Raw genomic sequence first — 55,968 nt, forward strand, 5'->3', positions numbered from 1 at the left:
AAGTACGCCTGGGACGACGCGACGCACCGCTGCACGTCGTGCCGGCGGCCGATGGTGTTGGCCGGGCACGACTTCGCGGCTCCCCGCCGCCGGAACGACTCCGGCTGGGCGGCGGTCGCGGCGGTGCTCGGGGCGGGCCTGCGGTACGAGGGGTTCGAGGTGTGCGGCTGCGGGCGGGAGCCGAAGTTCCGGCCCCGCACGAGTGCCCAGGTACGGGCGCGGCGGCGGGTCGGCCACCGGCTCGGAGTGTCGGAGGCCGCCGCGTTGGCCGCCCGTGACCCGTATGACGCCAGTTCTTCTGCCCTGAGGCAACTTCGTTGAGGTGAGGGCTCGCCGTGCGGTCGGGTGGGAGCCATGCCGCTCCTCCCCTACCGCCCGGTCCTCGCCCAACCCGTGCTGCGCCGGCTGCTTCCCGGGCTCGCGGTCTCCGCACTCGGTGACGGGCTGGCCCTGGTCGCGGTCACGTGGCTGGCGCTGCAACTCGCACCGGCCGGGCAGCGCGGCACCTGGACGGCGTTCGCGGTGGCGGCGTACACGTTGCCGGGCGCGGCCGGTGCGGTGCTGTTGGGGCGCGTGCTGGGCGGGCGCAGCGGGGCGCAGCTCGCCGGCTGGGACGCGACGCTGCGGGCGCTGGCGTTGGGGGCGATCCCGGTCGCGCACCTCGCCGGGGTGCTGGACGTCGGGCTGTACGTGGCGCTGCTCGCCGCCTCCTCGCTGCTGCACCCGTGGGGGTCGGCCGGCCGGTTCACGCTGGTGGCCGAGCTGCTGCCGGAGCGGGACCACCTGGCCGGCAACGCGTTGCTCGGGCTGTTCGGGCAGGCGGCCACCGTGGTCGGGCCGCCGCTGGCCGGGTTGCTCATCGCCGGGACGGGCGCGGTGTGGGTGATCGCGATCGACGCGGCCAGTTTCGCGGTACTGGCGGTCAGCTACCGGCTCGTGGTCCCGGCCGTACGCCGTCGCGCGGGTCGGGCGGCGGGCGCCGGCCCGTCGCGTACCTCCGGGTTCCGGGTCATCGGCCGGGACCGGTCGCTGCTCGGCCTGCTGGCGTTGAGCTGCGGGTTCTTCTTCCTGTTCGGGCCGTTCTACGTGGCGATGCCGCTGCACGTGACCGAGGACCTGCACGCGTCCGCCGCGACGCTGGGCGGCTACTACACCGCGTTCGGCGTCGGGTCGCTGGCCGGTGGGCTGCTCACCGGTCAGCTGCGGGACCGGCCGCTGCGGCCCACGCTGCTCGGCATCGTGGTGGCGTTCGGGGCGGCGCTGCTGCCGCTGGGTCTGGGCGCGCCGGTCGTGGTGTCGTTGCCGGCGTTCGCGGTGGCCGGTCTGGTCTGGGCGCCCTACCTGCCGACCGCGACCGCGTTGTTCCAGCGGCGGGCCGGCGTGGCGGAGTTGCCCCGGGTGTTGGCCGCCAACGGCGCGGTGACGGTGCTGGCGGTACCGCTGGGCACGATGCTGGGCGGCCCGGCGACCGTCGCGCTGGGCGCACGGCCCACGCTGCTGGTGTGCGCGGTCGGGACCGTCGCGCTGGGTCTGCTGGCGGCCGGGGCGGGCGCGCTCCGCCGGCCCGGGAATTGTCGCGTTGACCATGAAGTTGGCGGTGACAAATCGGGCGCAGGTTGCCGCCAACTTCATGATCAACGTGAGGGAGCGGCGCGAGGGAGCGGGTAGGAGGGGCTCAGGCGGCGAGCGACTGCTCGGCGCGGACCGCGGACGCCTCGGCGCGGGCGATCGGGCCGGTGGGCAGTGCGGCGACCACGGCCCCGACGGCGACGGCCGCGCCGGCGAAGAGGAACGCCCACGGCACGCCGCCGGCGTGGTCGACGATCAGGCCGGCGACCGCGCCGCCGGCCGCGCTCGCCGCGACCGACATGGTCACCACCCAGGTGTACGCCTCGTTGAGCATGCCGGCCGGGGCGATCCGCCCGACGAGCGTGTTCTCCAGCGTGAGCGCGGGCGCGATGGCGGCGCCGCCGAGCACCAGCGCGACGCCGAGCGCGGCCGGGCCGGGCATCACCGCGAAGACGGCGAAGCTGGCCGCCACCGCGCCGAGCAGCCAGGCGAACTGGCGGGTCATGTTGGCGGCCGGCTTGCGTACCCCGAAGGTGAAGCCACCGGCGGCGCTGCCGATGCCCCAGACGGCGAGCAGCACGCCGGCCAGGCTCTCCGGGTCGGCGGCGCCGCTGTTGCCGGCGAAGGCCGGGACGATCACGCCGGACGCGCCGAACGCGATGCCGAGGCTGGCCACGCAGAGCAGCAGCGCGGGGAAGCCACCGACTCGCAGCGGGCCGAGCCCCCGGGCGTGGTGTTCGCGCGGGTGCGGGCGCCAGGCGCGCATCACCCGGCCGAGCGCGACCGATCCGGTGCCGACCAGGGTGACCACGGCGGCGCCGAGCAGGGCGGTGGACGCGTCGGCGAACAGCACGAAGCCGGCCACCAGCAGCGGACCGAGCACGAAGACGACCTCGAACAGGGAGGTCTCGGCCGCGAGCGCGGTGTTGCGCAGGTGCCCGCGCCCGCTGGCCGGCGTGGTCAGGTCGTTCCAGGCGCCCCGGATGGCGGCGGTCAGCGGCGGGTACGTGCCACCGGCGACGCCCGCCGCGAGGTAGATGAGGGCGAGGTTGCCGGCGTCGGAGCGGCTGGCGCCGAGCAGCCCGAGCAGCGCCAGCGGGTGGGCCAGCGCGGTGGTCAGCAACACCGGGGTGGGGCCGACCCGGTCGGCGATCCGGCCGGCGATCGGGCTGAGCGCGGCGCCGGAGAGCGCGTAGATGCCACCGGCGACGGCCGCGAGCGAGTAGCGGCCGGTGACCTGCTCGACCACCAGCAGCAGCGCCAGCGGGGTCATGCCGATCCCGAGCCGCCCGATGATGCCGAGGATCAACAGCATCGGCGCGCCGGGGATCCGCCAGACACCCAGGTACTGGCGCAGCGCGGCCACTGTCGACCTCCAGGGATGTAACGAGTCAGAAGCCTTTCGACCCTAACGCCGACCGGGGGCGATGGAAACGGTCGGCTGCCTCACAGTGGCCCGGCCCACCCGGATCGCGCCAGCGATTTCCGGCATTCCATCCCGCCGCGGCCACCAGGCGTCGGAGAGTCGGGAGGGGATACCGGGGTCGAGGAGGAGCGGTGAGCCACCCGAGGGGCAGGTTGCTCGGGCTCGTCGCGCTCGCCGCGGCCGTCCCGGTGCTCCAGAACGTGCTGTTCCTGGCGCTTGACTTCCGCAGCGCGGAGGGCCTCTCGCCGCAGGGCTCGGCGGTCTGGCCGTACGACTCGTACACCGACATGCGGTGGCTGCTGGTCTACCACGACTCCTGGCAGGCGTACGTGCTCGGGCTGGTGGTCGTCATCGGGCTGCGAGGGCTGTTCTGCGCGGCCCTGGTGAGCCTCGCCTGGCCGGTCGAGGCGCCCCGGCCGGCCAGCCGGCGGATCCTGCTGCGCAACCTGGGGATCGCGGCGTTGACCGCGGTGATCGTCACCCCGTTCGCCGCGCTCGCCGTCGCCGCGGGCGTGGTGTCGCTGTCCTGGTTCGTGTTCGCCGCGGTGGGGCCGATGCTGCTGCTCGCGCCGTTCCTGCAACGGGCCGCGGTCAACTCCCACGGATGGCGCGGCCTGCCGTCGGCGGCGCTGGTCGGCTGGTCGCTGCTCGACTTCGTGGTGATCACCGTCGCCGGCGCGGTGGTCTGGCGGGTGCCCGGCTGGTGGACGCTGCTGGTGGCGGCACTCGCCGGGGCCGCCAACGGCCTGCTGTGGAACCGGTCGGTACGCGCGGCGCTGCTGCCGTCCCGGGTCCACTGGCCCCGGGTGCCGGTGACCCCGTTCGTCGTGGTGCTCGCGCTGGCCATCCCGCTGGCGGCGCAGGTGGTGACGTCGAGTCCGTCGTACCAGGTGGGCGCGTTCCGGCCGCTGCTGCTCGACCGACGACTGCCCGCCTCGGTCCGGTACGCGGTGATCGTGATCGGCCCGCACAACTCGCGGTACGACGGGCGGCCCGCCGCCGACCCGATGGTGGAGACGTTCTCCTACACCGGTCCGGACGCCGCCGGTCGTCCGAAGCCCTACCAGTCCCGGGACACGCACCGCTCGCTCGACTCCAGTTCCGCCCTGCTCTCCCGGCAGGTGGACGCGCTGCACGCCCGGACCGGCCGGCCGGTGGCGCTGCTCGGCGAGAGCGAGGGGGCGATGGTCGGGCGGACCTACCTGCGCGACCGGCCGAGTTCCCCGGTGAAGGCGCTGCTGATGTTCAGCCCACTGGTCCGCGCCGCCCGCGACTACTACCCCCCGGAGGACGCGGCGGCGGGCTGGGGCATCACCCCCGGCTGGCAGCTACGCGGGATCTTCGCGCTGGCGGCCCGCCTCAGCGGGGGCGGCGACAGTCCGGACGAGCCGTTCATCCGCTCGCTGCTGGACCATGCGCCGTTCTACCGGTTCCAGACCATGTGCCCGGTCCCCGGGGTCCGGATGATCGCCTTCCTGCCCACGGTCAGCGCGACGGAACTCCCGCCCGGCCAGTTCACCCAGATCCCGGTCTACGAGGTGCCCGCCCTGCACGGGGGACTGCTCGGGGAGAAGACGATCACCGACCGGGCGATCGCGTTCCTCTCCGGCGAGGACATCCGGTCGCAGCGGCGCGAGTACGGCACGTTCCAACTGCTCGGTGCGGCCTGGCAGGCCCCCACGCTGGCCATCACGATCAACCATGTCTGGCGGGGACACGTGCCGCCGGGACCGCCGTTCTCCCAGGCACGGCTCTGCGGGCAGTAGCGCTGACCCCGGCCGGTTCCCGCCGCCGCACATCTCACCGGAGGACAGGGGCTGCCGTACCGATCGGTACGGGGTAGGTTCCTCATCGAATTGAGTCCATGCCAACGGCGGCAGGGTCGGCCGCCGGCGTCTACGGAGGTCGGATGAGCGGCACGGCGGGTGCGCCGTCGCGGGTCGAGACAGCGGACCCGTCAGCCCGATGACCGACCCCGCGACGCCCGGCTACCGGGCGCTCTTCCGGCATCCGGTGGCGTCCCGGCTGCTGATCGCCCGGGGCATCTCCGAGCTGGGTGACTTCGTCGGGCTCGCCGCGCTGCTGCTGCTCGCCTACGACCAGACCGACTCGGTGCTCGGGCCGGCCGCCGTCTACGCCGCCCGGACACTGCCCGCGCTGCTGGTCGCGACCGTGTTCAGTGGCTGGCTGGACGTGCCGGCCCGACGCACCATGCTGGTCGGGCTGTCGCTGGCCGGCGCGGCGCTCATCGCCGTACCGGTGGTGGTGCCCGAGCCGCTGCCGGCGATCGTGGCCGCCGGGCTGCTCGGCGCGGTCCGGGCCGGGTATTCGAGCGTGCACGTGGCGGTCACCGCCGAGGCGGTGGCGGCGCCGCTGCGGTTGCCGCTGTTCGGGCTCTCCGCGTTCGCGAACCAGAGCGGCCAGGTGGTCGGCCTGGTCGCCGGCGCGAGCATGACGGTGGCGCTCGGCCCCCGGACGGCCCTGGTGATCGACCTGGTGTCGTTCCTGCTCGCGGCCGTGGTGCTCGCCGGCCTGCCGGTCGGCCGGCAGGAGAGCCGGGGTCCCCGGCCACCCGCCACCGCCGGCCTGCGGATCATCGCCGGCCATCCGGTCCTGCGCGGCGTCGCGCTGCTCACCGTGACCACCGCGCTGTCCGGGGCGCTGCCGGAGACGCTCGCCCCGGACCTGACCGGCGGAGCCTGGCGACCGGTGCTGCTGGCCGCCTCGTCGTTCGGTGGGGCCGTGTTCGTGCTGGTGGTCGGGCGTCGGAGCTGGCTGGCCCGGATCGCCGGCCAGGTCCTGGCCACCCGCGCGCTCGGCACCGCGTTCCTGTTGGCCGGCCTGCTGGTGGTGATCGGCGCCCCGCTCTGGGCGCTGGCGGTGGCGAACGCGCTGATCGGCGCCGGTGGCGGCTGGCTGATCGGCGCGCAGGCGACGTTCGCGCGGTTGGCGCCCCGGGAGCGGATGGGGCAGGTCGAGGCGACCATGGTGGCCGGCAACATCATGCTCTCCGGCGTCGGGATCTTCCTGCTCGGCGGCACCGCCGCGCTGTTCGGTCCGGCCGCGGCCTATCTGGCGGCGGGGCTGCTGCTGCTCGTCGTGGGGCTGTTCACCCGGCTGGACCGGATTCCCGAACCGGCCTGAGACCGGCTCCCCTCGGGAGGCGGCCGGAACGCGACCCCGCCCGCGTCCGGGGCCGGACGCGGGCGGAGGGTGACGGACGGACGGGTCAGCGCTGGAACTGCACCGGCCCGGAGTTGCGGGCCATCTGCTCCAGCCGGGCCACCCGCTGCTCCATCGGCGGGTGGGTGGCGAACATCGCGGCGATGCCACCGCCCCGCTTGAACGGGTTGTCGATCATCAGGTGCGCGGTGCTGGCGAGCTGGCCCTGCGGCGCGAGCGGGCGGGCCTGCGTACCCATGTGGATCTTCTTCAGCGCGCTGGCCAGGGCCAGCGGGTCGCGACTCAGCTCGGCGCCGGACTGGTCGGCCTGGTACTCCCGGCTGCGGCTGATCGCCAACTGGATCACGGTGGCCGCGATCGGGCCGAGAATCAGGGTGAGCAGCAGCACCGCCGGGTTCGGGCCGTCCTCGTCGTCCGAGGAGCCCAACGGGATGAACCAGGCGATGTTCGCCAGCATGGTGATGATGCCGGCCAGACCGGCCGCCACGCTGGAGATCAGGATGTCCCGGTTGTAGACGTGGGACAACTCGTGCCCGATCACGCCGCGCAGCTCCCGGTAGTCCAGGATCTCCACGATGCCCTGCGTGACGCAGACCGCCGCGTGCTCCGGGTTACGCCCGGTGGCGAACGCGTTCGGCTGCGACGTCGGGCTCACGTAGAGCCGGGGCATCGGCTTGCCGGCCTGCGTGGACAACTCCCGCACCATGCGGTAGAGCTCGGGGAACTGGGCCTCGCTGACCGGCTGCGCCTTCATCGAACGCAGGGCCAGCTTGTCGGAGTAGAAGTAGGTCACGCCGTTCATCACCAACGAGACGAGCACGGCGATGACGAGACCGCCGCTACCGCCGAACCAGTAGCCGACCGCGAGGATCAGCGAGGTCAACAGGCCGAGCAGCGCTGCGGTCTTGAGACGGTTGTGATGCACGATCGCTCCTTCGGTGCCGCGGGGCCACACGGGAACCCGCTGACCGGTTCAACACACCGGTACCCGTCAACCATCCGGCTCATGGCTGAAAGTTGACTGGGGATTCCTGTGCACCCGCTGAACCGACCGCCCACCTGGGCAGGAACCGGTCAGCGGGCCGCCACGTCCAGCACGAGCTGCGGTGCGACCCCGATCACCACGGCCGCCACGGTGGCCACCCCGAGCGCGACCGCCACCGCGCGAGCCGGTCGGGCCGGGGCGACGCCGCTCGGCACCGCGTAGAGCGACGCCGTCACGCGCAGGTAGTAGGCCAGGCCCAGCACCGCGTTCAACGCCACCACCAGGGCCAGCCAGCCGGCGTGCCCGGCCAGCAGCGACCGCACCACCGTCACCTTGGCGAACAGCCCGGCCAGGCCCGGCGGCAGCCCGGCCAGCCCGATCAGCGCCAACGCGAACGCGCCACCCACCCACGGGTGCCGTCGCGCCGCGCCGCGCAGGTCGGCGAGCGTGCCGCCGTCACCGTCCGCCGGCCGCAACGCCACCACCGCGGCGAACGCGGCCAACTCCAGCAGCACGAAGAACACGGCGTACGCGACCGCTGCCGCGTACGCCCCGGCGCGGGCGTCCGGGGTGCGCCCGGCGGCCAGCGCCAACGCGCCCAGCGGGGCCAGAACGTAGCCCGCCTGGGCCACCGACGACCAGGCCAACAACCGCACGGTACGCCGCTGACGCAGCGCCACCAGGTTGCCCACGGTCATCGTCAGCACCGCCAGCAACGCCAGCACCGGACCGGTCACCCCACCCGGCAGCGCCCGCTGCACCACCGCCAGCAACGCCACCACACCGCCCAGCTTCGACGCGGTCGACAGGTACGCGGCCACCGGCAGCGGCGCTCCGTCGTAGGTGGCCGGCGCCCAGGCGTGGAACGGCACCGCGGCGATCTTGAACGCCAGCCCGGCCACCACCAGCGCCACCGCGACAGTGGTCAGCGGCAGGTCGGTCAGGTCGTCCCGGGCGGCCAGGGTGGCGCCGAGCCGGTCCAGGTGCAGGCTGCCGGTGACCGCGTAGAGCAACGCCGCGCCGAGCAGCGTCACCGTGGTGGCGACCACGCTGACCACGAAGAACGTCACCGCCGCCTCGGCCCCGGCCAGGCTCGCCCGGCGCAGCCCGACCAGCACGTACAACGGCAGCGTCAACGTCTCCAACGCCACGATCAGCGTGATCAGGTCACCGGCCGCGCCGAGCACCACGCCGCCGGTCATCGCGCAGGCGAGCAGGAAGCAGTATTCCCCGGCCGGCGTGCGCCCGGCGCGCAGCAGCGGACCGGAGATCGCCAGCACGCCGAGCGTGAGCAACGCGATCACCACCGCCGCCAACGCCGCCCGACCGTTCCACACCCAGGAGCAGTCCGCGTCGACGCAGAACGTGCGCCGGGTGCCGGCCGCGCCCACCAGCGCCGCACCGGCCGCGGTGCCGGCCGCGCCGAGCGCCGCCACCGCCACCGTCACCGCCCGACGGGCCACCAGCAGGTCCACCAGGAGCACCAGGATCGCGGTGCCGGCGGCCAGGTAGCCCGGCAGCAACGCCACGTTGTCGACGCTCTGCACCAGACTCATGGCACGACCCCCAGCAGCGCCTCCACCGGGCCGGAAGCGTAGGACAGGACCAACGCCGGGGCCAGGCCGACCGCCAGCGCCAGCAGCACCAGCGGCGCCCACGCGGTCAGCTCCGCGCCGGCCAGCCCCGGCCCGAGCGGGGCCACCGCCGGGGAGGGCCGGCCGTGGGTGACCCGACGCAACAACCGCAACAGGTACGCGGCGGCCAGCGCGCCGCCCAACGCGGCCAGCACCGCCAGCGTCAGCCACAGCGGGCCGCCCCGCCGCACGGCCGCCACCACCGCGAACGCCTCACCCCAGAAGCCGGCCAGACCGGGCAGCCCCAGCGAGGCCACCGCCGCGAAGCCCAGCAGCCCGGCCAGCCGGGGCGCGGTCTCCCGCAACCCGGACAGCTCGGCCAACGAACCGGTGTGCGTCCGGTCCTTGACGGCCCCGGCCAGGAAGAACAGCAGCCCCGTGAGCACCCCGTGGGCGATGTTGCCGATCAGCGCCGCCTGGAGGCCGGTGGCGGTGAGCGTGGCCACCCCCAGCAGCACGAAACCCATGTGCCCCACGCTCGAATACGCGATCAGCCGCTTCAGCTCGTCCTGCGCCAGGCAGACCAGGCCACCGATCAGAATGGCCGCGACGGCGAGCGCGCCGAGCACCGGCGACGCCCAGCGGGCCCCCTCCGGGGCCACCCCCACCGCCACCCGGATCAACCCGTACGTGCCCATCTTCAGCAGCACCCCGGCCAGGATCACGCTGCCCACGGTCGGCGCCTGGGTGTGCGCGTCGGGCAGCCACGAGTGCAGCGGCCACAGCGGGCTCTTCACCGCGAACGCCAACGCCAGCAGCGTGAACGCGGCAAGCTGGGTGCTCCGCGACAGGCCGGCGCCGCCGGTCAACGTGACCAGGTCGGCGGTGCCCGCGGCGGCCACCACGACGTAGACGCCGACCAGCAGCAGCACCGAGCCGAACAGCGTGTAGAGCGCGAACTTGCGGGCCGCCCGCCGCCGGTCGTCCCCACCCCAGCCGGCGATGATCGCGTACATCGGCAGCAGGACGACCTCGAAGAAGAGGAAGAACAGCACCAGGTCCAGCGCCAGGAACGTGCCGAGGATGCCCACCTCGACCACCAGCAGCAACGCCACCAGCGCCCGCCCGCTGCCGCCGCCGGCCGGCACCCGCCACCACGTGTAGCCGCAACACAGCAACGTGAGCAGCGCGGTCAGCACCACCAGCGGCCAGGAGATGCCGTCCACGCCCAGGTGGAAGCGCAGGTCGAGGCCCGGCACCCAGGGCACGTCGAGCCGGTGCCACGGCTGCACCGCCGGGCGCGGACCGTACCCGAACCAGCCGTGCTCGCCGCCGACCAGCGGCAGCGTCGCCAGCAGCGTCAACGCGGCGGCGACGGTGCCGACCAGCCGGCCGGCCCGGTCACCCGGCACGGCGGCGGTCGCCACCGCGCCCAGCGCCGGGACCGCCAGCACGGCCACCAGCAGGACCTGCCCGAACGTCATGAGGTGACTCCGATCAGGGCGACCGCCAGGCCGATCAGCAACGCGCCGGCCAGCACGCCGGCCGCCGCGCGGGGCAGCGCCGCCCGGTGCAGCGCGGCCAGCCCGCCGCCCGCCTCCACCGCCGCCCGGCCGGCGCCCTCGACCAGGCCGTCCACGCCCAGCTCGTCGCCGGCCCGCACGGCCCGCGCCAACGCGCCGGTCGGGCGTACGACCAGGGCGTGCTGAACGTCGTCGAGCCGGAACGCCCGGGCGAACACCGGCCGCAGCGGACCCAGGAAGCGGGCCGGGTCGGCGGCCGGGTCCCGACGCCAGCCGGCCCAGGCCCCGCCCGCACCGGCCACCAGCAGCAGGAACGGCAGGATCAGGTTCGGCGCCAGGTGCACCAGCTCGACCGCCTCGCCGGAGGCGTCACCCGGCACCCGCAGGCGGTCGGCGAACCAGGGCGCGAACGCGGCCAGCCCGAGCAGCGCCGCCGGCACCGCCAGCAGCAGCACCGGCCAGCGCAGCGACGCCGGCGGATCGTGCGGTCGGAGCAGCGGCGTACGGGTCGCGCCGAAGAACACGCGCAGCAGCAGGCGGGTCGCGTACCAGGCGGTGACCGCCACCCCCAGCAGCCCGGCCAGCCAGACCAGCCAGCCCACCCACGGCGCGGTCGGGCCGGCGTCGTCGAGCGCGGCGGCCTCGGCGGCGGCCAGCACGCCGTCCTTGCTCCAGAAACCGGACAGCGGCGGCACCCCGGCCAGCGCGCCGAGCCCCACCAGCATGCACCAGAACGTGACCGGCATGGCGGCGCGCAGGCCACCCATCCGGGACATCAGCGTGGTGCCCACCGCGTGGATCACCGCACCGGCGGCGAGGAACAGCAGCGCCTTGAACGCGGCATGGGTGAGCAGGTGGAACAGCGCGGCGGCCGGCGCGCCGACCGCGAGCGCGCCGGTCATGTACCCGATCTGGGAGACCGTCGACCAGGCCAGCACCCGCTTGAGGTCGTCCTGGGCGGTGGCCGCGAACGCGCCCAGCAGCATGGTGACCGCCGCCATCACGCCCAGTACGGCGAGCGCGGCCGGGGCCCGTTCGAACAGCGGGAACAGCCGGGCCACCGCGTAGACCCCGGCGGCGACCATGGTCGCGGCGTGGATCAGCGCGGAGACCGGCGTCGGGCCGGCCATCGCGTCCGGCAGCCAGGTGTGCAGCGGGAACTGGGCGCTCTTGCCGGCCACGCCGGCCAGCAGCAGCAGACAGGCCGCGGTCAGCGTGCCGGTGCCGTAGTCGTGCGCCAGCACGTCGGCGATCCGGAAACTGCCCGCGCCCACGCCGAGCAGCGCGATGCCGAGCAGGAAGCCCACATCACCCACGCGGGTGACCAGGAACGCCTTCACCGCCGCGCCGGGCGCCTCCGGCAGCCGCCGGTCATGGGCGATGAGCAGGTACGAGCAGATGCCCATCACCTCCCAACCGACCAGCAGCATGATCAGGTCACCGGAGACCACCACGGTCAGCATGGCGGCGGTGAAGAGGCTGAGCTGCGCCGCGTACGGCGGGTAGCGGTGGTCCACGTCCACGTCGTCGTGCGGCCCGCGACGCAGGTAACCGGTCGAGTAGACCTGCACGGCCAGCGCCACCACGGTGACCGCGGTGGCGACCAGCACGGCCACGCCGTCCAGCCGCAGGCCCAGCGTGACCCGCAGCCCGCCCACCTCGACCCAGGTGGTGGCCGCCTCCACCGGCCCGTCCACAAGGACCAGCAACGCCAGCGCGGCCAGCGACGCCACCGCCGCGCCGGTCACCCCCAGCCCGACCGCCAGCTTCCGGGCCGGCGCCCGGTCCCCGTGCGACGCGGGCGGCAACAGCAGCCCGAGCAGGCCGGCGACCAGCGGCGCGGCCGGCAGCACCGCCGCCAGCCAGACCGTCGACGCGCTCATCGGGCCGCGCCTTCCGAGGACCGCTCGCCCAGCGGAACGTCGTCGACAGTGACGCTGGCCCGCAGCCGGTAGAGCTGGAGCACGATGGCCAGCCCCACGCCGATCTCGGCGGCGGCCAGCACGATCACGAACAGCGCGAACACCTGCCCGGAGTGCGGCAACGCGGCCCGGACCGTGGTGTCCGCGGTGACCAGCACCAGGTTGACCGCGTTCAGCATCAACTCCACCGCCATCAGCACCAGCACCGCGTTGCGGCGACGCAGCACGCCGTACACGCCGAGGCCGAACAGCAGCGCGGCGGTGACGTACGGGATGACCGGCCTCACCGGCGTCCGCCCTCGTCGGCGGCTGCGGCGGCCGGTTCCAGACCGGCGGCCGGCCCGGACTCGCCGGCCGGCCCGGAACTGCCGGCCGGCCCGGAACTGCCGGCCGGCCCGGAACTGCCGGCCGGCCCGGAACTGCCGGCCGGCCCGGAACTGCCGGCCGGCCCGGAACTGCCGGCCGGCCCGGAACTGCCGGCCGGCCCGGAACTGCCGGCCGGCCCGGAACTGCCGGCCGGCCCGGTGCCCACGGTCGGGTCGGCGGCGTCGACGGGCCCGGTCGGGCGGCCGATGTCCGGGCGGGAGAGCACGATCGCGCCGACCAGCGCGGCCAGCAGCAGCACCGAGAGCACCTCGAACGGCAGCACCCAGGACCGGAACACCTGCTCGCCGAGGCGCTCGGCGGTCCCCGCCGCCGGCAGCTCCACCCGCGACCACCGGAACGCGTCGACAAGCAGCACGGCCAGGCCGAGGCCGCTGCCGGCGCCGACCAGCGCGGCCGGCCAGCCGGGGCGGTCCAGGTCGTCCGAGGGGCCGATCGGGGCGCGGGTCAGCATCACCGCGAACAACAGCAGCACCACCACCGCGCCCACGTAGATCAGCACCTGCACCCAGGCCACCAGCTCGGCGGTGAGCACCAGGTAGTCGCCGGCCAGCGCGCCCAGGCACACCACCAGCCACAGCCCGGCCCGGACCAGGTGGCGGGTGCCCACCACCAGCGCGCCCGCGCCCACCGCCACCGCGCCGAGCGCGAGCAGCAGCACGTCCGCACCGGTCATGAGGCCGCGCCTCCGCCCGGGGAGTCGGCGTCGTCGGAGCGTACCCGGGTCGGGGCCGGACGGGCGGCGGGCGCGGCGGCCTTGCGGGCGGCGGTGGTCTCCTCCTTCGAGGGGTCACCGAGCGGGTCGTGGGCCGGCGGCGGCGGTACGGTGCCCATCCACTCGCCCAGGTGGTCCTTGTCGTGCAGCAGGTCCTTGATGTCGTACTCGGCGTACTCGAACTCGGGCGACCAGTAGAGCGCGTCGAACGGGCAGACCTCGATGCAGATGCCGCAGTACATGCAGAGCGAGAAGTCGATGTCGAACTTGTCGAGCACGTTGCGCTGCCGGGGGCGGGCGGCGCCGGGCACCGCCACCTCCTCCTTGTGCGAGTCGATGTAGATGCACCAGTCCGGGCACTCGCGGGCGCACAGCATGCAGACCGTGCAGTTCTCCTCCAGCAGCGCGATCACGCCACGGGAGCGGGGCGGCAGCTCGGGCGCCACGTCCGGGTACTGCTGGGTGGTCGACCGGCGGGTCATCGTCTTCAACGTGACCGCCAGGCCCTTCACCAGCCCGCCGCCGGGCACTCCACCGTGCTCGCTCATGCCGCCCATCCTGCCCTGTGCCCCCGGCGCGCGCGACCACCACCCGACTCTTGGCGGCGCTATCGTGAGCGCGGGGAGAACGACACACCGGGAAGGGCCGGTCGATGACCGCCGACCTGGAGAGTCTGCGCCCGCCGGTGGGCGGCTGGACGACCGATCACCTGGACCTGCTGCCGGAGGACGGTCGCCGTAGCGAACTGGTCGACGGCGCGATGCTCCTGTCCCTGCGCGGCCGGACGCACCAGAGCATCGCTGCCCTGCTCATGGTGGTCCTCGACGAGGACTGCCCCGCCGGGTACGACGTGACCCAGGCGATGGGGGTGCGGCTCGACCGGGACCGCTTCTTCATCCCGGACGTGCTGGTCACCACCGCGGCAGCCGCCGCCCGCGAGCCGTCCCGGTACGAGCCGCACGAGGTGGTGCTCGCCGTGGAGATCGTCTCGCCCAGCACCCGGTCCATCGACCGTGTTCTCAAGCCGGCGCTCTACGCGCAGGCCGGCATCCCGTTCCACTGGCGGATCGAGATCGAGGACGAGGGTCTCGTCGTCCACACCTACAAGATCGATCCGGTGCACGAGGTCTACACGGAGACCGGTCGGTGGACCACGTTCGTCGACACCGGCGAGCCGTTCCCGGTGAACCTGCCGATCAGCCGGATCACGCCCCGCCGGGTGTGAGCGGCGGCAACATCTCCACACCGAGCTGCTGGAGCACCTGGAACAGCTCGTTGACGCTCCACACGTCCACGATCCGCCCGGCGTCGTCGAAGCGCAGGAACGACGCCCCGGAGTAGCTGACCACCCGCCCGGTCGGCGGCACCGGGCCGAACTGCCCGGCCTGGGTGCCGGCCGCCCGCCAGTGCACCGCGACCCGCCCGTCGCCCGGCACCAGCTCGACGATCTTGTAGCGCAGGTCCGGGAAGGACGCCCGCCGGTCCCGGTGCCCGGCCAGCACCGCCGCCGGCCCGGCACCGCCCAGCCCGGGGCACTCCGGGGCCACCAGCTCGTACGCGCTCTCCTCGCGGCCGGCGTTCCACACGTCGGCGATGAAACGTCGGGCCGCCGCCTCCAGATCGGTCACGGCCGGCAGCCTATGCCGGCTCGACGGCACCCGGCCCGCCGGGACGGACCGGCGCGACGGTCTCCGCCGCTCGGACGGTCGTGGCGGCCGTCTCCGCCGCTCGAACTGCCGGGGCCGGTCCGAGCGACCATGATGGGAGGCGACGACAACCTGGGAGGTGGGCGTGGGCGGCAGCGACGACGAGATCCTCGACCGGACCGGCGGCAAGTACGTGGAACCGGGCGGCGAGTTCACCCGCGACCAGCGGTACATCGCGACCCGGATCACCGCCGACGGACGGGACGGCTGGCCGGTGGAACCGGGCCGCTACCGGCTGGCGGTCAGCCGGGCCTGCCCGTGGGCGAACCGGCTGATCATCGTGCGCCGGCTGCTCGGGCTGGAGGACGCCATCTCGCAGGCCGTGGCCGGTCCCACGCACGACAAGCGGAGCTGGACGTTCGACCTCGACCCCGGCGGCAAGGACCCGGTGCTCGGCATCGAGCGGCTCGCCGACGCCTACTTCGCCCGCTTCCCCGGGTACGAGCGGGGCATCACCGTGCCGGCGCTTGTCGACGTGCCCACCGGCCAGGTGGTGACCAACGACTACGCGCAGATGAGCCTGGACCTGTCCACCGAGTGGACCGCGTACCACCGGCCGGGCGCGCCGGAGCTGTACCCGGAGCCGCTGCGCGCCGAGATCGACGAGGTCAACAAGGTCGTCTTCGCCGACGTCAACAACGGTGTCTACCGGTGCGGCTTCGCCGGCAGCCAGGAGGCGTACGACAAGGCGTACCACCGGCTCTTCGACCGGCTGGACTGGCTGAGCGAGCGGCTGACCGGCCAGCGTTACCTGGTCGGCGACACGATCACCGAGGCGGACGTGCGGCTGTTCACCACGCTGGCCCGCTTCGACCCGGTCTACCACGGGCACTTCAAGTGCAACCGGCAGAAGCTGAGCGAGATGCCGGTGCTCTGGGCGTACGCCCGGGACCTGTTCCAGACGCCGGGCTTCGGCGACACGATCGACTTCGACCACATCAAGCGGCACTACTACGAGGTCCACCGGGACATCAACCCGACCGGCATCGTGCCGCTCGGCCCGGACCTGTCGAACTGGCTGACCCCGCACGGCCGCGAGGATCTGGGCGGTCGCCCCTTCGGCGACGGCACCCCACCCCCGCCTCCGCCCCCCGCCGAGCGCGTGGACCCCGCCCACACTCCCCTGCGCTGAGCTGTGGCGTTAAGCGGGGCCCCCTCCTGTGCGGAATGCGTTAAGAGGGGGCCCCGCCTTACAGCGCCAGGCGGACGGCGACGGTGAGGACGAGCTGGGCCAACGCGAGGGGGACCAGGACCAGCCAGCAGAGGCGTTGGAGCTGATCCTCGCGGAGCCGGGGGTAGCTCACCCGCAGCCAGATGATCACGAACGCCACGGCGAACACCTTGAGCAGCGTCCACAGCCAGCCGAGCTGCGCGTCGGCGAACGGGCCCTGCCAGCCGCCGAGGAAGAGCACCGTGGTCAGCGCCGCGATCACCACGATGCCGACGTACTCGGCGAGCAGGAAGAACGCGAAACGCAGGCCGGTGTACTCGGTCATGTAGCCGAAGACCAGCTCGGAGTCGGCCACCGGCATGTCGAACGGTGGGCGGCGGATCTCGGCCAGCCCGGCCACGAAGAAGATCACCATGGCCGGCGCCTGCCAGAGCAGCCACCACGGCCGCCACGCCTCGACGATGCCGCTCAGGCTCAGCGTGCCGGCCGCCATCGCCACCGAGGCGGCGGCCAACACCAGCGGCAGCTCGTAGCCGAGCAACTGGGCCGCGCCGCGCAGCCCGCCGAGCAGGCTGTACTTGTTGGCCGACGCCCAGGCCGACATGAGCACCGCCAGCACTCCGATGCCCACCACGGCGAGCACGAAGAACAGGCCGATGTCCAGCGGCTGGGCGACCAGGCCCGCGGGGCCGAGCGGGATGACCAGCAGCACCAGCAGGTACGGCACCAGCGCCACCGCCGGCGCCAGCCGGAACACCTGCCGGTCCGCCTCGCGCGGGGTGACGTCCTCCTTCTGCACGAACTTGATGCCGTCCGCGACGAGCTGCGCCCAGCCGTGGAAGCCGCCCGCGTACATCGGGCCGAGCCGGCCCTGCATGTGCGCCATCACCTTGTGCTCGGCCTGGCCGACGATCAGCGGCAGGGTGAGGAACGCGACCAGCACTCCGGCCACCCGCAGGACCAGCTCCAACCAGTCCGGCATCAGTCCTCCCCCGCCTCGACGCCGGAGCCCGCGTCGGGCCGGGCCGGGCCGGCGGGCCGGTCGTCCGCCGGTTCCTGCCGCGGCGGACCGGTCGGTCGCTCCCCCGGCAGCGGGCGCCCGAGCGGGCCGGGTTCCGCCGGCGGCGGGGCGGGTTCCCGCCGGGCCGGGCGTTCACCCGGGGCCGGGCGCGCGGGGCGCTCGCGGGCCGGGCGGGCCGGCGTACCGCCGCGTGGGCCCTCGCCGACGCCGGCCGCGCCGGCCGGCGTGGGCGTCGTCCCCCACTCCCCCGGCGCGGGCACGCCCGGCGGCCGGACCGGCCGGCGACCGCCGCCCGCCTCCGACTCGCCCGGCTCCTTCGCGCCCGGCCACGGCTTCGCCACGCGGGAGGCCAGCACGAACTCCTTGCGCAGCGGGTGCCCCTCGAACTCCGGCGGCAGCAGCAAGGGCCGCAGCTCGCCGTGCCCGGCGAAGTCGATGCCGAACATCTCGTGGGTCTCCCGCTCGTGCCACGCCGCGCCGGGGAAGACGTCGACCACCGAGGCCACGACCGGCGTGTCCCGGGGGACCCGGGTGCGCAGCAGCAGCCCGTGCCGGTGCCGCACCGACCAGAGGTGCGCCACCACGTCGAAGCCGTCGGCCAGCTCGTCCACCGCCGACAGCCAGTCGAGGAAGTCGCAGCCCAGCTCGGCGTCGTCGCGCGCCGCGCGCACCGCGTCCGCCCAGCTCGCCGGCGGTACGTCGACGGTGGCCCGGGCGTACCCCTGACCGCCGGAGACCGACGCGGCGGCCTCGACGGGCGCGAGCAGCGCGACCACGCGGCGGCCGACCTCTTCCGGAGTCATGCGCTGATCCTATGGCCGGCAGCTCCCGGCCGGGTCGGGCCGTCCGGGCCCGGTTCGCCGCTTTGCCGGGCGGGCGGTTGGCCGGCGGGGAAAGATGAGGCCGTGCGCGCTGTGACTGTGACCCCCGGTGTTCCGGACTCGCTGCGGCTCACCGAGGACTGGCCCGAGCCGGCACCCGAGGAGGGCGCGATCCTGGTCGAGGCGCTGGCGGTCGGCGTCTGCGGGACCGACCAGGAGATCATCGCCGGGGAGTACGGCGAGGCGCCGCCGGGTCAGGAGCGCCTGGTGCTCGGGCACGAGTCGCTGGGCCGGGTGCTGGAGGACCCGACCGGCACGTTGCGCCCCGGTGACCTGGTGGCCGGCGTGGTCCGCCGCCCCGACCCGGTGCCCTGTGCGAACTGTGCGGTGGACGAGTGGGACATGTGCCGCAACGGGCGGTACACCGAGCACGGCATCAAGGGGTTGCCCGGCTTCGCCCGGGACCGCTGGCGGCTGCCGCCCAAGTTCGCCGTCGGGTTGGACCCGGCGCTGGAGTCGGTGGGCATGCTGCTGGAGCCGACGAGCGTGGTGGCGAAGGCATGGGACCACATCGAGCGGATCGGCCGCCGGGCCGAGTGGAAGCCGAAGACCGCGCTGATCACCGGTGCCGGGCCGATCGGTCTGCTGGCCGCGCTGCTGGCCAGCCAGCGTGAGCTGTCCGTGCACGTGCTGGACCGCAACACCACCGGCCCGAAGCCGGACCTGGTCCGCGCGCTCGGCGCGACCTACCACACGTCGACGGTGGCCGAGCTGGACCTCGCACCGGACGTGGTGGTCGAGTGCACCGGCGCGCCGCCGGTGGTGCTGGACGCGATGTGCAAGGCCGCGCCGACCGGCATCGTCTGCCTGACCGGGGTGTCCAGCGGCGGCCGGACCATCGACTTCGACGCCGGCGCGCTCAACCGGGAGCTGGTGCTGGAGAACAACGTGGTGTTCGGGTCGGTCAACGCGGGCCGCCGGCACTGGGAGCTGGCCGCCGAGGCGCTCGCCCGCGCCGACCGGTCCTGGCTGACCTCGCTGGTCACCCGCCGGGTGCCGGTCTCCGCGTACCGGGAGGCGTACGCGTCGACCGGCGACGACATCAAGGTGGTGCTGGACTTCGTCCAGTGAGCCGGGTGCCGGCTCAGATGCCGGGCAGCCGGCCGTTGCGGAACAGGTCCACGAAGAGCTGGTGGTCCTCGCGGGCCCGGATGCCGTACCGGTGGGCGAAGTCGACCAGGTAGTCGACGAAGCCGTCGGCATCGGCGTCCACGGCCGCGACGATCGACTCCTCGGTGGAGTAGTCGACCAGGTCGTGGCTGGACTCGTCGTCGGCCACCGAGTGCATCCGGGCCACCGCCCGGCCCAGGTCGGTGAGCACCCCGGCCAGGTCCTCGGGCTCGTTCACGTCGGCCCAGTCGAGGTCCGCCGCGTACGGGGAGACCTCGGCGACGAGCTGGCCGACGCCGTCCAGCTCGGTGAAGCCCAGCCACGGGTCGGCGTGCGCCTGCAACGCCCGCTGCGACTCGGCGGTGCGGTGCCCCTGGTGCCGGAAGTACGACCGGACCCGCTCGTCGTCGATGTGCCGCGCCACGGCCGGCACCTGGGCCTGCTTCATGTAGATGACGACGTCGTTCTCCAGCGCCTCGGTGTGCCCCTCCAGCAAGAGGTTGTACGACGGCAGCCCGGCCGAGCCGATGCCCACGCCCTTGCGCAGCACCACGTCCTTGATGGTGGTCGCCACCGGGCGCAGCCGGGCGCTCGACTCCGGCAGCGTGTGCAGGTAGTCGCCGAACGCGGCGCAGACCCGTTCCCGGGTGGCGGCGTCGATCTCGTGCACGCCGTCGCCGAGCGAGAACCGCCGCTCGTAGTTGTCGACGGTGGTCTGCGCGGCGAGCAGGTCCACCCGGGTGCTGAGTCGGGCCTGCTGGAGCACCCGACGCAGCACGCCGTCGGCGTTCTCCAACGTGATCGAGCCGATCGCGTCGTCCCCGCCGGTGGCGATCGCCCGCAGCTCGGTCAGGTACGACCGGGCGAAGCCGGTCACCAGCTCGCCGATCACCCGGTCGGAGAGCGCCTTGGCGTAGCCGAGCAGGGCCACGCTTGCGGCCAACCGCTTCAGGTCCCAGGTGAACGGTCCGACGTACGCCTCGTCGAAGTCGTTGACGTTGAACACGAGCCGGCCGGAGGCGTTCATGTAGGTGCCGAAGTTCTCGGCGTGCAGGTCGCCGTGGATCCAGACCCGGCTGGTCCGGTCATCGAGGAACCGGTCGCTGGCGAAGTCGCCGCGCTGGTCGGCGTAGAACAGCGAGGCGCTGCCGCGGTAGAACGCGAACGGCGAGGCGGCCATCTTGCGGAACTTCCGGCGGAACGCCGCCGGGTCGATCGCCATGGACGGGCCGAACTCCTCGGTCAGCACGTCGACGATGTAGGCGGAACGCTTCTCCGCAGAGTCGGTCATGGTCCGCAGGCTAGCTCCGCCGCGCCACCGGAGCGGGTCAGCCGATCGGGGGACGCACCGGGGGCGCGGTCAGCGCCTCGACCGGGCGCGGGACCACGTCCGCCGGGGAGGCGAGCCGGTCCGGGCGGGGCACGCCGCCGAGGCCGGACTGCTCGGCAGCGATCTTCTCCTGGAGGCGGAGGATGCCGTGCAGCAGCGCCTCCGGGCGGGGCGGGCAGCCGGGCACGTAGACGTCGACCGGGATGAGCTGGTCGACGCCCTTGGTCACCGAGTAGGAGTCCCAGTACGGGCCGCCGCAGTTGGAGCAGGCGCCGAACGAGATCACGTACTTCGGCTCGGGCATCTGGTCGTAGAGCCGCTTGACCGCCGGGGCCATCTTGTCGGTGACCGTGCCGCTGACCACCATGAGGTCGGCCTGCCGGGGGCCGTGGGCGAACGGGATCACGCCGAGCCGCATGAAGTCGTGCCGGCCCATGCTGGTCGCGATGAACTCGATGGCGCAGCAGGCCAGGCCGAAGTTGAACACCCAGAGCGAGTAGCGACGGCCCCAGTTCAGCACGAACCGGATCGGCTCACCGAGCACGGCCGGCAACTGCACCTGACTCTCCCTCCACGGTCCCCGAACCGACAGTCAACCACAGCGTCCGGGGCCCGGACCGGCCGCCGGCCACCGCCGCTGTCCCCGACCGGACAGTCGGCCACCCGCCGGTACGGCAACGGCCGCAACCCGTGCCGGCGTCCGGACGTGTGACCGGTGTGACCGCGCCGGCGGCATGCTCACGGGGAGGACCGGATGACAGTGACGAGGGAGCCGCGGCTCGACGAGCCGCCGCCCGAGGAGACCACGAGGCGCCCGGCCGGAGCGGGGCCGGCCGACTTCGACGGTCTCTACCATGCGCATTTCCGGTCGCTGACCATTCAGCTCACCGCCTACTGCGGGGATCTGGCCCAGGCGCAGGACATGGTGCAGGAGGCGTTCTGCCGGGCGTTCGCGCGCTGGTCCCGGGTGTCCCGCTACGACGATCCGGTGGCCTGGATCCGCCGGGTGGCATGGAACCTGGCGACCAGCCGGTGGCGGCGGGTGCGGACGGCCCAGGCGTGGCTGCACCGGCAGCGTGAGGAGCACGTGCCGGGCCCCGGGCCGGACCGCGTCGCGTTGACCGCGGCGCTGGCCGACCTGCCCGCCAACCAGCGTCGCGCGGTGGTGCTGCACTACCTGGCCGACCTCAGCGTCGCGCAGATCGCGGCCCAGGAGGACGTGCCGGAGGGCACCGTCAAGTCCTGGCTGCACCGGGGGCGGGCCGCGCTGGCGGCGAAACTCACCACCACGACTGAGGTGAACCACCATGACTGAGCCCGACGACATCCTGGTCGGCGGCGAGTTCGCCGAGTTCCGCGCGGCGTACGTGCCGGTGGTGCACCCGGCCGGGACGGCGGCGGTCCGGCGGACCGTGCGCCGGCGCCGCCGGCGGACCACGGTGGTGACCGCCGCGGCGGTGGTGCTCGCGGTGGCGGTCCCGGTGGGCGCCAGTGGGGCGTTGCACCGGCGCACCGGGCCGCCCCCGACGCCGGCCCAGACCGTCACCCCGAGCCCGGCCGAGACCACGTCGTCGCCACCACCACCACCGCCGACGACGCCGGCGCCGACCACCGCCAGCCCGAGCCGAGCCGCACCGGACGGACGGATCAGCCGGTCCCAACTGCTGGCCGCCCGGGTCGACCTGCCGGCCTTGACACCCGACCCGGTCTGCCCGGCGGGTCCGACCCGGATCGCCGCCACCTACCGCAAGGAGGGCGACGTGCTGCTGGAGGAACTCGTCCACGGCGACGTGGACGGCGACGGCACGGTGGAGACGGTCGCCCTGCTCCGCTGCCAGATCTTCCAGCACGGCCCGTCCCAGGTGGTGGCGCTCGACCGGGACGCCGACGGCCGGATCGTCGTCCTCGGCCAGGTCGCCCGGTCCGCGAGGACGGCTCCCGAGTGGTTGCTGGACACGCAGGTCACCGACCACGGCACGGTCCGGGTGGAGATGGCGGACATCGCGCCCGGCGGCGGCTGGTCGCTGGACTGGTCGCAACGCCAGTGGCGCGAGTACCGGTGGACCGGGAAGCGCTTCGACCAGGTGGACGGGCCCACCTCGTTCGGCCCGAACCCGCACCTGGCCGACCTGACCGTCTCCGCCGGTGACGTGGCGTGGAGCGCGCCGGACGCGGACGGCGCACGCACCGGGACGATCTCGGTCACGGTCCGGAACCTCAGCGCGGTCCCGGCCGACCTGGTCGAACTGCACCTGCGGATGCAGGTGGGCACCGTCGCGGACGGTGACGCCTGGTCGGCCTGCCGGGACGGGGCACCGCCGAAGGGACCGATCATCTGCCGCTTCGGTCCGCTCGGACCCGGCGCGGAGCGGACCTTGCGGTTCGGCCTGCGCAACACGAACAGCGCCAGCGGGACCGGCATCGCCGAGGTGACGCCGGTCGGCAGCGACGCCGACCCGCTGCTGGACCCGAACCACGAGAACAACGAGGACCGCTACACGTACCGCTGAACCGCTGTCGGATTCCATGCAGAAAAAGATCGCAACCGGATCGACGCCCGTCGCGTGCTACCGGTGACGCCGCGCGGACCAGCCGCGCGGTGACGGGGACCTTGGGAGGACCTTCCAGATGAGGACACGTATCGGAGGCCGGCTCGCCGGCGTCCTGCTCGGCTCGGCCGCCGCGCTGCTGGCGCTCACCGCTCCGGCCGCCGCCGCGCCCACCGCCGCTCCGGCCGCCGACATCTCGGTGGGTCGGCTGGTGCTCGAACCGAGCGCGCGCGGCTACCACGGCAGCCTGCCGGTCACGGTGACCAACAACGGCCCGGTCGCCACCTACTTCAGCGTCTTCCTGCGGGAGCCGGTGGCCGGCTCGTTCCGCGGCGTGAACCCGGAGGAGGCGTGCGGCTTCGGGGCGTTGCAGGACAACCGGCGGACCGCCACCTGCGGCGTGCCCGGCGGCGACATCGAGCCGGGCGAGAGCCGGCAGTTCGCCGTCACGTTCGAGGTGCTCACGGCGACCCACGACGTCGCGATGATCGCGAAGGGCGGCAAGATCTCGGTGAACGTCGGCGACGGCCGGGACGAGGTCGCCGACCGGGCCAGCTACGCGGCGCGGTTCCGCTCCACCACGGGGTCGCTGCGCGATCCGGTGCCCTACGTGCAGGACACCCAGGCCCGCGCCTCGATCACCACGGCCGGGGCGGCGACGCTGACCCGCCAGGAGGACGGCAGCTACCGGGGCCGGCTGCCGGTGACGGTCGGGTGGGCCGGCGACGCCGCGCACGACCAGCTCTGGGCCGAGGCGAGCGGGCTGCCGGCGGGCGTGCAGATCTGGGGCACCGACCCGCAGGACGCACCGAGCTTCTTCACCAGCTTCATCGTGCCGGGCGGGCGTTTCATGGCCGGCGAGCAGCGGAGCTTCGACGTGCTGCTCTACGCCGAGCCGGGCACCGTGCCGGGTGACCTCGGCACCGCCACGCTCCAGCTCAACACCCAGTGGGACGCCGTCACGGTGCCGGACGCCGCCCCGGCGGACAACACCGCCTCGTTCACCGTGACGGTGGCCGACGCGGGCTGACGCCCCCTCGCCCGGCCGGCGTTCACGCGCCGGCCGGGCTGCTCCGGCGGCCGGCCGAGGTCACCAGGCGGGTCGCTGGAGCAGCCCGACGAACTCCGCCAGCAGGCGTTCCCGGACCGCGGCCGGGGCGGCGTCGAGCAGCGTGTTGACCACCGCCATCCGGTCCGGGACCCCGCCGGCCAGGCCGAGCCCCTCGGCCAGCCCGGCCACCAGCTCCGGGGTGAGCGCCTCCGGGGCGAGGCCGGCGGCCAGTGCCCGCAGCTCCGGCGGCAGCACGACCGGGCCGGCGGCCCGCGCCGCGGCGACCGCGTCGGCCAGCGCCGGTGCGAACTCGGCCACCCGGGACGCCACCGCGGCGGTCACCGTGAGATGCACACTGGCCGGCAGGTCGGCGTACCGGAGTTGGGGCTGGGTGTGCCAGCCGCGCGCGGTCAACTCGTCGACCAGCACGAACAGGTCCAGCTTCGGGTCGTCGGCGGTGAAGCACACCACGGTGGACTCCGGCTCGGCCATCAGCCGCAGCCCGTCCGCCGCCCGCACCGCGTCGGCCAGCCCGGCGACCGCGTCCCGGGTGGACGCGGCCAGCCGCAGGTAGCCGTCCTCGCCGAGGTGCCGCAGCGTGGCGTACGCGGCGGCGATCGGGCCGCCGGACCGGGTGGAGGCGATCACCGGGTTGACCATCGTGTAGCCGGGCCAGTCCGCGTACGCGAAGAACTGCGGGGCGCGCAACGCCGGATCGCGGTGCAGCAGCACCGACACGCCCTTCGGCGCGTACGCGTACTTGTGCAGGTCGACCGAGATCGAGGTGACGCCGGGCACGGCGAAGTCGAACGGCGGCACCGGCGCGCCGAGCCGACGCAGCCAGGGCAGCGCCCAGCCGCCGAAGCAGGCGTCCACGTGGCAGCGCACCCCGGCCCCGGCCGCCACCTCGGCGATCCCGGCCACCGGGTCGATCACGCCGTGCGCGTACGACGGGGCGGACGCGACCACCAGCACGGTCTCCGGCCGGATCGCGGCGGCCACGTCGGCCACCGCCGGGCGCAACGTCACCGGGTCGACCGGCACCGTGTCCAGCTCGACCCGCAGGTAGTGGGCGGCCTTGGCGAACGCGGCGTGCGCGCTGGCCGGCACCACGAGCCGCGGTGCGGTCAGCTCGGGGCGGGCGTCCCGGGCGGCCTTGACGGCGAGCAGGAGCGACTCGGTGCCGCCGCCGGTGACGCTGCCCACCACGTCCGGCGCGGCGGTGCCGGGGCCGCCGCCGAGCAGTCGGGCGGCGGCGGCGACAAGCGCGTTCTCCATCGCCAGCAGCGACGGGAAGGCGGTCGGGTCGAGGCCGTTGACGTGCGCGCTCTCGGCGTACGCGGCCTGGGCCAGCTCGTCCAGGCCGGCCACGCCCGGGTCGTAGACGTAGGCGAACAGCCGGCCGCCGTGGGTCGGGCGGTCGGCCGACCGCAGCGCCCGGATCTCGTCGAGCACCCGCGCCGCCGGCACCCCCTGTGCGGGCAGCGCGCCCGTCCCCGCCGTGTCGCTCATCAGGTGTTCCTCTCGTGACGGTCCGCGTCGACCGGCGGACGGGTGCGATGCCTCACGCCCGAGCCACCGGCGCGGCGGCGGTGTCGCCGGACCCGGACCCGGACGCGGCGGTCAGGTCGGCCGGGGTGAGCGTGTAGCCGCGCAGCAGCGCCACCGGGGCGGCCACCAGCAGGGCGGGCAGCACGGTGAACCCGAGCAGCACCCCGAGCCGGGCGGAGTCGGGCTGGACGGCGGCGGCGCCGGTCGACGAGGAGACGTAACCGGAGAGCTGGAGCACCAGGCCGTAGATGCCGGGCCCGAGCGCCAGGCCGAACGTCTCGCCGGCGGTCCACAGCCCGGTGAACACGCCGGCCTGCCGACGGCCGGTGCGCGCGGTGTCGTACGCGATGCAGTCCGGCAGCATGGCCAGCGCGAACACCTGCTGGCCGGCGTAGCCGACGCCGATCAGCGCGACCACGGCGTACACCCCGGCGGCCGGCAGCGCGGGCGCGGCGACCAGGGCCAGCGCGCCGGCCGCGAAGAGCAGCGACGCGGCGACCAGCGAGGTGCGCTTGCCGAGCCGGTCGCCGGCCCGGCGCCAGAGCGGCATGACCAGCAGCGCGGGCGCGACGAAGCAGGCGAAGAGCAGGGTGGGCCCGCTGTCCGGCGCGCGCAGCACCTGGTCGGCGAAGTACTTCACGCCGGCCAGCACGGTGGCCACCCCGGCGGACTGGAGCACGAAACAGACCAGCAGCACCCGGAACGGCCGGTTGCGGCCGGCGACCGCGAGCTGGGCGCGCAGGCTCGGCTCGCTCTCCCCGACCGTCCCGGCCGGCGCGGACCGGGTGCCGAGGAACGCGCCGAGGGCGCCCACCACGATCAGCGTGGCGACGAACAGGCCCATCCAGCGGTGACCGGGCACGCCGTCGCCGCCGGCGGAGACCACCGCCGGGGCCACCGCGCCGGAGACCAGGATGGCCAGCGCCAGCACCGCGATCCGCCAGGTCATCAGCCGGGTACGCTCCGCCGGGTCGGCGGTCAGCTCGGCCGGCATGGCCACGTACGGCACCTGGAAGAACGCGAACGCGGTCGCGGTGGCCAGGAACGCCAGCGCCACGTATCCGGCGGCGGCCGGACCGCGCCCGAACGGGGCGGCGAAGATCGCGGCGAACAGCACGGCCAGCGCCAGCCCGCCGCCGAGCAGGTAGGGCCGGCGGGCACCCCAGCGCGAGCGGGTCCGGTCCGAGACGCGGCCGGCGACCGGGTTGACCAACACGTCCCACGCCTTCGGCAGGAGCACCAGCAGCGCGGCGAGCCCGGCCGCGACGCCCAGCGTGTCGGTCAGGTACGGCAGCAGGAGCAGCCCGGGCACGGTCCCGAACGCGCCGGTGACAAGCGAGCCCGACGCGTACCCGAGGTGCACCCGGCGGGGCAGGCCCGAAGCTGTCATGGAGCCGAATGCTACTCACGTTATGGTCGCGGTCACATCCCCTCCTCCGGCGACCAGGCGGCCACCGCCAGGTCGACCCGATCCCCGCGCAACGGGCAGCCCTCGGCGCGCAGCCGGGCCCGCGCCTGAAGCTCGTGCCCCGGCGGCAGCCGGCCGGCCGCGTTCACCACCCGGTGCCACGGCACCCCGCCCCCGTGCCGCGCCATGATCGAGCCGACCAGGCGTGGCGACGCCCGCCCCGACCGCTCGGCCAGCGCGTCGGCCACCGCGCCGTACGACATCACCCGCCCGGGCGGAATCCGCTCGACCAGCGTCAGCACCGCCTCGATGTACTCGTCAGGTGTCACGAGCTGCCACGATATGGGAACGCGCCACGACCGCGCGGACCGCGACCCGCAGAATGGTCGGGTGCGTGAAGCAGTCGCCTCGGCCCGCCGGATCGTGGTCAAGATCGGATCGTCCTCGTTGACCACCGCGACGGGCGGCCTCGACGACGCCCGGGTCGACGCGCTCGTCGACACGCTCGCCGCCCTGATCGGCGCGGGACGCGAGGTGGTGCTGGTCTCCTCCGGTGCGATCGCCGCCGGCCTCGCCCCGCTCCGGCTGCCCCGACGCCCGCGCGGCCTGGCCACCCAGCAGGCCGCCGCCAGCGTCGGCCAGGGCCTGCTCATCGGCCGGTACGCGACCGCGTTCGCCCGGCACGGTCACCCCGTCGGGCAGGTGTTGCTCACGGTCGACGACGTGACCCGGCGGGCGCACTACCGCAACGCGTACCGCACGCTGCGCAAGCTGCTCGACCTGCGGGCCGTGCCGATCGTCAACGAGAACGACACGGTGGCCACCGACGAGATCCGGTTCGGCGACAACGACCGGCTCGCCGCGCTCGTCGCCGCGCTCGTCGACGCCGACCTGCTGGTGCTGCTCTCCGACGTGGACGCGCTCTGGACCGGCGACCCGACCCGTCCGGGCAGCACCCGGGTCACCGAGGTGCACGGCGAGGGCGACCTGGCCGGCATCGACGTCGGCGGGGCCGGCCAGGCCGGGGTGGGCACCGGCGGCATGGTCACCAAGGTGGAGGCGGCGCGCATCGCCACCGGCTTCGGCATCCCGGTGGTGCTCACCGCCGCGCCGCTGGCCGGCCCGGCGCTGGCCGGCGAGCCGGTCGGCACGTTCTTCCACGCCAGCAGCCGACGCCCGGCCGCCCGGCTGTTCTGGCTGGCGCACGCCACCGCGCCGCGCGGCCGGCTGCACCTCGACCCGGGCGCGGTGCAGGCCGTGGTCGGTCGGCGCAAGTCGCTGCTGCCGGCCGGCATCACCGCGGTGGACGGCGCGTTCACCGCCGGGGACCCGGTGGACCTGGTCGACACCGCCGGCGCGCCGGTGGCCCGTGGCCTGGTCAACTACGACGCGGTGGAGCTGCCCGGCCTGCTCGGCCGCTCCACCGCGGAGCTCGCCGCGGCGCTCGGCCCGGCCTACGAACGTGAGGTCGTCCACCGAGACGACCTCGTCTTGTTGTAAGCAGGGGCCCCCTGTTAACGCATTCCGCATAACAGGGGGCCCCTCCTAACGCCACTGCGAAGGAGAGCGCACCATGAGCGTCGTCGAGCAGGCCCGCCGGGCCCGGGACGCGGCGGAGGCCCTGGCGGCGGCCACCCGTACGGCCAAGGACGCCGCGCTGCACGCGATGGCCGACGCGCTGGTGGCGCGTACCCCGGAGATCCTGACGGCGAACGCGACGGACCTGGCGGCCGGGCGCGACGCCGGACTGGGCGCGGCCGTGCTGGACCGGCTCGCGCTCGACGAGGGCCGGGTCGCCGCCATCGCGGACGCGCTGCGCGAGATGGCCGCGCTGCCCGACCCGGTCGGCGAGGTGGTCCGCGGGTCCACGCTGCCGAACGGGCTGGAGCTGCGCCAGGTGCGGGTGCCGTTCGGGGTGGTCGGCATCGTCTACGAGGGCCGGCCCAACGTGACGGTCGACGCGGCCGGCATCTGCCTGAAGTCGGGCAACGCGGCGCTGCTGCGCGGCTCCTCGTCGGCGGCGCACTCCAACGCCGCCCTGGTCGCGGTGCTGCGCGACGCGGTCGCCGGCGCCGGCCTGCCGGCGGACGCGGTGCAACTGCTCGACGCCAGCACGCGCGACTCGGTCAAGGAGCTGATGCGCGCCCGGGGCCTGGTCGACGTGCTGATCCCGCGCGGCGGCGCGTCGCTGATCCGCGCCGTGGTCGAGGAGTCGACCGTGCCGGTGATCGAGACCGGGGTGGGCAACTGCCACGTGTACGTGGACGCCGCCGCCGACCTCGACAAGGCCGTGGCGATCACGCTGAACGCCAAGACGCAGCGGCTGTCCACCTGCAACACCGCCGAGTCGCTGCTGGTCCACCGGGCCGTCGCGGACGCGTTCCTGCCGGCCGTGCTGGCCGCGTTCGCCGAGGCCGGGGTGACCGTGCACGGCAGCCCGGAGGTGGCCGCCCACTCCGACGCGGTGGTCGCGGCGACCGAGGAGGACTTCGCCACCGAATATCTCTCCGCCGACATCTCGGTCGCCGTGGTCGACTCGCTCGACGCGGCGGTCACGCACATCCGGCGCTACGGCACCGGCCACACCGAGGCGATCGTCACCGACTCGCAGCGGGCGGCGCGGGAGTTCGTGGCCCGGGTGGACGCCGCCGCCGTGATGGTGAACGCGTCCACCCGGTTCACCGACGGCGGCGAGTTCGGGTTCGGTGCCGAGATCGGCATCTCCACCCAGAAGCTGCACGCCCGCGGCCCGATGGGCCTGCCGGAGCTGACCAGCACGAAGTACGTGGTCACCGGCGACGGCCACCTGCGCTGAGCCGCACCCGGCCCCGGCTCGCGCCCGTGGCGGCGGGCTACGCCACCCGGAGCGGATTCGGGGCCGGAGCCGGCCCCGGCGTCCCGGCCGGAACCACGACCGGAGCCGGAACCACGACCGGAGCCGGGGAGGCGGCCGGAGCCGGGACCACGACCGGAGGCGGAGCCACGGCCGGAAGCAGGGTCGGAGCCGGCGAGGCGGCCGGAGGCCGGGGCGGGGGTGCGGCCGGGGCCGGCAGCAGGGCCGGGGCCGGGGGCGCGACCGGGTCGGGAACGGCCGGCGCGGGCGGAGCGGGCGGCGCGGGCGGCGGCTCGGGCGCGCGGCGGCGGGACGGCGGCTCGGGCAGCGCGGCGGCGCGCGGCGCCACGAACGGGGCCCCGGACGCCGCGACCTCGGGCTCGGTCGGCCGGCAGGCCCGGATCGCGCGCAGCGTGGTGTGCACGTCGAACTGGTGACCGTCGTCGCTGTCCCAGCCGCCGTCGCTGCGTTGCGTCCCGGCCAGCCGACGCCGTGCCGAGACCAGCAGCCACTGCTCCTCGCCCACCTCCACCCGGCGCAGCGTGGCGGCGAGCCACGCCACGTCGGCCGGGGACATCTCCGGGATCCGGTCGGCGAGCACCGCCTGGATCCGGGCCGACTCGTGGTACATCCGCTGGCGGTGCAGCACCGCCGCGGCGAGCCAGCCGGCGGGCAGGAACGACGGCCAGCTCCCGTCCGGGGCGAGCTGCGCGGCGAGCGTGTGGGCCGCCGCCTGCACCACCCCGGCGTACGCCCCGCCGACGCGGTAATCGAGCGGGCCGGCGGCACGGGCGTCCAGCCCGGCCACGGTGAGCCAGAACCCGGCGTCGGCGGTCAGGTAGAACCGCGCCTCCGGGTCGCCCGGGGCGGCCCACTCCGGCGCGAACCCGGCCAGCGACGAGTGCTCGTCCCAGCCACCGTCGGCGAGCTGGCCGGCGGCCAGCCAGTCCAGCGCGTGCCGGGCGGCGGGGCGGCTCAGCGCGCCGAGGTCGTCCAGCTCGGCGAGGCGGAAGCAGGTCGCGTCGACGGAGGCGACGTCGCCACCGAGCACGGCGGGCCAGCCACCGCCGGGAGCCTGACCGGACTCCGCCGCGTCGAGCACCGCCGGCGGCACCGGCGTGCCGGAACGCAGTCGGGACAGGCGGGCGCGGTCCACCGCGTCCCCGTGTGCCACGACGAACCCGATCGCCGCTTCCAGATCGACCACGGTCGTGACGCTACCTGCGCGGACGCGGTCACGCCTCGGTAGCTCGGCCAGAAAGCGGCAGACGCCGAGGGCCCTCCCGGCGCACCGGAAGGGCCCTCACGACATCGACGTCAGTACGCGGGCAGCGACGGGTCGACCTGCTTGACCCAGGAGAGCACGCCACCCTGCACGTGGACGGAGTCCTTGAACCCGGCCGCCTTGAGCGCGGCCAGCGCCTCGGCGGACCGGACGCCGGACTTGCAGTGCAGCACGATCTGCCGGTCCTGCGGGAACCTCGCCAGCGCCTCGCCGGAGAGGATCTCCCCCTTCGGGATCAGCGTGGAACCGGGGATGCGGACGATCTCGTACTCGGCGGGCTCACGCACGTCGACCAGGAAGATGTCCTTGCCGGCGTCCTGCCACTCCTTCAGCTCCCGCGCGGTGATGGTGGAGTCGACCACCGCCTCCTGCGCCTCCTCGGAGACCGCGCCGCAGAAGTCCTCGTAGTCCTCCAGCAGGTCGGTGACCGTGGGGTTCTCGCCGCAGAGCGCGCAGTTCGGGTCCTTGCGCACCTTGATCTTGCGGTAGCTCATCTCCAGGGCGTCGTAGACCATCAGCCGGCCGACAAGCGGCTCGCCGATGCCGGCGAGCAGCTTGATCGCCTCGTTGACCTGGATCGACCCGATGGACGCGCAGAGCACGCCGAGCACGCCGCCCTCGGCGCAGGAGGGGACCATGCCGGGCGGCGGGGGCTCCGGGTAGAGGCAGCGGTAGCAGGGGCCGTGCTCGGCCCAGAACACCGACGCCTGGCCGTCGAAGCGGTAGATCGAACCCCAGACGTACGGCTTGCCGAGCAGCACGGCCGCGTCGTTGACCATGTAGCGGGTGGCGAAGTTGTCGGTGCCGTCGACGATCAGGTCGTACCGGGAGAAGATGTCCCGGACGTTCTCCCGGTCCAGCGCGGTGTCGTGGATCTCCACGTTGACCAGCGGGTTGATCTCGCGGATCGAGGCGGCGGCGGACTCGGCCTTGGACCGGCCGACGTCGGAGACACCGTGGATGATCTGCCGCTGGAGGTTCGACTCGTCGACGGTGTCGAAGTCGATGATGCCGAGCGTGCCGACGCCGGCGGCGGCGAGGTACAGCAGGGCCGGCGAGCCGAGACCGCCGGCGCCCACGCAGAGCACCCGGGCGTTCTTCAGCCGCTTCTGCCCCTCGACCCCGACGTCCGGGATGATCAGGTGGCGCGAGTAGCGGCGGATCTCGTCAACGGTCAGCTCGGCGGCGGGCTCGACGAGCGGGGGCAACGACACGGTGGACTCCCCGGGATCGGCGGTGGGACCGCGCCATTGTCGCTCGCCGTGGTGGGGATCGGCCATGACGAGGGACACCCGGCCCGAACTGCGGGACCGGGAATATCTCAGACGCCGTCGGTGGGCTCGCCGGAGTACCGCACCCCGTCGACGTACGGCCACGCGTTCGGCAGGCAGCCGTCCAGCCCGTACGTCTGCTGCTGCATCACCGGGGCCGGGGCGCCGGGGCGCGGGCACGCCTGGTGCAGCTCGCCGAACTCGTGCCCGACCTCGTGGTTGACCACGTACGTCCGGTAGACGTCGAGCGGGGCGCCGTAGTCGGGCACCGCGGTCATCCAGCGCGCCAGGTTGAGCACCACGCGACCGGGCAGCCGGCAGGACGTGTAGCGCTCGGTGTGCAGGCCGCCCTCGGCGCACATCCGCTCGGAGGTGACCGGCGTGGCCAGGTAGACGGTGAAGTCGGCGGCGGCGGCCTCGGGCACCCGCTGCACCCGCAGCTCCCCGGAGGCGATCCAGCTACGCGGGTCGCCGAGCACCGCGTCCACGGTCGCGGCGAACGCGTCGGCGTCCTGCCCCGTACCGTGCTCGACCTCGATCCGGTAGCGACGCAGCGGGCCGGCGAGGCCGCGTACCGGTGAACGCCCGTGGGCCACCGCGAACGTGCCGGGGCCGGCGGTGGGGTAGCCGGTCGGCGACGCCGACGCGGCGGTGTCGGCGTCCGGCATCAGCGTCGGCTCGGCGGCGAGCGGTACCCGCACGGGACGCGGCGGCTCGCTCAGCCGGGTGATGCCCGCCGCGCCGCCGACGGCCGCGAGCAGCATCGCCAGCAGCAGCGCCGCGCGTCGGCGTCGGCGGCGCATCCGGCGCAGCCCGGGGCGTTCGGGCGGGTACGACGTCATGCGGACAGCGTGCCACGCAATTCGGGCATTTAGCTGCTTTTGCGGCGCAAGTCCTGAGAATTGCTCACAACTCGGTCACAATGCCGGCCCGGTGTACCGCTTCCCACCCAGGTACGGCCACGGATTCGGCCGGCAACCGTCGAGGAAGAGCGTCTGCTGCTGCATCACCGGCGCGGCCCGCCCGGTGCCCGGACACGCCTCGTGGTGGTGCCCGAGCTGGTGCCCCACCTCGTGGTTGACCACGTAGAGCCGGTACGTCTCCAGCGGCATCCCGGCGGCCACCAGGTGCGGCGCGGACGTCCGCCACCGGTCCAGGTTGAGCACGACCCTGCCCGGGACCCGGCAGGACGTGTACGGCACGCCGCCCTTGCGGATGTCGATCCCGCCCGCCCCGCACAGCCGGCCGGCGGTGTCCCGGCTCGCCAGATAGATCGTGAAGTCGTACCGGCTGCCCGGCGTGACCCGCTGCAACCGCAGCCGGCCGCTGTCCACCCAGCTCCCCGGCCCGGCCAGGGCCCGCTGCACCGCGTCCCCGAACGCCCGGACGTCCTCACCGACGCCCCGCTCCACCGCCACCCGGAAGCGGCGCAACTCACCGCCCCGGCCCAGCACGCCGCCGGCCCGGTCGTCGTACCCGAAACCGCCCGTGCCCCGCGCGGGCACCGGACCGGGCAGACTCAGCACGGGCGCCGGCGAGCGGGGCGGCGCGAGCGACGGCGGCGACGACGACGACGGGACGCTCGGTGCCACCGGTGCTACCGGCTGGGCCGCGAACCCGTCGGCGACCACCTCCCGCGCGCCGGCCGGCGGCAGTTGCAGCGCCACTCCCACGCCGGCCCCGGCGGTCGCCAGGAACGCGCAGACCACGACGGCGGAGCGCCAACGACGGGCAGCGGACAGGGACCGCGGAAAACGCGGACGGCGGGAGCTGGGCATCCCGCTCAGCCTGCCATGTCGCGGACGCCGCCGCTCTCCCCCATTCCGGTCAGCAGCGCCGTGGCCTGCGCTTTCCGGCCGTCAGACCCCGGCGTGGCGGCCTCCGGCGACCCGGCCGGCGCCGCCTCGTCGAGCAGTGCCAGCACCGCCCGGGCCACCGTCCGGGGCACCTCCAACTGGGCCACGTGCCCGACGCCGTCCAGCATCAGCAGCCGGCTGTCCGGGATCACCCGGGCGGCCTGCGGAGCGACGCGCACGTCGACCAGCCGGTCCTGCCGTCCACCCACCACCAGCGTCGGCACCCGCACCGCCGCGGCCTGCCGCCAGAGCGCGCCCTCCCCCGGCAGGTACGACCGCAGGAAACTGCCGACCAGGCCCCGGAACGTCCGGACGTACGCGGCGGCGTAGTGCGCCGCCTCGTACCGGATCCGGATCTCCTCGATCGCCTCCTGCCGGCGCTGCTCGCTGATCCGGGTCAGGTCCGCCACGCACGACTCCATGACCTGCTGCGCCATCGCCTCCGGAGCGAGCTGGGCCAGCCGCCAGGCGGCCAGCCGCTCACCCCGGGGGATCACCAGCACCGGCAACATCCGCCCCTGCAACGAGCGCCGGAAGTCCAGGAACGGCAGGGCCGGCGAGATCAGCGTGAGCGTGCGGACCAGATCCGGGCGCAGCACCGCCACCCGGACCGCGACCGCCCCGCCGAGCGAGTTGCCGAACAGGTGCACCGGGCCCCGGTCGCTGTGCTCGATCCAGCGGACCACCCGGTCCGCGAACGCCGGGATCGTGTAACGCCGGCCGGGCTCGCTGCGCCCGAAGCCGGGCAGGTCGATCGCCTGGCCGTCGAGCCGGGGCGCCAGCAGGCCGGCCAGGTCCGTCCAGTTCTGCGCGGAGCCGCCGAGCCCGTGCACGTACAGCGCCGGCTCGGCGTCGGGCCCGGTGGCCGGCGTGTCCCGGACGTGCACGAGCGCGCCGTCGAGCCGCACGTGCCGGCCCGGCCAGGGCGGCGGGAGATGATGCGCGGGAAGGAGATGCTCGGGCCCGAGCGCGGCACGCTTCATGCGTCCAGTCTTCCCCGCGCCGGCCCCGTCCGCACAGTCCCCTAGGCGAGCAGCGCCTCCAGACGCCGATTCACCGCGGCCAGCGTGGCCCGCACCACAGCCTGCCGCGGATCGCCCGCGACCAGGGCGGAACCGGCCAACTGCTCCACCCACCCGTCGCAGACCAGCAGCACCACCACGGTCGCCACCTCGCAGTTGCCGAACGGCACCACGGCGGCGTGCTCGACGAAGCACCGGCCCCGCTCGCCCGCCGGCAGGGCCGGGCCGAGCAGCTCGTCCACCGCGGCGGCCGCGGCCACCGCGCAGAGCCGCAGCACGTACCCGTCGACAGCCGGCCCGGTCGCGTGCCCCTCGGCCGTCCGGTCCCCGGCGAGCAGGCGGACCTCGGTGGTGGCGTCCAGCCCCAACGTGCTCACCAGGACGTGGTCGATCACCACCCGGGGCCCGGGCACGCCGCCCGGATCCAGCGGTCGCGACGGCGCGGTCTCCGTCGTGGTCACCTGCCCACCGGAGTACGAGGTGCCGAGCGTGACCGGACTGCCGGTGGACATGCCGGTGGGCGCGGCGGCCAGCGACGTCTCGTCCACGGTGGCCCGGCCCCGGTGGGTGGCCTGCCGGCGGCGGCGCGGCGGCTCGTCGGCGTCCTCCCCCGGCGCGTCGACCAGCCGGCCGGCACGCGACTCCACGCCGCCGAACCGGCCCTCGCCGGAGCGGTTCTCGGCCGGCCGGTTCGACGCCGGCCGCACCACGCCGGCCCGCGCCGGCATGTCCGCCTCGACCGGACCGGACGAGGCCCCGCCCCGCGCCGGAACGCCCGGCTCGTCGTCGGCGCGCGGCGTACCGGATCGGGGCTCGGCCGACGCGGCCTCGGCACGGCGGTCGGCAGCACGGCCCGGCGGGACCTCCGCCAGCGGCGGGGCCTCGGCGAGGCGGTCGGCGCGGCCCGGTGGCACCTCCACCGGACGGTCGCGGACGGCCGCGGCCTCGGCCAGGCGGTCCGTGCGCGCGGTGGCGGACCGCCGGCGGACCGGCGGCGGCGGTACGGCCGGCGCGCCCGGCAGGTTCTGCGGGGCGGCGGCCAGACCCATCCGATCCTGGAGCAGCCGGGCCACCAGCCGGCTCACCTCGGCCGGGTCCGCGCCGTCGGCCAGGTCCAGCCGGAGACTGTGCGCACCGGCCGGGGTGCGGCGGAGCGCGGCGTCCCGGACGCCGGCCACCTCGCGCACGGCGTCCAGGATCGCGTTGACGTCGAAGCCCTCCGGCCGCTCGCGCAGCGGCGCCGGTTCGTCGTCCCGACGCAGGTGGGTGGCGATGCGGGCCAACTCCGGGGTCTCGGCGGACGGTTCCACGGCCGGCGGCTCCGGCACGACCGGCACATCCGGCTCGGCGGGGACGCGCTGCGGCAGCACCGCCGGGGCCGACTCGGTCGACTCCGGCCCGGCAGCCGCCTCGGCAGCCGGCGTCGGCTCCGGGGCGGACCGGCGGGCCGCGTAGGGCGGGGCGCTCGTCGGGCGGGGCGCGGGCGGCGGGTCGAACCGCGCCGTCCCGCCCGGCGCGGGGAGGCCGGCCGGCTCGCCGTGCGACGGGTCCGGTGCGGGGTACCCGGCGGTCGGCTCACCGACGGCCCGGGAGGACGGCCCCGCAGCGTACGCCGCCGGCGGTGGACCGGCCGACGCCTCGCGCTCACGGGCGACCGGCGGCGCGCCGGCCGGCTCGGGACGCGCGCCGAACGGGGTCACCGGCACCGGCGGACCCGCCCAGGAGGGCCGCTCGGCGGGCGGCTCGTGACCCGAGCGGGGCTCGGCGTCCTCGCGGGGCAGCCGGAACGGCCGGGTCGCCTCGGGCCGCGGCGGCTCGGGCGCTGCCGTCGACTCGGCCCGCACCGCCTCATACGGTCGGACCGGCTCGGGCCGCGGCTCGTAACCGCCGGCCGGATCGACGCGGGTCGGCTGGTAGCCGGTGGGCGGATCGACGCGGGTCGGCTCGTACGGTCGCATCGGTTCGGGCGCCCACTCGGACGCGCGGTCCTCGCGGGCGGCGCGGCGGCCGGTCGGCTCGTCGTCCACGGTCCGTCGCTCGGCCGGCGCGTCGTCGCGGGCCGAGCGGCGCCCGACCGGCTCGTCGGCGCGGGCCCACGGCGGGGCCCAGCCGTCGCCCCAACTCGGGCGGTTCCAGGACGGCCCGGGCCACTCCGGCTCACCCGCCGGCCCCGCGCCCGGGTCGTTCGGCGCGGCGGCGTGGGGATCGGCGGCGGTCCGCGGCCCCTCTCCGGGGTGGGCGTCGCCCGGGTGGTGCTCCGCCGCCGGCGGCTCGCCCCGGCCGGGAACCGTCACCGGCGGCTCGGTCGGACCCCGGTGTGGCCAGCCCTGGTGCAGCGCCGGGGCCTGGTCGACGGTCGGGGCGTGGAAGCCCGGCGGCACCTCGAAGCCGGAGGCGGCGGCGCCGACCGGCGGCACCTGGAGCGCCGGGGGCGCGGAGGCCGGACCACTCTCGGCCCAGCGGGGCGACCGCCCGGCGGACGTGTCGTCCGAGGCGTGCCGGGAGCCGGTGGGGTCGGCCGGGCCGGGACGCTGCTCGACGGCGGGCGCGGGGCGGGGGGCGGGCACGGCCAGCCGGTCGCCGTCGGTCTCCCGCGGCGGCTCGCCCACGGGCGGGGCACTCACCGGCGCCTGGCGGGTCACGGGTGACTCCTCCCCGGCGTGGTGCACGCCGTTGACGTGGCGGCCGTTGACGCGCGCCGCCGGCTCCTCGGCCGGGTGGCCGGGCAGCGGGGCCGGCAGGTCGCCGTGCCGGGGCGAGGACGCCGCCCACCCGCCACCGAGGTCGCCGTAGGGCCAGCCACCGGGCGCCGGGGCGCCGCGGGACCAGCCGTCCGCCGGGGGCGCCCATCCGCCGCCGGTGCGGGCCGGGTCGTCGTGCTGGCCCGTCCCGTCGCCGTGCTCTCCCGGGGTGGCGGCTCCGGGTTGCCCTGTTTCACTCACCGCGCGCTCCTTGGTCGCCCTCGCTGAGGCTACCGTGTGGTGACAGTGGCGATAAGTTACAGCGGCGGGCCAATTCCGCGACGGGTTCACGAACCCGGACCGGTTCGGGCGATACGTGCCGGCTCGACGCAGATACTCGGAGGTTCCCATGACGGCAGTGGGGAACGGTGCACACACGGCCGGCCGGCCCACCCGCCTGCCCCGCTCGGCGCGCCGCAAGCAGCTGCTCGCCGCGGCCCAGGAGGTGTTCGTCGCACACGGCTACCACGCCGCCGCGATGGACGACATCGCCGAGCGGGCCGGCGTCTCCAAGCCCGTTCTCTACCAGCACTTCCCCGGGAAGATGGAGCTCTACCTGGCGCTGCTGGACACACACTGCGACGCCATCGTGGCGAAGGTGCACGACGCCATGCGCGGCACCAACGACAACAAGGAGCGGGTCGGCGCCGCCGTGCGGGCCTACTTCGACTTCGTCGACCACGAGAGCGAGGCGTTCCGCCTGGTCTTCGAATCCGACCTGCGCAACGACCCGGCCGTGCGGCAGCGGGTGGAGCGGGTCGAGCAGGGTTGCATCGCGGCGATCACCGACACCATCATCTCGGACACCGGGGTGAGCCGGGCGCACGCCGAGCTGCTCGCGTCCGGCCTGGTCGGCGCCGCGGAGACCGCCGCGCAGTTCTGGCTGGCGGGCGGTCGGCAGGTGGCCAAGCCGGAGGCGGAAGCGCTGGTCGCGGCGTTGTCCTGGCGTGGCATCGCCAGCTTCCCGCTGCAAGGTGAGTCAGCCTGACCATCGCGCCGCCCGATCGGATAGCCTTCCCACGGTGGCTTTTTCGCCCCAGTTGAGGAGGCACAGTGGAGGTCAAGATCGGCGTGCAGTACGCGCCGCGGGAGCTGGTCCTGGAGAGCGCGCAGTCGCCGGCCGAGATCGAGCAGATCGTGACCGACGCCTTCGCCGGGAGCGAGGGCACGCTCTCCCTGACCGACGAGAAGGGCCGGCGGGTCATCGTGCCGGTCGGCAAGGTCGCCTACGTCGAGATCGCGGAGGCCTCGCCCCGCGCGGTCGGGTTCACCGTCCGCTGATCCGCGTCGCACCGGTCGCCGTGGCGGGGAGACCCGCCGCGGCGGCTCAGTTGTTCAGCCCGACCGCCGACATCCGCGTGGCGTGCGCCTCGGTCAGCCGGCGCAGCACCGCCGGCACGTCGTCGCCGGCCCTGCCGAGCAACGCGGCGAGCGCGCCCCGGTCGGCGGCGGCGACGCGTCCGGCCTGCGAGAGCGCCTCGCCGAGCAGTCGACGCGCCCACATCGAGAGCCGTCCGGCCGCCCTCGGGTCCGCCTCGATCGCGGCCCGGATCTCGGTGGCGGCGAACTCGGCGTACCGGGAGTCGTGCAGGACGTCGAGCAGCAGCGCACGGTCCGGCCCGGCCAGGCCGTCGGCGATCCCGCGCAGGAAGTCGTCGGTGATCGCGTCGCCCACGTACGCCTTGGTCACCGCCTCCGCCCAGTCCCGCGGCTCGGTCGAGTCGTGGTACGCCCGCAATGCCTCGACGTAGGGGGCCATCGCCTCCTCGGGGGTCACGCCCAGCGCGGTGAGGCGGTCGGTGAGCCACCGGTAGTGCGCCATCTCGCCCGCGGCCATCTCGCTGAGCGCGGCGCGACGGCGCAGGTCGGGGGCGAGCCGGGCGTCGGCGGCCAGCCGGTCGAAGGCGAGCAGTTCGCCGTACGCGACGAGGCCGAACAGGCCGACGGCGGCGGAATCGGGGGCGGACACGAGCGCAGGCTACCGCCCACTTGCTGTGATGCAGGTCACATGAAGTGCCCCCGGCTGCCCGGCCGACACCTGGAATCGGGACGGCTCGCAGGCCGTTCAGGTAGGATGAAGCAGTTGCCGTGGGCACCGACCTGGCCAGCGTCGCTGATCAGCACCGGTCCCCGGCGCGCGTGCGGCCCGGTCCGGCTCGGCGAAACCGCCCCCGACCGCGTGGCCCGCGCCAAACCGTCCGCGCCCTGAGGACATGAGGGGCGCACCACGAGAGGGCACCCCCACATCCACATGAGTGAGCAGAGCACAGGCCAGCCACTGGCCCCCACCGCTCCGGTTCCCCCGGAGGCACCCACATTCGCCGCGCTCGGCGCCCGCCAGGAGACCGTCGAGGCGCTCGCCGCCGCGGGCATCACCCGCGCCTTCGCCATCCAGGAGTACGCGCTGCCGATCGGGCTGCGCGGCGTCGACCTGATCGGGCAGGCCCCGACCGGCACCGGCAAGACGCTCGGCTTCGGCATCCCCCTGCTGGAGCGCGTCTTCGCCCCGTCCGAGGGCAGCGACGGCGTGCCCCAGGCACTCGTCGTCGTCCCCACCCGCGAGCTGGGCATCCAGGTCGCCAAGGACCTCGACGCCGCCGGTCGCACCCGGGGCGTCCGGGTGCTGCCGATCTACGGCGGCGTGGCGTACGAGCCGCAGATCGAGGCGCTGCGCAAGGGCGTCGAGATCCTGGTCGGCACGCCCGGCCGCCTGCTCGACCTGCAGAAGCAGAAGCACCTGCGGCTCGACCGGGTCCGCGCGCTCGTCCTCGACGAGGCCGACCGGATGCTCGACCTGGGCTTCCTGGACGACGTCGAGAAGATCCTGGCGATGCTGCCGGAGGACCGGCAGACCATGCTGTTCTCGGCCACCATGCCGGACCCGATCGTGGCGCTGTCCCGGCGGTTCCTCCGCCGGCCGGTCACCATCCACGCCGGGCACACCGCCGAGACCGGCCCGTCGCCGCAGACCCAGCAGCTCGCCTACCGCACCCACTCGATGAACAAGGTCGAGATCGTGGCGCGGATCCTGCAGGCCGAGGGGCGCGGGCTCACCATGATCTTCTGCCGCACCAAGCGGGCCGCCGACCGGGTCGCCGAGGATCTCGACTTCCGCGGCTTCGCCGTGGCGGCCGTGCACGGTGACCTGGGCCAGGGTGCCCGGGAGCGGGCGCTGCGGGCGTTCCGCGCCGGCAAGATCGACACGCTCGTCGCCACCGACGTGGCGGCCCGGGGCATCGACGTCACCGGCGTCACCCACGTGATCAACTACGACTGCCCCGAGGACCAGGACACCTACACCCACCGGATCGGCCGCACCGGTCGGGCCGGGGCGACAGGTGTCGCGGTGACGTTCGTCGACTGGGACGACATGCCCCGCTGGCGCATCATCGACAAGACGCTCGGGCTGGACATGCCCGAGCCCCCGGAGACCTACCACACCTCCAAGCACCTCTACACCGACCTGGACATCTCCCCGGACGTCAGCGACACCCTGCCGACCGCCGCGCGTACCCGCGCCGGCCTGTCGGCCGAGGTCGAGGAGGACCTGGGCGGCGGCCGGGCCCGGCGGGACGGCCGGCGCGGCGACAGCCGCGGCGACAGCCGCGGGCGCGGCGGGGACCGCCGACGTGGGCGTGGTGGCGAGACCGGCGGGGCGCCCGCCGAAGACGGCGCGACAGCGGTCGCGACGGACGAGGGCACCCGAACCCCGCGCCGGCGGCGTCGCCGCCGGGCCGGCGAGACGGTGGCCGGCGAGCAGCCGACCGCAGTGATCGCCAACGAGGGCGCGACGGAGCAGTCCACCATCACCACCGTCGCCGCCGCTGACGGCGGCGACGAGACCGCGACCAAGCCGCGCCGCCGCCGGCGTCGCCGCAGCAGCGCCGGCACCGCCGAGTCCCCCACCACGGACTGAGCAGAGTCTCCACACACGACGGCCCTCGGACCCGCTCCGGGGGCCGCTCCCTGTCCCCACCCCGGCACTCTTCGCCCGTGTCGATCATGAGGTTGGCGCCCGCCCGGCGTGTCGCGCCGCCAACCTCATGATCGACCGAACGCGAGCGGGGAACGGCGGGCGGGGAGGCCGCAGGACGGAAGGAGCAGGGATGCCGGAAGCGTTGGACGCGGCGCTGCGGGAGGTGCGGGCACTGCTGCTCGACCCCGGTCTGACCCGGGCGGTCGCCGCCGGCCGGCAACGAGGACAGCGGCCCTCGGTGGTCCGCGCGGAACTGCGCCCGGTCACGCTGAAGGCCGGCGCGCGGTTGCAGATCGCCACCTCCGACGGCGCCCGACCGCACACCCGTAACGTCACCCCCGGTACGGAGGAGGCCGACACGGCCGTCGACGCGCTGCTCGCCGAGCCGTTCGGCAACTGGCACGTGGAGACCACCGGCACCACGCTCCAGCTCCGGGTGACCAAGTCCGGCGAGGCGCAGGTGCACCGCGCCAAGGCCAGCCGGCCGGTCGCCGAGCCGGACGGACACGACCGGGCCAAGGACTGGCTGCTCGACCCGGGTGACCCGCTGTTCGCCGCGATCGGCGGCTCGGCGGCCAAGCGCCGCCAGGTCGACGCGTTCCTCCGCGCGCTGGCCGCGACGCTGCCGGACGACCTCACCGGCCCGCTGCGCGTGGTGGACCTGGGCTGCGGAAACGCCTACCTGACCTTCGCCGCCCACCGCTACCTGACCCGGCGCGGCCTGGACGTGACGTTGATCGGCGTCGACGTCCGGGAGGACCAGCGCCGCCGCAACACGGAACTGGCCGAACGGCTGGGCTGGGCCGACCGGGTCAGCTTCGTCGCCGGCACCATCGCGCAGGCCCCTGTCGAGCCGGCGCCCGACCTGGTGCTGGCGCTGCACGCGTGCGACACGGCGACCGACGAGGCGTTGGCCCGGGCGGTGCACTGGGGCGCCCGCTGGGTGCTCGCCGCCCCGTGCTGCCACCACGACCTGGCCGCCCAGCTCCGGGCCCGGCCCGCGCCCGGGCCGGACGGACTGCTCACCCGCCAGGGCATCCTGCGCGAGCGGTTCGCCGACGTACTCACCGACGCGCTGCGGGCCGGGCTGCTCCGGCTGCACGGCTACCGTGCCGAGGTGGTGGAGTTCGTCGACTCGCAGCACACCCCACGCAACCTGCTCATCCGGGCACGACGCACGGCCGGCTCGCCGACCGACGACCAACGGGCCGAATACCGCGAGCTGGTGGATCGGTGGGGCGTCACGCCCCGGCTGGAGACGCTGCTCGCCGCGCCGGACCCGGTCTAGCGGCGCCGCTCGCCGCGGTTGCGGTCGCCGCGGTCCAGCGCCGACACCCGCTCGCCGGGGCCGCGGTTGGTGGCCCGGTCACCGTCCGGCGGCACGGTCGGGAACGGGACCACCTTCGCCTGCTGGTCGGAGTTGCCGACGGCGGCGAACGCGTTCCAGGAGATGTCGACAAGCAACCGCTTCAGCTCGGCGTGCCGGGCCGCGGCGTTGCGCTGGAGCGCCATCCGCGCGCCCAGCACCACACCGACCAGGGTGGTGCAGACCGCGCCGGTCGCGGCGATCAGGTGCACGCCCTCCGCCGGGTCGCCCCGCACCGCCAGCACCAGCAGCCAGATCCAGAAACCCAGCGCGAACACGCCGGCCTTCGCCACGAAGAAGAGGCTCACCGCGCCAGGACGGTGCGGAACGGGACGGTCTGGTTCGGCCATGCTGCTCCTCTGAAGTCGCTGCCGGGGAGGATTCGTTCAGCTTAGTTGACAGTCCGCAACTGTTCATGCTGCGTCGGTCCCGCCCACGAGACCTTCCGACCGATCAGTCAGTTACTTCTTCCCCCGGGCGTACTAGGCTCGGGGCGCAGAGCCGGGCGCACCGGCGGAAGGGGACAGCCGAGGAGGGATGGGCTCCGCAGAGGTTTCGCCGCAGATGGCCTTCGCACGGTTCGTGCGACGGGCCATCGACGACGCGCGTGAAGAGCGCGGCTGGACGGTGACCGACCTCGCCACCCACACCGGCGTCGGCCGTTCCACGGTGTTCCGCTGGCTGGCCGGCGACTGGCAGGACTATCCCGAGCTCGCCAAGGTGCGCGGCTTCTGCGCCGCCCTCGATCTGCCGGTGGCCGCCGCGTTCCGGGCCCTGGGCCTGCCCGACGCCGGGGCGGTGCCCCGCCGACGCGCCGCCGAGGACGGTCCGGTCGAGGCAGACGTACGGGTCATCCTGGAACGGCTGGCCGACCCGAACGTCCCCGCCGAGGAGAAGCACCACATCCGCGACCTGCTGCGCTACCTGGCCCGCCGACCGGTCCGCCGCGCCGGCTGACCCCGGGCCGGCCGGTCAGGCGACGGTCAGCGTGAACTCGGCGGTCCGCACCACGCCGCCGACCTGGAAGTCCAGGAACATCCGGTAGCGGCCCGGCCCGGGGGCGGTCAACCAGAACGTCACGGCGTCGCCGTCCCGCACCGGCTCCGGGTGCACGTGCAGGTAGCCGAGATCGCCGTCACGCAGCGCCACCAGGTGACCGAACGCGCCCAGGTAGGGCTCCAGGGCAGCGGCCGCGCCGCCGGCGTCGGTGACCCGGAACCGCAACGGCACCGACCGTCCCACGTCGGGCGTGCCGGTGAACCCGACGGTGAACCCGTCGACCGTGGCCGACGTCTCCGGGGCGGGCAGCGGCCGGGGCAGGTAGTCGCCCGGCACGGCCAGGTCGGCACCGAGCACGGCGGCGACCTGCCGGCCGTCGTCGGCCACCGCGGTGAAGTCCGCGTACATCCGCCAGGCGCCCGGCGCGGTGGGCGTCAACGGCACCGACCAGGTGCCGTCGGCGGCCATCGTCGGGTGCAGGTGCCGATAGCCGGTGAGGTCGCGGCGGACCACGATCACGTGCATCGGCTTGTCGTGCACGACCGCGAAGCGGGTCACCGCCCGACGCTTGTCGTCGCGGACCTGGAACCGCAGCTCACCGACGCGACCGGCGGTCAGGTCCCCGGTCGACGGGACGAGCGTGTAGCCGGCCGAGCTGATCGACAGCCCGGTCGCGCCGTCGCCACCGCCCTGGGTGACCGTGGCCCCGTCGTGCGAGTGCGCGCCGGTGCCGGGCGCGTGGGAGTGGGCGCCACCGGCCGGGGCGGCGTCGCCCGCCGGGACCGTGCCGGCCGGAGCCGCGCCGCCGCCCGGGTTCGCCGGCGGGTTCAACCGGCCGAGCCCGAAACCGAGCAGCACGGCCAGCACCAGGCCGCCCACCACCAGGGCCAGCCGTACCGTGTCCCGGTCCACCACCGCCGGACCCGTCGCCACGGAACCGTCGGCACCGCTACCGTCGCTGACGGAGCCCGACGCGGGACCGACGAGGTCGGGCGCGGGCTCGGCGAGGGACGGCGACTCAGGCAACGCCGCCGGCCAACTCGTAACCCGCCTCGTCGACGGCGGCGCGGACGGACTCCACCGGCAGCGGAGCCGCACTGGTGACGGTGGCCGTGCCCCCGACCAGGTCGATCCGGACCTCCTCGACGCCCGGCAGCGCGGACAGCTCCCCGGTCACCGCCCGGACGCAGTGTTCGCAGGTCATCCCGGTCACGGTGTACGTCTGGACGACGGGTCGCTGCTCGGTCATGGCCCCACGGTACCGCCGGCCGGGACGCCCGCGGACGACGCCCGCGCGAACGGTGGCGTCGCTCGCACCCACCCCCTCGCACTCAGCCGGCGAGGGCGAGGGCGAGCGGCAGCACGTCCGGCGCGCCGGCGCGCCGCAGCAGGCGCGCCACCATGGCCATCGTCCAGCCGGAGTCGACCAGGTCGTCGACGAGCAGCACCGGCCCGTCCAGCGCGGGCAGCGCGCCGGCCAACTCGTCCGGCAGGTGGAACGCGTCGTGCAGCGCGCGTACCCGCTGGGCGCTGTTGCCGCGCGGCCCGCCGGCGCCGGCCGGACCGGTCGGCACGACCACGCCGAGCAACGGCAGCCGGCCGACCGCGGCGATCCGCTCGGCCAGCGAGCCGACAAGCGTCGGCCGGGCCCGGGAGCCGACCGCGACCACGCCGGCCGGGCGGCGCGGCCACGGGTCGTCGCCGTGCGCCCACGCCTTCAGCACCTCGACCACGGCCGCCGCCACGTCGTCGGGCACCGGGCCGTCCGGCGCGTCCGGGCCGACCAGGCCCCGCAACCGCCCGCCCCACCCCAGGTCGGACAGGCGCCCCACGGCCCGCCCGGGCAGCGCCTGTTCCGCCGGGGGGAGGCGACCCTTCAGGGGTACGCCGACCGCGTCCAACCCGGTCGGCCAGAGCTTCTTCGGCGCGATCTGGACGCCGGGGCGGCCGAGGAACGTCTGCGCGGCGGTGAGCGCCTCCGGTGAGACGTCCGCGTCGAACAGCGGGCCGGCGCAGTTGTCGCACCGGCCGCAGTCCTCCGCCCCGGTGTCGTCGAGCCCTTCCCGCAGGTAACGCATCCGGCAGCGGGACGTGTCCGCGTACTCCCGCATGGCCCGCTGCTCGGCGGTGCGCGCGTCGGCGACGCGCCGCAACCGGGCCTCGTCGTAGGTCCAGGGCTCGCCGGTGGCGAGCCAGCCGCCGCGCACCCGGCGGACCGCGCCGTCCACGTCGAGCACCTTGAGCATCAGCTCCAGCCGGGCCCGGCGCAGGTCGACGACCGGTTCGAGGGCCTGGGTGGAGATCGGCCGGTCGGTGTCCAGCGCGGCGAGCACGGCCCGGACCTGCTCCTCGGGCGGGAACGCGAGCGAGGCGAAGTACCGCCAGATGGCCGCGTCCTCGACGCCGGGCAGGAGCAGCACCTCGGCCTGCTCGACGGCGCGACCGGCGCGACCGACCTGCTGGTAGTAGGCGATCGGCGACGGCGGTGCGCCGAGGTGCACCACGAAGCCCAGGTCGGGCTTGTCGAAACCCATGCCGAGCGCGCTGGTGGCGACCAACGCCTTGATCTTGTTGTCGAGCAGGTCCTGCTCGGCGGCGCGGCGGTCGGCGTCCTCGGCCTGCCCGGTGTAGGACGCCACCGCCCAGCCCCGGCCGCGGAGGAACTCGGCCGTCTCGGTGGCCGCGGCCACGGTGAGCGTGTAGACGATCCCCGAGCCGGGCAGCCGGTCCAGGTGGTCGGCCAGCCAGGCCAGGCGGTGGGCCGGGCTCGGCAGATCGAGTACGCCGAGGCGCAGCGACTCCCGGTCCAGCGTGCCGCGCAGCACGAGCGCGTCGCCGAGCTGCTCGGCCACGTCGCGGGTGACCCGGGCGTTGGCGGTGGCCGTGGTGGCGAGCACCGGCGTGCGCTCGGGCAGGTTCGCCAGGAACGTGCGCAGCCGGCGGTAGTCGGGGCGGAAGTCGTGCCCCCAGTCGGAGACGCAGTGCGCCTCGTCCACCACCAGCAGCCCGGTGGTGGCGGCCAGCTTCGGCAGCACGCCGTCCCGGAAGTCCGGGTTGTTGAGGCGTTCCGGGCTGATCAGCAGCACGTCGACCGCCCCGGCGTGGATCTCGGCGGTGATCTCGTCCCACTCGTCCAGGTTGGCGGAGTTGATGGTGCGGGCCCGGATGCCGGCGCGGGCGGCGGCGTCGACCTGGTTACGCATCAGCGCCAGCAGCGGCGACACGATCACCGTCGGCCCGTGCCCGCCGCCGGACCGCAGCAGCGCGGTGGCCACGAAGTAGACGGCCGACTTGCCCCAGCCGGTGCGCTGCACGCAGAGCACCCGCCGCCGGTCGACGACCAGCGCCTCGATGGCGCGCCACTGGTCCTCGCGCAGCCGGGCGTGGTCACCCGCCAGCCGCCGCAGGACCGCCTCGGCGCGTTCCCGGACGGCGTTCCGATCCTGGCTCATCCGGCATTTCTACCAGGGGCGGCCGACCACACCGGCGGGGCGGGCGACGGCTCGGGCGGCAGGAAGAGCAGCAGCTCGCGCAGCGGTTCGGTGGTCGACGACGGTAGGTGGCAGCGCCCGGCCAGTTCTTCCAGCGAGCCGTACGGGCCGCGCAGCCAGCGGTCCACCGCGAGCTGGCGGCACTGCTCGGCGGTCAGCCCGGGCAGCGTCGCGAGCACCGGCTCGGGTACGGCGTTGACGTCGACCAGACCGCCGTCGTCGTAGCCGCGGAGCAGGTCCGGGCGGCCGATGCGCAGCTCCGTCCGGGCGGCCGGATAGTGGTGCAGGAGGTGGCGCGCCTGCTCCCGACGCAGCCGGCGCTGCTCGTCGCTGCGTTGTCGGCCGGTCCAGAACAGCGCGCCGAGGGCCGCCCAGAGCGCCGGGTTGAGCAGCACCACGTGCCCCGCGCCGACCAACCAGCAGACGCCCATCGCCCCGATCAGATACAACGCCTCGGCGTCCGTCACCTCCTCGTTCTCCGGCATGTTGAGCGCGACGACGACCAGGATGAAGATGAGCAGGAAATAGCTGACGCCGGCCAGGGCCAGCCGCCAGCTCCGCCGCCACAGCGCGTACCCGAGGACCACCGCCCAGGTGAGCGACCCGAACGAGAGCAGCACGGTGGCCGTACCGAAGACGGTCGCGGTGACCTGGACCCACCTCGGCGAGCGGCGCGGCGTGGTCTCCGGCGGCGGGTTGAGGGCGAGCAGCAGCGCGTGCGGGAGCGGGGCCGGGCCGGCCCAGCCGGCCGGGGGCGGCATCGGGGCGGCCGGGGACGACGTCGGAGCGGCCGTCGTCGGAGCGGCCGGGGGCGGCCCGGGCACAGGCGTAGCCGACACCGGCGGCAGGGGTGCGGGCGGTGGCGGCACGGGTCCGGGCCGCGTCGTCGTGGATGGCGCGTCCGCGACGGGCGGCACCGGGGACGGCAGGTCCGCGACCGGCGGCAACAGTGCCGGATCCGAGCGGAGGATCCGCCGGTGCAGGTCCTGGAGCGACCCGCCGGGCTCGATGCCGTAGTCCTCGCGGAGCAGGTCGGCGAAGTCCCGGTAGGCGGCGAGCGCCTCGGCCTGCCGGCCACTCCGGTAGAGCGCCAGCATGAGTTGGAGCCGCAGCCGCTCCCGGACCGGGAACTCGGCGACCAGCTCGACCAGCCGGCCCACCGCCTCGCCGTGCCGGCCGGCGGCCAACTCCAGCTCGGTACGCGTCTCCAGCGCGACGGCCCGCAACTCCACCAGCCGGTGCCGGGCGGCGTCGAACCAGGGGCCGGCGAACCCGGTGAACGGCTCGCCCTGCCACCGCTCCAGCGCGGCGTGCACCTCGGCCAGCGCCTCCGCCGTACGCCCGGCCGCCTGCGCCTGCCGGGCGCGCTGGACGCCCCGCTCGAAGCGCGTCACGTCGACCGCCTCCGGCGCGACCCGCAGCACGTATCCGGCATCGGTCAGCGTGAGCACCTGGGCCGGCGTACGCGGTGACCGGTCGGGCTCCAGCATCCGGCGCAGACCGGCCACGTGCTTCTGCACCACGTTGGGGCCGTTCACCGGCGCTTCCTCGGGCCACACCGCCTCGACGATCTGCCCGGTGGGGACCGGGCGGCCGGCGGCGAGCAGCAGCACGGCCAGCACGGCCCGCTGTTTGGCCGGGCCCAGATCGAGCGGACGGTCGGCGTACCAGGCCCGCTGTGGACCGAGGAGCTCGAAACGCAGCGCCTCTGACATGCGAGTTTCCCGCCCCCGTACCCCCGGCCGTCGCCCGCCGTGGCCGGCGGCAGTCGGACGGCAGCATATCGGCAGTGGAACGGCGATGGCGGCCTGCGAAGCTTCCCCGGCAACAGCCACCTGGGAAAGTGAGTCGAACGAAGATGACGCAGCGAAACGGCACCGCCGCGACCGTCCGGCGGATCGGGCTCCGCGCGGCCGCCGTGCTGGCCACCACCGCACTGGCCGCCGGGTGCGGCGCCGGGGACGCCTCCGAGGGCGCCGGCCCCGCGCCGACCCCGTCGGCGGACCCGAAGGCCGCCCTGCTGGCCGCCGTGCCGACCGAGCAGGACCCGGCGTTCCGGTTCCTGCTCCAGGACGGCGCCGACAAGTTCACCGGCGTGCTGGACCCGGCCACCGAGGCCATGGACCTCGCCGTCAAACAGCGGAACGACGACCCGAAGTTCACCATGGACATGACGTTCCGGTGGATCGACGAGGCGCTGTGGATGCGGATCAAGCTGACCGGCCTCACCGACGTACCCGACTCGCTCAGGCTGCCCAAGCGCTGGATGGCGATGGACCGCGACAAGCTGAAGGACGAGTCCAGCATCCCGGCCTACCAGGGCGCCGACCCGGGCAACACCGCCGCCGTCATCCGCACCGCGGACACGGTCGAGGCCAAGGGTGACGGCACGTACACCGGGCTCGCCGACCTGACCGACAACGCCGACGTGCAGAGCACGTTCGACAACGTGGACCTGACGGCGCTGGGCGAGGCGGGGAAGAGGGTGCCGTTCACCGCCGTCGTCGGGGCGGACGGCAACCTGGCCTCGCTGACCCTGAACGTGCCGGCGGCCGGCAAGCAGAAGGCGATGAAGCTGATCACCAGGTACTACGACTACGGCAAGGCCCCGAAGATCGCCGAGCCCACCGGGGACCAGGTGCAGAAGGCGCCGGCCCTGGTGTACGAGATGCTCAACGGCTGACCCGCGACCAGCGCGACGGGCGGCGGCCACACGGGGGGCCGCCGCCCGTCGCGGCGGTCAGCGGCGCGGGCGCAGCGCGGTCCCGAGGGGGGCCAGTCGGGTGCGCAGGCTGGCCAGGCCGCCGGGGAAGAAGTACACCGCCAGGATGAACACGGTGCCCAGGACGAACAGCGGCTGGCTCAGCGGGTGACTGAGGAACGCGGGCAGGCTGTTCACCGCGTCGCTGCTGCCGAACGCGGTGAGCCGGTGATCCAGGTACATGTAGAGGACGCCGCCCAGCACCGGCCCCCACCGGGTGCCCGGGCCACCGAGCACCACCATCACCAGCAGCGACAGCGTCAGCTCGGACGACGTGATGTGCGGGCTGGCACCGCCCACGATCAGCACGTAGACCACCCCGCCGGCGCTGGCCAGACCGCCGGCCAGGGTGAACGCGACAAGCTTGAACCGGTACGGGTCGAGCCCGAGCACCCCGATCCGGCGCTCGTCGTCGCGCAGCCCGGCCAGCACCCGCCCGGTCGGCGAGCCGCTGACCCGGTGCACCACCAGCACCACCAGCGCCAGGTACGCCAGCGCCAGCCAGTAGAGGTTGACCGTGTTGGTGACGCCGACGAGCGCCGACGGCAGCCCGGACACGTCCAGCGGCAGCCCCTCCTCGCCGCCGGTCAGCCCGCCGAAGTCGCGGGCCACCAGGATCGCCCCGACCTGCGCGAACGCCAGCGTCACCATGGCGAACGCGATGCCCACGGTGCGCAGCGCCACCGCGCCGAGCAGCGCGGCCAGCGTGGTGCCGCCGGCCACGGTGAGCACGGCGGCCTGCCACAGCGGCAGCCCGGCCTTGGTGACCAGGATGTCGGTGCCGTAGACGCCGGCGGCGAAGTAGAGCGCGTGCCCGAAGGAGAGCATGCCGGTGCGCCCGAACAGCAGGTCGTAGCCGGCCGCGAGCCCGCCGAAGACCAGGCAGATGGCGAGCAGTTGCAGCGTGCCCGGCGAGTTCAGCGGCCCCTCGAAGATGCCGGGCAGGTTCACCGTCGAGTACGGCAGGACCGCGGCCACCACCAGCGCGACAAGCGGCAGGTACGGACGCAGCCCGTGCCAGCGGGAGGGCCCGGGGGTCAACTCGTCGGGCACCGTGGCCGGCGGCGCGGGCACCTCGGCACTCTTGACCTCGGTCATGCGTGAGCCACCTTTCCGGCCAGGCCCTGCGGACGCAGCAGCAGCACCACGGCGAGCAGGCCGACGACGCACAGGTCGCCCAGCCCGGACGTGCCGTAGTAGTTGACGAACTGTTGCAGCAGCCCCACCGCGACCGCCGCGTACGCGGAGCCGACGACCGAGCCCATTCCGCCGATCACCACCACGATGAACGCGAAGATCAGCAGCGAGCCGCCCTGTCCGGGTGAGACGGTGCCGAAGTAGACGCCGCCGAGCGCGCCGGCCAGCGCGGCGGCGGCCCCGCCGATCGCGAAGACCAGCGTGAACGCCTTGCGCACGTCGATGCCGAGCGCGGTCACCATCTCCCGGTTCTCCACGCCGGCCCGGATGATCAGGCCGTACCGGGTCCAGCGCAGGAACGCCAGCAGCGCGCCGAGCACCAGCACCGCGGCGACGATCAGCAGCAGCCCGGCGTTCGGCACCTGCGCGCCGAGCACCGCTGTCACGTTCCGGCTCCAGTCGGGGCGCGGGAACGTGCGCGGGTCCGCGCCCCAGGTGGCCTGGAGCAGCGCCACGCCGGCCAGCGACAGGCCGACGGTGACCAGCACCTGTTCGATGGTGCGGGAGTAGAGCGGCCGGATCAGCACCAGCTCGACCAGCACCGCGACCAGCGAGCCGGCCAGCACGCCGAACAGCACCGCGACCACGAAGCCGAGGCCGTCCGGCCCGGCGCCGGGCAGGTTGCCGGCCGCCCACCAGGTCGCGTACGCGCCGACGCCGAGGAACAGGCCGTGCGCGAAGTTGAGCACGTCGGCGAGGCCGAAGACCAGGGACAGGCCGGACGCGACGAGGAAGTAGAGCGCCGCCAGGCCGAGCCCGGTCAGCGTCAACAGGACCACGGTGTTCATGAGTGCACCTCCGCCGAACCCACGCCGAGCAGCGACTTCGTCAGCGCGGTCTCCAGCAGCAGCTCACCGGCGGCGCCGGTCCAGGCGACCCGGCCGGCGGAGAGCACCACCGCGTCGGACGCCAGCCGTCGCACCACCGCCAGGTTCTGCTCGACCAGCAGCACCGGCACCGATTCCGCGACCCGTTCCAGCACCTCGGCCACCTCGGTCACCACCTTCGGCGCCAACCCCTTGGTCGGCTCGTCGACCAGCAGCAGCCGGTTGTCGTTGAGCAGCACCCGGCCGATGGCGAGCATCTGCTGCTGCCCGCCGGAGAGCGAACCGGCCCGTTGCCGTCCGCGCCGGTCCAGCTCCGGGAAGAGCGCGAAGACCTTGTCGTACGCCGGGGTGGTGCCCCGCCGCTCGGCCAGCCGCAGGTTCTCCGCGACGGTGAGCCCGGCGAAGACGCACCGGTCCTCCGGCACGTAGCCGAGCCCGTCGCGGACCAGCCGGTGGGTGGGGCGGGCGAGCAGGCTCCGCGCGCCCATCCGCACCGTGCCGCGCACCTCGCCGCCCCGGGGGGTGAGCCCGACGATCGCGCGCAGCGTGGTGGTCTTGCCGACGCCGTTGCGCCCGAGCAGCACCGTGACGCCGGTCGGCGCCACCTCGAACGACACGCCCTGGAGGATGTGCAGTCCGGCGATCCGCACCGACAGGTCCTCGACGCTGAGAACGGGTTCACTCACAGTGACTCCCCCAGATAAGCCTCCTGCACGGTGGCGTTCGCCATCACCGTGTCCGGGGTGTCGCAGGCCAGCAGCGCGCCGTGGTGCATCACGGCGATCCGGTCGGCCAGTTCCAGGATCACGTCCATGTGGTGCTCCACCATGAGCACCGCCCGGCCGCTGTCCCCGGTCAGCGACTTGATCACGCGGACCAGCTCCGGCACGTCCTCGGCGCTCACCCCGGCCATCGGCTCGTCCAGCAGCATCACCCGGGGCTCCGCGGCGAGCAGCAGCGCGATCTCCAGCTTGCGTTTCTCGCCGTGGGCGAGCGTGCCGGCCAGCGCCGTACCCCGGTGGTGCAGGCCGACCCGGTCGAGCGCCGCGTCGGCGGCGGCGGCCACGTCCCGGTCGGCCGCCGCCCGCCGCCACAGCTTCATCGAGCCACCCCGGTGCGCCTGTACGGCGAGCCGGACGTTCTCCCGGACCGTCAGCGAACCGAAGACCGAGGACGCCTGGAAGGTGCGCCCCAGACCGAGCCGGGCCCGCCGGTGCGGCGGGAGCGTGGTGACGTCCGCGCCGTCCAGCAGGATCTTCCCTTCGGTGGGCCGGCGCAGGCCGGTGATCAGGTTGAACAGCGAGGTCTTGCCGGCGCCGTTGGGCCCGATCACGCCGAGGAACTCCCCCGGCGCCAGATCGAGGTAGACGGAGTCGACGATGGCGACCTCACCGATCCGCCAGGTCAGACCGCGGGTGGCGAGCATCGGTCAGCCCTTCATCTGCGCGACCGGCGGCGCGCTCTCGTCACCGGTGAGCGTCTTCTGCGCGGTGGCCGTGAACGCGGTGCCGCTGCCGGTGAGCTTGGCCTGGTACATCGGCTGGAGCAGCGCGTGGTCCTCGGCGCGGATCTTCATGGTGCCCTTGACGCCCTCGAACTCCCAGCCCTCCAGCGCGGTGACCATCTTCTCCACGTCGTCGCCGCCCTCCTGCACCGCGCGCACGACCATCTGCGCGGCGGCGAACCCGTCCGGGTGGAACAGGTCGAGCGTGCCGCCGGGGATCTTCGCCTTGGCGGCCTTGGCGGCCTCGGTGTCGCTGGCCCCGTCGAAGTAGTGCGACAGGAACGAGATCTTGCTGCCGGCCGCGCCGAACGTCGGCCAGGAGGCGCGGATGTCCAGCCCGGTGACGACCGTGGTGGCGGCGAGCACGCCCTGCTGGTCGAGCGTCTGCCACATGGCACCGGCGGTGGTGCCGGCCCAGGCGACGAAGAGCAGGTCCGGCTTGGCGGCCTTGATCTGGCTGGCGAACGGCGTGAACTCGGTGGCGCTGGCCGGCGCGCGGACGCTGCTCACGGTCGCGCCGGCGCCGCCGATCACGGCCTTCACGGCGGCCTCGTTGGCGTCGCCGAACGCGCCGTCCTGGGCGAACACCACGACCTTCTTGCCGGCCGCGTCGCCGATGAACGACTTGGCGGTCACCACGTCCTGCCAGGACTGCCGGCCGGAGCGGAACGTGTACTTGTTCGCGCCGGTGACCGCGTCGGTGGCGGCCGGGCCGGAGATGAACAGCACCTTGTTCTGCGCCGCGATCGGGGCCACCTGGAGCGCCACCCCGGAGGAGGTGGACCCGGCGATGATCTTCGTGCCCTTGCCGATCAGGTCCTTGGCGGCGGAGACGGCCTTGGCCGGGTCGCCCGCGTCGTCGGCCTCGCTCAGCTCGATCTTCCGGTCGCCGACCTTGCCGGTGCCCTTGGTGGCGAAGTCGAGGCCGGCCTTGAACCCCTCGATGTACTGCTTGCCGTAACTGGCCAGCGGCCCGGACTGGGAGTAGACCAGGCCGACCTTGACCGGCGCGGCGTCGCCGCCGCCGGAGGCGGTGTCCTGCGGGCTGCCACACGCCGTGGCGGCCAGCGCGGCCGCCATCATCGTGGCGGCGGAAAGGAACACCCGTCGCGTGTGCCGGATCGTCATTGCGACTCCAGGTGAGGACAGGAGGATTGTCAGTTGTCGGCTCACGCTAGAAGTGACGTCACCCACGAGCTATGTGGTCGACGCACACAAGTGCCCGGGACGGGATGGCCGCACGTTACAACCCCGGACACCAGCACGTAACCCGGCCGACCCGGGATGGCCCGTCCCACCACGCGGAACGCGGCCACGGTGTCGCCCCCGCCCATCGCGCCCCGCGTACGCGCGGCGGCCCGGCGGGGAACTCCCCGCCGGGCCGCCCGGTCAGCCGGTCACCGGCCGACGCCTCCTCCTCACATCGTCCGGCGTCGCCGCCAACCCAGGACGGTCAGCACCACACCGGCCGTCGTCGTCAGCGCGCCGCCACCGATCAGTCCGGTCAGCTTCATGCCGGTGACCGGCAGATGCTTGCCCGGGTGGAACGGCGGGAACGGCTTCGCCGCCATCCGGTTCGTGAAGGTGCAGGTGATGTCCTGCCCCCGGGCCGGGGTGACCACGCCGTCCAGCACCGGCACCCGGCTGTCGGTGCCGGTCAGCACGCACTCCGGCGGCCCGGCCTGCTGGTAGCCCGCCGGGCCACCGGACTCGCTCAGCCGGTAGCCGACGCCGACCCGCACCGGCACCGAGGTGACCTCGGGGCTGCCGGACGGGCCGC

At 74.7% G+C, this 55,968-nt stretch carries 51 protein-coding genes and 1 pseudogene (2 of these 52 running past the window's edge); 18 read left to right on the top strand and 34 right to left on the bottom strand.

Annotated features, from left to right (window positions below):
• On the top strand, positions 1 to 321 hold the 3' portion of the coding sequence (locus TPA0908_RS14540; protein ID WP_281938148.1) for a hypothetical protein. 66 nt of this gene lie to the left of the window's left edge; the window shows 321 of its 387 coding nt (coding positions 67–387); the start codon falls outside the window, past its left edge; the stop codon is at positions 319 to 321.
• Positions 322 to 354: 33 nt separating this feature from the next.
• Complete coding sequence (locus tag TPA0908_RS14545; protein ID WP_281938150.1) at positions 355 to 1,668, top strand: MFS transporter; 1,314 nt, start codon at positions 355 to 357, stop codon at positions 1,666 to 1,668.
• Positions 1,669 to 1,675: 7 nt separating this feature from the next.
• Here TPA0908_RS14545 and TPA0908_RS14550 read toward each other — a convergent pair whose 3' ends face one another.
• Positions 1,676 to 2,935 (bottom strand): MFS transporter, encoded by a 1,260-nt coding sequence (locus tag TPA0908_RS14550; RefSeq protein ID WP_281938151.1) that lies wholly within the window; start codon positions 2,933 to 2,935, stop codon positions 1,676 to 1,678.
• 191 nt (positions 2,936 to 3,126) lie between these two features.
• Here TPA0908_RS14550 and TPA0908_RS14555 point away from each other — a divergent pair, with 191 nt between their 5' ends.
• Positions 3,127 to 4,761 carry an alpha/beta fold hydrolase gene (locus TPA0908_RS14555; RefSeq protein ID WP_281938153.1) on the top strand — a complete coding sequence of 545 codons (1,635 nt, stop codon included), beginning with the start codon at positions 3,127 to 3,129 and terminating at the stop codon, positions 4,759 to 4,761.
• Between the two features lie 199 nt (positions 4,762 to 4,960).
• A complete protein-coding gene (locus TPA0908_RS14560) occupies positions 4,961 to 6,139 on the top strand; it encodes an MFS transporter (protein ID WP_281938155.1) in 1,179 nt (392 codons plus the stop codon).
• An 85-nt stretch (positions 6,140 to 6,224) separates the two neighbouring features.
• Here TPA0908_RS14560 and htpX read toward each other — a convergent pair whose 3' ends face one another.
• From htpX to TPA0908_RS14595, 7 genes and pseudogenes are all read right to left on the bottom strand, one after another.
• Entirely contained in the window at positions 6,225 to 7,103 is an 879-nt protein-coding gene (gene htpX, locus TPA0908_RS14565; protein ID WP_281938157.1) for a zinc metalloprotease HtpX, read from the bottom strand.
• 149 nt (positions 7,104 to 7,252) lie between these two features.
• The gene (locus TPA0908_RS14570; protein ID WP_281938159.1) at positions 7,253 to 8,719 is read right to left on the bottom strand and encodes an NADH-quinone oxidoreductase subunit N; all 1,467 of its coding nucleotides are present in this window, start codon (positions 8,717 to 8,719) and stop codon (positions 7,253 to 7,255) included.
• A complete protein-coding gene (locus tag TPA0908_RS14575; RefSeq protein WP_281938161.1) occupies positions 8,716 to 10,221 on the bottom strand; it encodes a complex I subunit 4 family protein in 1,506 nt (501 codons plus the stop codon). Before TPA0908_RS14575 ends, TPA0908_RS14570 begins: the two co-directional genes overlap by 4 nt.
• Positions 10,218 to 12,143 (bottom strand): NADH-quinone oxidoreductase subunit 5 family protein, encoded by a 1,926-nt coding sequence (locus TPA0908_RS14580; protein WP_281938163.1) that lies wholly within the window; start codon positions 12,141 to 12,143, stop codon positions 10,218 to 10,220. Before TPA0908_RS14580 ends, TPA0908_RS14575 begins: the two co-directional genes overlap by 4 nt.
• Positions 12,140 to 12,469, bottom strand: a complete 330-nt coding sequence (gene nuoK / locus TPA0908_RS14585) for an NADH-quinone oxidoreductase subunit NuoK (RefSeq protein ID WP_281938164.1) — start codon at positions 12,467 to 12,469, stop codon at positions 12,140 to 12,142. The genes TPA0908_RS14580 and nuoK overlap by 4 nt, the downstream gene beginning before the upstream one ends.
• 200 nt (positions 12,470 to 12,669) lie before the next feature.
• Positions 12,670 to 13,242, bottom strand: a pseudogene (locus TPA0908_RS14590) (NADH-quinone oxidoreductase subunit J family protein); the annotation flags it as partial.
• Positions 13,239 to 13,829, bottom strand: coding sequence for a NuoI/complex I 23 kDa subunit family protein (locus TPA0908_RS14595; RefSeq protein ID WP_107157406.1), 591 nt, complete (start codon positions 13,827 to 13,829; stop codon positions 13,239 to 13,241). The gene TPA0908_RS14595 and the pseudogene TPA0908_RS14590, both read right to left, overlap by 4 nt.
• A 104-nt stretch (positions 13,830 to 13,933) precedes the next feature.
• Here TPA0908_RS14595 and TPA0908_RS14600 point away from each other — a divergent pair, with 104 nt between their 5' ends.
• The gene (locus tag TPA0908_RS14600; RefSeq protein WP_281938169.1) at positions 13,934 to 14,506 is read left to right on the top strand and encodes a Uma2 family endonuclease; all 573 of its coding nucleotides are present in this window, start codon (positions 13,934 to 13,936) and stop codon (positions 14,504 to 14,506) included.
• Here TPA0908_RS14600 and TPA0908_RS14605 read toward each other — a convergent pair.
• Positions 14,487 to 14,909 carry an ester cyclase gene (locus tag TPA0908_RS14605; RefSeq protein ID WP_281938170.1) on the bottom strand — a complete coding sequence of 141 codons (423 nt, stop codon included), beginning with the start codon at positions 14,907 to 14,909 and terminating at the stop codon, positions 14,487 to 14,489. The genes TPA0908_RS14600 and TPA0908_RS14605 overlap by 20 nt on opposite strands.
• Before the next feature lie 163 nt (positions 14,910 to 15,072).
• Between TPA0908_RS14605 and TPA0908_RS14610 the strand changes: the two genes are divergently transcribed.
• The gene (locus TPA0908_RS14610) at positions 15,073 to 16,119 is read left to right on the top strand and encodes a glutathione S-transferase family protein (RefSeq protein WP_374709209.1); all 1,047 of its coding nucleotides are present in this window, start codon (positions 15,073 to 15,075) and stop codon (positions 16,117 to 16,119) included.
• A 58-nt stretch (positions 16,120 to 16,177) separates the two neighbouring features.
• On the opposite strand, the gene nuoH is transcribed toward TPA0908_RS14610, so the two are convergent.
• Together nuoH and TPA0908_RS14620 are read right to left on the bottom strand one after the other, a co-directional pair.
• Positions 16,178 to 17,140: an NADH-quinone oxidoreductase subunit NuoH gene (nuoH, locus tag TPA0908_RS14615; protein ID WP_281938174.1), complete on the bottom strand. Its 963-nt coding sequence runs from the start codon at positions 17,138 to 17,140 to the stop codon at positions 16,178 to 16,180.
• Positions 17,140 to 17,982, bottom strand: a complete 843-nt coding sequence (locus TPA0908_RS14620; protein ID WP_281938175.1) for an NADH-quinone oxidoreductase subunit C — start codon at positions 17,980 to 17,982, stop codon at positions 17,140 to 17,142. The genes nuoH and TPA0908_RS14620 overlap by 1 nt, the downstream gene beginning before the upstream one ends.
• A gap of 102 nt (positions 17,983 to 18,084) precedes the next feature.
• Here TPA0908_RS14620 and TPA0908_RS14625 point away from each other — a divergent pair, with 102 nt between their 5' ends.
• Positions 18,085 to 19,131: a glucose 1-dehydrogenase gene (locus TPA0908_RS14625; RefSeq protein ID WP_281938176.1), complete on the top strand. Its 1,047-nt coding sequence runs from the start codon at positions 18,085 to 18,087 to the stop codon at positions 19,129 to 19,131.
• Between the two features lie 13 nt (positions 19,132 to 19,144).
• Here TPA0908_RS14625 and TPA0908_RS14630 read toward each other — a convergent pair whose 3' ends face one another.
• On the bottom strand, positions 19,145 to 20,461 hold the full coding sequence (locus tag TPA0908_RS14630) for a DUF2252 domain-containing protein (RefSeq protein WP_281938177.1): 1,317 nt from the start codon (positions 20,459 to 20,461) through the stop codon (positions 19,145 to 19,147).
• Between the two features lie 37 nt (positions 20,462 to 20,498).
• Positions 20,499 to 21,059 (bottom strand): NADH-quinone oxidoreductase subunit B, encoded by a 561-nt coding sequence (locus TPA0908_RS14635; RefSeq protein ID WP_281938179.1) that lies wholly within the window; start codon positions 21,057 to 21,059, stop codon positions 20,499 to 20,501.
• Positions 21,060 to 21,254: 195 nt separating this feature from the next.
• Between TPA0908_RS14635 and TPA0908_RS14640 the strand changes: the two genes are divergently transcribed.
• The 3 genes from TPA0908_RS14640 to TPA0908_RS14650 all read left to right on the top strand — a co-directional run bounded on the left by TPA0908_RS14640 (position 21,255) and on the right by TPA0908_RS14650 (position 24,079).
• A complete protein-coding gene (locus tag TPA0908_RS14640; RefSeq protein WP_281938180.1) occupies positions 21,255 to 21,815 on the top strand; it encodes a SigE family RNA polymerase sigma factor in 561 nt (186 codons plus the stop codon).
• Entirely contained in the window at positions 21,808 to 23,010 is a 1,203-nt protein-coding gene (locus TPA0908_RS14645) for a hypothetical protein (RefSeq protein ID WP_281938181.1), read from the top strand. The genes TPA0908_RS14640 and TPA0908_RS14645 overlap by 8 nt, the downstream gene beginning before the upstream one ends.
• Before the next feature lie 118 nt (positions 23,011 to 23,128).
• Complete coding sequence (locus TPA0908_RS14650) at positions 23,129 to 24,079, top strand: hypothetical protein (RefSeq protein WP_281938183.1); 951 nt, start codon at positions 23,129 to 23,131, stop codon at positions 24,077 to 24,079.
• A gap of 60 nt (positions 24,080 to 24,139) precedes the next feature.
• Here the strand turns inward: TPA0908_RS14650 and TPA0908_RS14655 are convergent, their stop codons facing one another.
• Genes TPA0908_RS14655 through TPA0908_RS14665 form a run of 3 tightly spaced genes read right to left on the bottom strand, consistent with a single transcriptional unit; the run spans position 24,140 to position 27,388 of the window.
• Positions 24,140 to 25,612 carry a pyridoxal phosphate-dependent decarboxylase family protein gene (locus tag TPA0908_RS14655; protein WP_281938185.1) on the bottom strand — a complete coding sequence of 491 codons (1,473 nt, stop codon included), beginning with the start codon at positions 25,610 to 25,612 and terminating at the stop codon, positions 24,140 to 24,142.
• A 52-nt stretch (positions 25,613 to 25,664) separates the two neighbouring features.
• The gene (locus tag TPA0908_RS14660; protein WP_281938186.1) at positions 25,665 to 27,041 is read right to left on the bottom strand and encodes an MFS transporter; all 1,377 of its coding nucleotides are present in this window, start codon (positions 27,039 to 27,041) and stop codon (positions 25,665 to 25,667) included.
• A 32-nt stretch (positions 27,042 to 27,073) separates the two neighbouring features.
• On the bottom strand, positions 27,074 to 27,388 hold the full coding sequence (locus tag TPA0908_RS14665; protein ID WP_281938187.1) for an MGMT family protein: 315 nt from the start codon (positions 27,386 to 27,388) through the stop codon (positions 27,074 to 27,076).
• A gap of 13 nt (positions 27,389 to 27,401) precedes the next feature.
• Between TPA0908_RS14665 and proB the strand changes: the two genes are divergently transcribed.
• Positions 27,402 to 28,559, top strand: coding sequence for a glutamate 5-kinase (proB, locus tag TPA0908_RS14670; protein WP_374709210.1), 1,158 nt, complete (start codon positions 27,402 to 27,404; stop codon positions 28,557 to 28,559).
• Positions 28,560 to 28,632: 73 nt separating this feature from the next.
• The gene (locus TPA0908_RS14675; protein WP_281938189.1) at positions 28,633 to 29,874 is read left to right on the top strand and encodes a glutamate-5-semialdehyde dehydrogenase; all 1,242 of its coding nucleotides are present in this window, start codon (positions 28,633 to 28,635) and stop codon (positions 29,872 to 29,874) included.
• A gap of 37 nt (positions 29,875 to 29,911) precedes the next feature.
• Here the strand turns inward: TPA0908_RS14675 and TPA0908_RS14680 are convergent, their stop codons facing one another.
• From TPA0908_RS14680 to TPA0908_RS14705, 6 genes are all read right to left on the bottom strand, one after another.
• Positions 29,912 to 31,099 carry a prenyltransferase/squalene oxidase repeat-containing protein gene (locus TPA0908_RS14680; RefSeq protein ID WP_281938191.1) on the bottom strand — a complete coding sequence of 396 codons (1,188 nt, stop codon included), beginning with the start codon at positions 31,097 to 31,099 and terminating at the stop codon, positions 29,912 to 29,914.
• 110 nt (positions 31,100 to 31,209) lie between these two features.
• On the bottom strand, positions 31,210 to 32,457 hold the full coding sequence (gene moeZ, locus TPA0908_RS14685) for an adenylyltransferase/sulfurtransferase MoeZ (protein WP_281938193.1): 1,248 nt from the start codon (positions 32,455 to 32,457) through the stop codon (positions 31,210 to 31,212).
• Between the two features lie 41 nt (positions 32,458 to 32,498).
• Positions 32,499 to 33,290, bottom strand: coding sequence for a DUF3152 domain-containing protein (locus TPA0908_RS14690; RefSeq protein WP_281938195.1), 792 nt, complete (start codon positions 33,288 to 33,290; stop codon positions 32,499 to 32,501).
• A 75-nt stretch (positions 33,291 to 33,365) separates the two neighbouring features.
• A complete protein-coding gene (locus tag TPA0908_RS14695) occupies positions 33,366 to 34,226 on the bottom strand; it encodes a DUF3152 domain-containing protein (RefSeq protein WP_281938197.1) in 861 nt (286 codons plus the stop codon).
• A gap of 5 nt (positions 34,227 to 34,231) precedes the next feature.
• Positions 34,232 to 35,287: an alpha/beta fold hydrolase gene (locus tag TPA0908_RS14700; protein WP_281938199.1), complete on the bottom strand. Its 1,056-nt coding sequence runs from the start codon at positions 35,285 to 35,287 to the stop codon at positions 34,232 to 34,234.
• Positions 35,288 to 35,328: 41 nt separating this feature from the next.
• Complete coding sequence (locus TPA0908_RS14705) at positions 35,329 to 38,268, bottom strand: hypothetical protein (protein ID WP_308447828.1); 2,940 nt, start codon at positions 38,266 to 38,268, stop codon at positions 35,329 to 35,331.
• A 148-nt stretch (positions 38,269 to 38,416) separates the two neighbouring features.
• Between TPA0908_RS14705 and TPA0908_RS14710 the strand changes: the two genes are divergently transcribed.
• Both TPA0908_RS14710 and TPA0908_RS14715 read left to right on the top strand, forming a co-directional pair.
• Complete coding sequence (locus tag TPA0908_RS14710; RefSeq protein ID WP_107161786.1) at positions 38,417 to 39,055, top strand: TetR/AcrR family transcriptional regulator; 639 nt, start codon at positions 38,417 to 38,419, stop codon at positions 39,053 to 39,055.
• 65 nt (positions 39,056 to 39,120) lie between these two features.
• The gene (locus TPA0908_RS14715) at positions 39,121 to 39,348 is read left to right on the top strand and encodes a DUF3107 domain-containing protein (protein WP_107161788.1); all 228 of its coding nucleotides are present in this window, start codon (positions 39,121 to 39,123) and stop codon (positions 39,346 to 39,348) included.
• A gap of 46 nt (positions 39,349 to 39,394) precedes the next feature.
• Here TPA0908_RS14715 and TPA0908_RS14720 read toward each other — a convergent pair whose 3' ends face one another.
• Positions 39,395 to 40,036, bottom strand: a complete 642-nt coding sequence (locus TPA0908_RS14720) for a ferritin-like fold-containing protein (protein ID WP_281938202.1) — start codon at positions 40,034 to 40,036, stop codon at positions 39,395 to 39,397.
• A gap of 282 nt (positions 40,037 to 40,318) precedes the next feature.
• Here TPA0908_RS14720 and TPA0908_RS14725 point away from each other — a divergent pair, with 282 nt between their 5' ends.
• Positions 40,319 to 41,983 carry a DEAD/DEAH box helicase gene (locus tag TPA0908_RS14725; RefSeq protein WP_281938203.1) on the top strand — a complete coding sequence of 555 codons (1,665 nt, stop codon included), beginning with the start codon at positions 40,319 to 40,321 and terminating at the stop codon, positions 41,981 to 41,983.
• A gap of 190 nt (positions 41,984 to 42,173) precedes the next feature.
• Complete coding sequence (locus TPA0908_RS14730) at positions 42,174 to 43,331, top strand: class I SAM-dependent methyltransferase (protein ID WP_281938204.1); 1,158 nt, start codon at positions 42,174 to 42,176, stop codon at positions 43,329 to 43,331.
• Here the strand turns inward: TPA0908_RS14730 and TPA0908_RS14735 are convergent.
• A complete protein-coding gene (locus TPA0908_RS14735) occupies positions 43,328 to 43,759 on the bottom strand; it encodes a hypothetical protein (protein WP_281938206.1) in 432 nt (143 codons plus the stop codon). The genes TPA0908_RS14730 and TPA0908_RS14735 overlap by 4 nt on opposite strands.
• A 187-nt stretch (positions 43,760 to 43,946) precedes the next feature.
• Here TPA0908_RS14735 and TPA0908_RS14740 point away from each other — a divergent pair, with 187 nt between their 5' ends.
• On the top strand, positions 43,947 to 44,366 hold the full coding sequence (locus TPA0908_RS14740; RefSeq protein ID WP_107161798.1) for a helix-turn-helix domain-containing protein: 420 nt from the start codon (positions 43,947 to 43,949) through the stop codon (positions 44,364 to 44,366).
• Positions 44,367 to 44,381: 15 nt separating this feature from the next.
• On the opposite strand, the gene TPA0908_RS14745 is transcribed toward TPA0908_RS14740, so the two are convergent.
• From TPA0908_RS14745 to TPA0908_RS14760, 4 genes are all read right to left on the bottom strand, one after another.
• Positions 44,382 to 45,341 carry a hypothetical protein gene (locus TPA0908_RS14745; protein WP_281938209.1) on the bottom strand — a complete coding sequence of 320 codons (960 nt, stop codon included), beginning with the start codon at positions 45,339 to 45,341 and terminating at the stop codon, positions 44,382 to 44,384.
• An 85-nt stretch (positions 45,342 to 45,426) separates the two neighbouring features.
• A complete protein-coding gene (locus TPA0908_RS14750; protein ID WP_107161800.1) occupies positions 45,427 to 45,657 on the bottom strand; it encodes a heavy-metal-associated domain-containing protein in 231 nt (76 codons plus the stop codon).
• 82 nt (positions 45,658 to 45,739) lie between these two features.
• Complete coding sequence (locus TPA0908_RS14755; protein WP_281938212.1) at positions 45,740 to 47,860, bottom strand: DEAD/DEAH box helicase; 2,121 nt, start codon at positions 47,858 to 47,860, stop codon at positions 45,740 to 45,742.
• Entirely contained in the window at positions 47,857 to 49,614 is a 1,758-nt protein-coding gene (locus TPA0908_RS14760; protein WP_281938214.1) for a BTAD domain-containing putative transcriptional regulator, read from the bottom strand. Before TPA0908_RS14760 ends, TPA0908_RS14755 begins: the two co-directional genes overlap by 4 nt.
• A 143-nt stretch (positions 49,615 to 49,757) precedes the next feature.
• Here TPA0908_RS14760 and TPA0908_RS14765 point away from each other — a divergent pair, with 143 nt between their 5' ends.
• Complete coding sequence (locus TPA0908_RS14765; protein WP_281938216.1) at positions 49,758 to 50,582, top strand: hypothetical protein; 825 nt, start codon at positions 49,758 to 49,760, stop codon at positions 50,580 to 50,582.
• A gap of 57 nt (positions 50,583 to 50,639) precedes the next feature.
• Here TPA0908_RS14765 and TPA0908_RS14770 read toward each other — a convergent pair whose 3' ends face one another.
• The 6 genes from TPA0908_RS14770 to TPA0908_RS14795 form a co-directional block, all read right to left on the bottom strand.
• Entirely contained in the window at positions 50,640 to 51,758 is a 1,119-nt protein-coding gene (locus TPA0908_RS14770; protein ID WP_281938218.1) for a branched-chain amino acid ABC transporter permease, read from the bottom strand.
• Positions 51,755 to 52,645 (bottom strand): branched-chain amino acid ABC transporter permease, encoded by an 891-nt coding sequence (locus TPA0908_RS14775; protein ID WP_281938220.1) that lies wholly within the window; start codon positions 52,643 to 52,645, stop codon positions 51,755 to 51,757. Before TPA0908_RS14775 ends, TPA0908_RS14770 begins: the two co-directional genes overlap by 4 nt.
• Positions 52,642 to 53,370 carry an ABC transporter ATP-binding protein gene (locus tag TPA0908_RS14780; RefSeq protein WP_281938221.1) on the bottom strand — a complete coding sequence of 243 codons (729 nt, stop codon included), beginning with the start codon at positions 53,368 to 53,370 and terminating at the stop codon, positions 52,642 to 52,644. Before TPA0908_RS14780 ends, TPA0908_RS14775 begins: the two co-directional genes overlap by 4 nt.
• Entirely contained in the window at positions 53,367 to 54,110 is a 744-nt protein-coding gene (locus TPA0908_RS14785) for an ABC transporter ATP-binding protein (protein ID WP_281938223.1), read from the bottom strand. The genes TPA0908_RS14780 and TPA0908_RS14785 overlap by 4 nt, the downstream gene beginning before the upstream one ends.
• 3 nt (positions 54,111 to 54,113) lie before the next feature.
• Positions 54,114 to 55,316, bottom strand: coding sequence for a substrate-binding domain-containing protein (locus TPA0908_RS14790; protein ID WP_281938225.1), 1,203 nt, complete (start codon positions 55,314 to 55,316; stop codon positions 54,114 to 54,116).
• 290 nt (positions 55,317 to 55,606) lie between these two features.
• Positions 55,607 to 55,968: the 3' portion of a VWA domain-containing protein gene (locus TPA0908_RS14795; protein WP_281938226.1), read on the bottom strand. 2,563 nt of this gene lie beyond the right edge of the window; the window shows 362 of its 2,925 coding nt (coding positions 2,564–2,925); the start codon falls outside the window, past its right edge; its stop codon occupies positions 55,607 to 55,609.

It is taken from the genome of Micromonospora sp. AKA38 (assembly GCF_027925725.1).
Lineage (GTDB): Bacteria > Actinomycetota > Actinomycetes > Mycobacteriales > Micromonosporaceae > Micromonospora.

Excerpts from the sequence above, each read along its gene's own strand:
- TPA0908_RS14765 (WP_281938216.1), top strand. The coding sequence starts at position 49,758 with ATGACGCAGCGAAACGGCACCGCCGCGACCGTCCGGCGGATCGGGCTC.
- TPA0908_RS14770 (WP_281938218.1), bottom strand. The coding sequence starts at position 51,758 with ATGACCGAGGTCAAGAGTGCCGAGGTGCCCGCGCCGCCGGCCACGGTG.
- TPA0908_RS14600 (WP_281938169.1), top strand. The coding sequence starts at position 13,934 with ATGACCGCCGACCTGGAGAGTCTGCGCCCGCCGGTGGGCGGCTGGACG.
- TPA0908_RS14620 (WP_281938175.1), bottom strand. The coding sequence starts at position 17,982 with ATGACTCCGGAAGAGGTCGGCCGCCGCGTGGTCGCGCTGCTCGCGCCC.
- TPA0908_RS14725 (WP_281938203.1), top strand. The coding sequence starts at position 40,319 with ATGAGTGAGCAGAGCACAGGCCAGCCACTGGCCCCCACCGCTCCGGTT.
- TPA0908_RS14760 (WP_281938214.1), bottom strand. The coding sequence starts at position 49,614 with ATGTCAGAGGCGCTGCGTTTCGAGCTCCTCGGTCCACAGCGGGCCTGG.
- TPA0908_RS14580 (WP_281938163.1), bottom strand. The coding sequence starts at position 12,143 with ATGAGCGCGTCGACGGTCTGGCTGGCGGCGGTGCTGCCGGCCGCGCCG.
- TPA0908_RS14750 (WP_107161800.1), bottom strand. The coding sequence starts at position 45,657 with ATGACCGAGCAGCGACCCGTCGTCCAGACGTACACCGTGACCGGGATG.
- TPA0908_RS14700 (WP_281938199.1), bottom strand. The coding sequence starts at position 35,287 with ATGAAGCGTGCCGCGCTCGGGCCCGAGCATCTCCTTCCCGCGCATCAT.
- TPA0908_RS14755 (WP_281938212.1), bottom strand. The coding sequence starts at position 47,860 with ATGAGCCAGGATCGGAACGCCGTCCGGGAACGCGCCGAGGCGGTCCTG.
- TPA0908_RS14650 (WP_281938183.1), top strand. The coding sequence starts at position 23,129 with ATGAGGACACGTATCGGAGGCCGGCTCGCCGGCGTCCTGCTCGGCTCG.
- TPA0908_RS14730 (WP_281938204.1), top strand. The coding sequence starts at position 42,174 with ATGCCGGAAGCGTTGGACGCGGCGCTGCGGGAGGTGCGGGCACTGCTG.
- nuoH (WP_281938174.1), bottom strand. The coding sequence starts at position 17,140 with ATGCCGGACTGGTTGGAGCTGGTCCTGCGGGTGGCCGGAGTGCTGGTC.
- TPA0908_RS14710 (WP_107161786.1), top strand. The coding sequence starts at position 38,417 with ATGACGGCAGTGGGGAACGGTGCACACACGGCCGGCCGGCCCACCCGC.
- TPA0908_RS14640 (WP_281938180.1), top strand. The coding sequence starts at position 21,255 with ATGACAGTGACGAGGGAGCCGCGGCTCGACGAGCCGCCGCCCGAGGAG.
- TPA0908_RS14560 (WP_281938155.1), top strand. The coding sequence starts at position 4,961 with ATGACCGACCCCGCGACGCCCGGCTACCGGGCGCTCTTCCGGCATCCG.
- moeZ (WP_281938193.1), bottom strand. The coding sequence starts at position 32,457 with ATGGCCGATCCCCACCACGGCGAGCGACAATGGCGCGGTCCCACCGCC.
- TPA0908_RS14595 (WP_107157406.1), bottom strand. The coding sequence starts at position 13,829 with ATGAGCGAGCACGGTGGAGTGCCCGGCGGCGGGCTGGTGAAGGGCCTG.
- TPA0908_RS14630 (WP_281938177.1), bottom strand. The coding sequence starts at position 20,461 with ATGACCGACTCTGCGGAGAAGCGTTCCGCCTACATCGTCGACGTGCTG.
- TPA0908_RS14575 (WP_281938161.1), bottom strand. The coding sequence starts at position 10,221 with ATGACGTTCGGGCAGGTCCTGCTGGTGGCCGTGCTGGCGGTCCCGGCG.
- TPA0908_RS14675 (WP_281938189.1), top strand. The coding sequence starts at position 28,633 with ATGAGCGTCGTCGAGCAGGCCCGCCGGGCCCGGGACGCGGCGGAGGCC.
- TPA0908_RS14785 (WP_281938223.1), bottom strand. The coding sequence starts at position 54,110 with ATGCTCGCCACCCGCGGTCTGACCTGGCGGATCGGTGAGGTCGCCATC.
- TPA0908_RS14690 (WP_281938195.1), bottom strand. The coding sequence starts at position 33,290 with ATGACGTCGTACCCGCCCGAACGCCCCGGGCTGCGCCGGATGCGCCGC.
- TPA0908_RS14790 (WP_281938225.1), bottom strand. The coding sequence starts at position 55,316 with ATGACGATCCGGCACACGCGACGGGTGTTCCTTTCCGCCGCCACGATG.
- TPA0908_RS14570 (WP_281938159.1), bottom strand. The coding sequence starts at position 8,719 with ATGAGTCTGGTGCAGAGCGTCGACAACGTGGCGTTGCTGCCGGGCTAC.
- TPA0908_RS14645 (WP_281938181.1), top strand. The coding sequence starts at position 21,808 with ATGACTGAGCCCGACGACATCCTGGTCGGCGGCGAGTTCGCCGAGTTC.
- TPA0908_RS14740 (WP_107161798.1), top strand. The coding sequence starts at position 43,947 with ATGGGCTCCGCAGAGGTTTCGCCGCAGATGGCCTTCGCACGGTTCGTG.
- TPA0908_RS14775 (WP_281938220.1), bottom strand. The coding sequence starts at position 52,645 with ATGAACACCGTGGTCCTGTTGACGCTGACCGGGCTCGGCCTGGCGGCG.
- TPA0908_RS14695 (WP_281938197.1), bottom strand. The coding sequence starts at position 34,226 with ATGCCCAGCTCCCGCCGTCCGCGTTTTCCGCGGTCCCTGTCCGCTGCC.
- TPA0908_RS14660 (WP_281938186.1), bottom strand. The coding sequence starts at position 27,041 with ATGACAGCTTCGGGCCTGCCCCGCCGGGTGCACCTCGGGTACGCGTCG.
- TPA0908_RS14545 (WP_281938150.1), top strand. The coding sequence starts at position 355 with ATGCCGCTCCTCCCCTACCGCCCGGTCCTCGCCCAACCCGTGCTGCGC.
- TPA0908_RS14735 (WP_281938206.1), bottom strand. The coding sequence starts at position 43,759 with ATGGCCGAACCAGACCGTCCCGTTCCGCACCGTCCTGGCGCGGTGAGC.
- TPA0908_RS14655 (WP_281938185.1), bottom strand. The coding sequence starts at position 25,612 with ATGAGCGACACGGCGGGGACGGGCGCGCTGCCCGCACAGGGGGTGCCG.
- proB (WP_374709210.1), top strand. The coding sequence starts at position 27,402 with ATGGGAACGCGCCACGACCGCGCGGACCGCGACCCGCAGAATGGTCGG.